The sequence below is a fragment of the Dolichospermum heterosporum TAC447 genome, from assembly GCF_024584745.1.
In the GTDB taxonomy this organism is placed as follows: domain Bacteria; phylum Cyanobacteriota; class Cyanobacteriia; order Cyanobacteriales; family Nostocaceae; genus Dolichospermum; species Dolichospermum heterosporum.
In genome coordinates this window covers 2,165,001-2,222,671 of sequence record NZ_CP099464.1, presented here as the reverse complement: position 1 = coordinate 2,222,671, position 57,671 = coordinate 2,165,001, and the positions used below count along the sequence as shown (strand labels likewise).

Here is a 57,671-nt window from a genome sequence, read left to right as displayed (position 1 = left end):
GTTAGCCATACTCCTGATTTTAATTATTTCCTGAAGAATCGGGTTTAAGTCTTTCTCTCCAGGAAGGTTGTGATGATGGAGATCCTCCAGGACTGTTGTTTTCTGAAGATGATCTAGACGGTGCTGATTCTTGACTGCGGCTGCGTCGGGAACGAGATGATTGAGAAGAGGAATCGCCATTGGATTCTTCACTGCGTCTGCGGCGGCGACGGGTAGAATAAAATGTATCATTATTCTCTTGACTATAGCGTCGTCTTCGTCTTGGCCGATTTTCTTCTGAATTTGATGAATCGTCTGATTGATTATATGTTCTTCTGCTTCTACGTCTGCGTCTAGTTGAGGAATCAGAATTATCGGTATTGTCCTCATCTGATTTTTGATTATTATCATCAACCGACTTATAGATAAGTTTTCTTGGTTTAAGAGGTTGGGCTTTGATAGTACCTTTACGATTTTCTAAATTAGGTCGTCGGGGAAACTTTTCTACAGGCATTCCCTTGAGAGCTTCTGCCATAAATTCATGCCAAGCATAAGCTGCACTACCACTATTACCATAGGTAGGGGTGTTATCATCATTCCCTAACCACACCCCAGCCACTAACTGAGGAATATAACCAATAAACCATAAATCACGGGATTCATCAGTAGTACCTGTTTTGCCGGCAACTTGTCTATCATCTAATTGAGCCGCAGCACCAGTACCATCGGTGACAACATTTCTTAACATCCAAGTCATGATGGCAGTGCTGTCAGCATCTAGAACTTGTTTGGGTTTATATTTAACTGACCAAATGACATCTCCTTCGCGGTTGAGGATGCGACGAATGCCATGAGATTCTACATAATTGCCTTGATTGGCGAATGTACCATAGGCGTTGGTCAATTCTAATAAGTTGACTTCATTAGAACCAAGCGCCAAGGAATAGTTAGGTTTGAGTTCTGACTTAATTCCCATGTCATGGGCAAGTTTAATGGTGGGTTCAAAACCTGTTTCTATTAAGACTTTTACCGCAATTGTATTGATGGATTTGGTGAGCGCGTCTCTGATGTTTAACCAACCGGAGAACTTATTATGGGAGTTCTTTGGCTCATAACCATCTATTGATAAGGGTTCATCTAAATAACTATCATAGGGACTTTTACCAGTAGCGATCGCTGTAGCATAGACGAAAGCCTTAAAGGTTGATCCTGGTTGTCGTTGGGCTTGGGTTACACGATTAAACTGGTTTTTACCAAAGTCTTTACCGCCGACCATTGCCTGAATTTCGCCACTCCCAGGCTCTATGGCCACCATAGCCGCTTGTTTAAAGTTTTGCCACCGACCTTCATTTTTTAATATCTTGGCTACTGCGGCTTCTGCGGCTTTTTGCGAGGTTGGGTTTAAGGTTGTTTCTACTATTAAACCACCACTAGCCAAAACATCAGCGGCAACGTACTTTGGCAATTCCTTGTGAACGTAGGTTGTAAAGTAGGGAAAATCAACTTGTAACCGTTTGGGTAAATTGCTGTTAACTATTAATGCTTCCTCAGTCGCGGCTTGTTTTTGGGCGGGTGTAATGATGCCATCTTCCAGCATCCGCTGTAACACCAGATTGCGCCGTTCTGTAGCTATTTTAGGATTTTTGTCGGGGGCGTAGACGTTAGGTGCAGGAGCTAAACCCGCCAAGGTAGACATTTCTGATAAAGTCAGTTGATCAACGGATTTACTAAAGTATACCCAAGCGGCATCTCCCACGCCATAAGCCCCAGAACCTAAGTATACGAGATTGAGATAACGTTCCAGAATTTGGTCTTTAGTCAATTCTCGCTCTATTTTTTGGGATAGTCGGACTTCTTTGAGTTTACGCCAGAAGGTTTTTTCTTGTTTGAGAAAGAGAATTCGCGCTACCTGTTGAGTGATGGTACTACCACCTTCTACCACATTTTGCGATCGCAAGTTATTGATAACTGCTCTGGCAATTCCCTGGAGATCAAATCCATTGTGTTGATTAAATCTTCTATCTTCTGAAGCAATAAAAGCTTTCTTTAAAGTATCTGGTATTTGCTCTATTTTCAGTTGCTCTCTTGTAGCTTCTCCCTGCTGTTGTAGCACACTACCATCAGCAGCTTTAATCGTCAGTGTTTGCTCTCGTACCAATGCTCTGAGTGCGGACTGATCTGGTAAATTTTTATCTATTTCTAAGATTGTGTAATGGAAAGCAATGATCCCACTACTAACACCTAATCCTGCCCAAAACCAAAAACGACGATAAAAAGGTTTATCGCTGCTGGCTATTCTGGTCAAGATTCCAGATGATACCGTTGTCACCTGAGTTATTAACTGCTTTGCATTCACCTGCATTTTCGGTAGTAATTTTTTTGTGGACTTGTGATTTTGTTGATGATTACTCAATGGCAATAGCAGTTTCTCCTGTTTGGTTTGAGTGCAATATATTGGTGTTAATATAATATCCCATATAATGCCCCATAAAATATTAACTTAATTCAGTGTGAATATATGTTTTCTGCAAAGCCATATTATTGGTATTCATATTATTAATGACAATTAATTCATGCAATTATCGCATGAGAAAAGTCTGATAAGTGGTAAAAAATTTCTCTCAGTATATGCTGTAAACAAACTTTGCAGATACTCTCTGAATGGAAAATGTTAAGTAGGTTGGTGTTGAAAATTGTCGTTATGGCAAGGCAAGAGGCACTCATGCAAGAGGCACTCATGCAAGAGGCAAGAGTGAAGAGGGTTTGGGCGATTTGACATTTCTTTACACAGGTTGGTTTTATTATGTTCACCTACTTAGGCTCTTACGTACTTATTATCCTAAGTTACCAGTCGGTAATAGGGAACTCCTAACGGGGAACTCTTAACAGGGCAAAGAGCCAAAATTTTGCCATAATATTCAAAAATATCGCTAATGAGATTTCTTTGTTCAGATTTTGCATATTATGTACTCAAGAGCCAAATGTTACAAATCCCTGTAACATTAATGCGAACTGCCTACTAATATAGAAATTAAGAAAGTAGTTGGAGCCGCCCTTAACTGTCAGTAACCCAGCCCTAAAGGGACTAGGCTTGCAAGAGTAATCAAGCAATCAAACAACAATTAGGAAGAAAGCCCAGTGGCTAAACATCAGTCTAAACAGCACTCACAACCACAGGTCTCTAGCACAGAGACAAAAGTTGCGGAAAACTCCTTCCAGAAGCAACTGCAAGAATTGCTGAACCAAAAAAAATATCGGCAAGCATTAGAAGAAATCAAGAAAAATCAGCGATTACACCCTAATATTGAATTTACACCCCCAGAATCAGAAATTTGGTTGCTACGGGGTCAGCAAGAATTTCAGAAACAAGATTTTAAACAGGCAGAAAAATCCTTTGCTCGCGCTCTAGAATTTGGTTTGGTGGGAGAAGTTCATTACTGGCAAGCTAAATGTTTATTGGAATTGAAGCAATTAGATGCGGCATTAAAATTACTTAGAAATGCTTTTGAGGCAGGTACTCTACCGAAAGACTACAGCATCTCTTACCTAAAACTCTTGTTCCTCAAAGGAGATACCGCTACAGTTGAGCAATTAATTCAGGAACAATCTAAACGCTTTAGTGCTAATCAACTCCACTGGGTACGAGGTGTTCTGGCACTCAAAAATGGTCAACCAGAAACAGCTTTAACATCTTTTCAGAAAATTAAGCGAGCCGTCACCAATGGAGATTTGCCCATAGCTTGGATTGTTTATACTCAACAAGTCAGTGGTAATTGGGATGCTGCGGCCAGTCTTTTGGGGCTGAAATCACTTTCATATGGTCAACCAAAGTATTTGGAGCATCCAATTTTAGAGCGATTGGCGATTTTTCAACATGGAAGAACAGAACAAAAACCCTTCCAATTTATAAATTCACGAACAACAGTAGATAAAAACAGCCAACAGGCATTAGCGATATTGCGAATGTTGCAACTGATTGACCAAGGTAATCACCATGATGCCGCCCATCTGCTATTGAAGATGGAGCGACGTTCCCCACGCTTTCCAGAACTAGAAAGTCTCCGTCCACTGCTACTTACCCTAGCCGGACAACAAGCACTGAATCAAGAAGAACCAAGTTGTGCTGAACTATTCTGGCAGCCTTTGTTGACAGAGCAACCCTTTAACCCCCAATTGGCAATCAATCTCTTAGAAGTTTTCGATGCTAATGATCATGATCAAGAACGTTCACGCCTGTTGACACGGTTTTTGAAGTGGTTAGAACAGGAAGCAAAACGAAACCCTCAAGAATGGCCTGCACAAAGATTGAAACTGACCCAAGCACATCTCCACTGCTGGATGGCAGATGCTTACATAGCAATAGATCGTGATCGGGCTGCTTTGGGATCTGTGCAACAAGCAGAACGAATCTGTCCCACATCACCAGAAGTGCTGGGACGTAAGGGATTAATTGAAGCAGGAGACGAAAATTATGATGAAGCGATCGCACTCTTGACCCAAGCATTAGAAAATGGATGTCGGTATGAAGAAGTTTATATAATGTTGCTGCACTGTTGGAAGATACTAGATAACAAACAAGCATTCAATGAAGCTCGACGCAAATTTGGTAAGCATTTTGGCGACTTGAATCTTGAACTTGAAGTAGAAACATTGCCTTGGGTAGATGCGCTCTCTACGTTAAGTTATCCCTTATTTAGCCGTTTTGTGAAGACAGAAGATCCCACAAATCCGCCTATCCGTGCCTGTCAAATATTCGTGAATGCAGTCCAAAGTCCGCCCAATTCCGGTGGTCGGGTTTCATTAGACCAAAAAGCCGCAGTCGAAGCATGGGACAATCTCCTCCAAAGATTAGCAGGTGAAGAACAAATTTCCGTATTGCAAGCGATCGCCCTTTCGATTCAACTCTTTGCCAAACGGGAAAAAGGCATCGCTGCTTTACTAAGTCAGTATCAGCAAAAGTTAATCAACCTATCCATAGAATACCCAGAAGCTAGAGTTGCCAATTTAGTTATCTTAGCCGTTAAAGAAAATAGTCCCAAAAAACTAGAACTTCCCGTGCGTTTCTATCTCGACACCATGCCCCAGCCAGGTAGCGCTCTGGCAAATATTCAACTTCAAGCCCGCCGTTTTGGCGAAATTACAACCCTTGTACCGTTCCTAGATGAAGCACTCCGTCGAGAACCACAAAACCCTTTATTGCTATTAGCTAGAGCCACTACCTACCACGTTGATCACCCAAACTATGAACAATTAAAACAACAGGGATTTGAATTAGCCCGTCGCCTACAAGATGCCAAAGCCTTACAAGCATTTCGAGAAGAACAGGCATTTGTTAATGATAGAGAAACTCAGAGTGCTATGCCAGATACAGATGAATTTGACAATCTCGATATGTCAGATATGAATGACTTATTAGAAGGGATGATTAAAAAATTATTTGGCAATAAAATGTCTCCAGCGGAGTTTGAACGGGTGCTTCCAGAACTCAAAAAAATGATGTTAAACAATATGCCTGATTTCTCAGGTGATGAAGATGATGAAGATGATGAAGACGAAGAAGATGGAATAGATTTAGACTTTATCTTTAGAAATTCATCTCCATCTAAAAAACGCAAGGGTAGAAAAAAAGCGGGTTTTCAGGAATTGTTGTAAAAGTAAAATATCAAGAGTAATTGAACGCAGATAAACGCAGATAAACGCAGATGAAGACTGATAGTTTAATTGATGTCATCTTAATGGGAAATTATTTATGGCTGACTACTACGAACGTTTAGGAATTTCACCAGGAGCAACCAGCGCCCAAATTAAAGCGGCTTATCATGCCAAATTACGTGAATTCCCCGCGCATACTTATCCAGAAGAGTTTAAAGCAATTCGAGGAGCTTACGAGGCACTTCGCAAAGGAGAGACAAGTCAATCGGAGGAGTTCTTGAAATTGCGTCCCCTAGAAGCAGAATTGAATCCAGAGATATTAAAACAGTTGCGAGAAAAATCCCTGGCGCAACTAGAAGTTAGCTTAGATGATCTAATTCGTGCCACATTTTAAATAATTCATATAACAGGGAACAGGGAACAGGGAACAGGGAACAGGGAACAGGGAACAGGGAACAGGGAACAGGGAACAGGGAACAGGGAACAGGGAACAGGGAACAGGGAACAGGGAACAGGGAACAGGGAACAGATTTTTACCAATTACCAATTACCAATTACCAATTACCAATTACCAATTACCAATTACCAATCACCAATGACAACTGACAAAGAAGCTTTATTTGCCAATTTTCTAGATTATTTACAATCAGAACAACTACCCCCTGAATATTTAGGTGAACCACCATCATCTGCTCATGCCTTTGATCCTTATCAAATGGTGTCCGAGTGGACTGCTCTCCGTCATGAAGTTAAGCAACAGGGTAAATTATTGCATTCTACCCAAGATGCTCTGGTACAAGCATTGGCGGTAATTCGGACAGAGCAAGAACAGATACCAATACGTTTGGAAGAAATTCAAAAACAGGCATCGGGAAAATTTGAACAGCAGCAGGAGAAACTCCTCAAAGATTTGCTAGGTATTGTGGATGCTTTAGATCAGGCTTGTACTTACTGGCAAGAAGAACTAGAAGCATTATCTACTACCTCAAACTCAAAACCACTAATAAAAAAAGGCTTCTGGGAAAAGTTATTGGATTGGATTAATGGTAATTATACTGAATTCAGTGAGCCAGAAAAGTTACCAATGTCAGAATCATTAACGGAAATTTTCACCAGCAATCAACAGGGAGTGGAGTTAATTAGGCGATCGCTTTTAGAAATACTCAAACAACGCCGTATTGTTCCTATTGTCGCCCAGGGTAAACCTTTTGACTCCCAGACAATGTATGCTGTAGGACGTAAATCAAGGGCAGATGTCGCAGAAAATACGGTGATTCAGGAAGTAATCCGGGGTTATTTATGGGGCGATAGAGTCTTAAGAGAAGCACAGGTGATTGTATCAACACAAAAATAGAGGAGTACCCGGTTAAGCGATCGCCTTTAGAGGACAGACTGTTGATGCGATCGCCTAACTCCTCTGCCCCGGTGCCTCTTTTCTCCCCCTGCTTGCCTTCACCCGTCATTTTCGGATTGACAGACTACTAGTACAAAACGGCGTAAATAAACCAACCATTCTAAATCCTCCAAAAGCCTATGCTGTCTTCATTTTGACTTTTGACTTTTGACTTTTGACTTCCGCCTTGCGGTACTAGATTCCTGCACCATCAAAGAATTCTTGAATTTGTTTATCTCTGATATTACAAAAATTGTGTTCTTTTGGTAATTCATCTTCTGGAAGGAATTTACCAACTAAAACCGGAGTTTTTGCGGGAGTTTGCAAAGCTTGAATTTGTTCTTCTAACGCTTCAATGCGGTCAACTAAAGTGCGAATTACTTGGGCTTCTGAATCTGGCAAATTGCTGTGTTCTAATGGTGCAACCCGGACTCCAGAACGATAAATAATCCGTCCAGGGACACCGACAACGGTACAACTAGATGGTACGTCTCTCAATACCACCGAACCGGCACCAATGCGGACATTATCACCAATTTCAATATTTCCTAAAACCTTTGCACCTGCACCAACCACGACATTTTCCCCTAATGTGGGGTGACGTTTACCGCTTTCTTTACCTGTTCCCCCCAAGGTAACACCTTGATAAATCAGCGCGTAGTTGCCGATAATTGCTGTTTCCCCAATTACTACTCCCATTCCGTGATCAATAAATACGCCTTTACCAATTGTAGCCCCTGGATGAATTTCTACACCTGTTAAAAACCGGGCAATGTGAGAAATCAAGCGGGGGAAAAAGGGAAGACCAAGACGACGCAACCAGTGTGCAAAGCGGTGAAACACTAGGGCTTGCAAACCTGGATAACAAAACAAAACCTCCAACCAATTCCGGGCTGCGGGGTCACGTTCAAAGATAATGCGAAAATCGGCACGGAGTCTAGAGAACATTGAGATAGTACCCTTGATAGCACAACAAGCTACTCTCCCATATTATCGTGACTTGGTAATTAAGTAGGTTGGCGTTGAAAATTTTCGTTATGGCAAGGCACTCATGCAAGAGGCAAGAGTGAAGAGGGTTTGGGCGATTTTACGTTTCTTTACACAGTTTGGTTTTATTGTGTTCACCTACTTAGGGTTTGCTGAATAAGTTTTCTATTAGACTTCCCCGGTAAAGATTGTAGAGACGTTCCATGGAACGTCTCTACAAGGGTTTCAAACGACGCACATTTAATTTTCGGAGATGTCTATTGAAGGGAGGCGACAGCAGATCCCCCTAAATCCCCCTTGGAAAGGGGGACTTTGAGGAATTTAGCCCCCTTTTGTAAGGGGGGTTGGGGGGATCTCGATTAACTCTGATACTTTTCAAACATCCTCTCAAAAACCTTGCACCTATTTTGAGACACCATTAGCCAAAACCTGGCACTTTTTTGTGGTAAAAATCCGCGAAACCCTTTGTTATTAGATGGTTTTAGGTTTATATGGCTAACGCCACGCTATCAGCAAGCCCTAATTAGGGCTTGCTGATTGGTCATAAAATCCTTATTTTTATAAGAATTACGCAAAATATCGCTCAACCCAACCTATGTTTTCTTAACTGAACTGTATTGCTATTCATCCTGTCTATCCTTTAATCGGTGGATATCCTGATTCTGACATTTAATGCAGTTGCCAGAATACTCCGCCTTTAATTGTTCCTGGTTCGCTGCTATAACTGCTAACTGTCAGGGATTTTAAATTATCAAAAAGTGGCTTACCTAACACTTCTACAAGTTTAAGCAAAGGTAGTTGACGTTTGAGAATATCTTGACTATTTTCCCAGTCTAAATAAATATACCCTTGATTGGGTTGGGGAATTGTCGCAATACTGTTTTGAAATTGAGGATTTTCTAGGAGAGATTTTTGCTTTTGACTCAAAACAGTTTTCAGGGTTTTTAAGTCGGAACTGAAAATTTCATAGTTATCTAAGGTTGTATGCACTCCTTTAACTTTTGTGTCAACATCAATAGATGTGTTATTTTTACTTGTGGCTGTAATTTTTGTCCAAGCTGATATTTTTTGTTGATCTAAAGTTAGGGAACTAACATTAAAGCCACTTCTACTGGCAATATTATTTAAATGTGTGATTCCTGCTGCTAATTCTGGGGTTTTTTCGCTGACAAATAACCAATTAGGGGTTGTATTTTCCGCATTGGGTAATAAAGCTAAAGCGTATTCTCCCGTTACCCAATTGAAAATATCTGCGCTAAAGTTTAAATTCCAATGGTCTTGGATTGTTGCTAGGGGCTGTAGTAATCGAGCCGTACCATCTTGACTAGAACCGTAAATGCTTGCTGTTACTTGCTTCCACAGTTTTGCTACATCGCTATTATCTAATTTACTCAAATTTGTGCCGGCGATCGCTAAAGCTGTTGATTTTGGAATATACTGTAATGCTCCCACAGGTTGAGATAGTGGTAAATATGAAGGTAAAATCTGGGAATTTGTGAAAAATGTACTTTCTGTGAGCAACCCTTGGGAGTTGAAAACGAAAGAGAGAATTTGGCTATTATAAATTGATTCTGCTAATTCTAACCCTTGCCATTTACCAACTTCCGGTAAATTTAAGAAAGTTATAGCTACAGCATTTTTAGAGATTTGTTGAGTAGCTTTTTGATATTCTAGAGAACTAATTAAGTTTAAATCTGGAGCTTGTAAATTATTAATTGCTTCCTTGATCACTTGAGGATGATTAGCCAGCAAAACAAAATTATTAACAACCGCACCAGCTAAATCATTTTGGATTTTGGATTTTGGATTTTGGATATTTACCCCTGATGAATATTCAGTATTATCATAAATAACCTTGACACCTTTGTAACGTTCAATTCCTAAATTAGTCCCACTAAAAGCCCGTTGAGAAAATAACAACTCCAAAAACTCACGGCTTTTCTCTGGTTTTGCAGTGGCAAGTGCCATTAAATACCCAGTCTGTAGTCCGTTCTCTGGATCACGGTCTATATCTATAGTAGTTACAGCTAGGGTAATTTCATCACCCAACCAGGGTTTAATATCATCTTGATAATCTATATTACTTTTTGCCAGTAGACGATTTTTGAGTTGAGAAAATTCTCCTTTTGGTGCTATTTTCTGTAACCCGTCGGGATTGATCAATAATGAAACCATTGCTGGTGAGGACTTGGAGACAAATATAGCCGCAGCGGGTTGAGAGTTGTGAACTACAAGACTAACTGGACTTTTTTCCGCAAACCAGGAGAATTTAGCTAAACAAACTAGTACAAGCGTAATTATGCCAGCTATAAGGAAACCAAGTTTAATATTTTTTGTTAAGTGTTGACTGTTCACATTCTTTATATTTTCTAGCTTTTCTGCAAACATGAATAGTATAGGATTTTTTAGAAAAACTGCATGACAAATACATCATTTGATCAACCCTTTTCCGAAATTACTGTTGAGGAACTAGCCAAACGGCTTGAAAATAATGAAGAACCCCTTCAGTTAATAGATGTACGTGAACCCCAGGAAATTGCCATATCACGGCTAGATGGTTTTGTCAATCTTCCTTTAAGTGAATATGAGCAATGGAATCAACAAGTCCCTGTTCGCTTTGATGTCCATGCAGAAACTCTGGTTCTCTGTCATCATGGTATCCGTTCCGCTCAGATGTGCCAGTGGTTAGTTACTCAAGGATTTACAAATGTTAAAAATATTACGGGTGGCATTTCCGCTTATTCGATTTTAGTTGATCCTTCCGTGCCGCAATATTAGGGAACAGTAGGGGCGCAGGGTCTGCGCCCAAAATTCAGAAGGAATCAACAAAAAATTTCATCATCGTATCCCTTCCGCGTAGGGGCGCAGGGTCTGCGCCCAGAATTCAGAAGGAATCAACAAGATATTTCCACCCCTACCCTCTACTGGCGCGGTCAAAATTTTGATCAATAGAAAATAATATTTTGTGACTAAAACCACAACTTAGGTTGATAGACTATGAGATAATACTGAAACAGAGAGAAATTCATCTTCTTTTTGGATTTCAGCTATGTAGTAATAACAAATGCAGCAAATAAATGCTGAAAGTAAATTTTGTGTTCAATTAATACAATATAAGTATATAATCTGCTATCTTACTTTAATTAATAATTAATTCTTTTTTCCGTTTTTGCGGTGAAAACCGCATTTTTTTCCAATTTTGATTAAGATTTGCCTTCAGTAGAAAAATCACTTATGCAAGTTCATCTGACTAATCGGCAACAGAATATACTTTATGCAACTGTACGTCACTATATTACCACAGCAGAACCTGTTGGCTCTAAAGCTCTAATTGAAGGATTCGATCTGGGTGTTAGCTCGGCTACGATTCGCAGTGTGATGGGTGTTTTGGAAAAATCAGGGTTACTTTATCAACCACATACCTCTGCGGGTAGAATTCCTTCTGATTCTGGTTATCGTATTTACGTTGATCAATTAATTAAACCATCAGAAACTTTAGCAAAAGAGGTAGAAACCGTATTACAAAAACATCTGCATTGGGAAGATTGTAGTTTGGAGGCCTTATTACAAGGCGCTGCCCAAATTTTAGCAACATTAAGCGGCTGTATTACTTTAATTACTATGCCGCAACCCACAACCGCAAAGTTACGACATTTGCAACTGGTGCAAATTGAATCAGAGCGAATTATGTTAATTGTGGTGACAGATAGTTATGAAACCCATTCTAAGGTGATGGATTTATTTTTACATAATCCAGAAAGTAAACCAGAAGCGGAGGTAATTGATCATCAATTGCAGATTGTTTCTAACTTTTTGAATACTCATTTAAGAGGACAGAGTTTATTAGAAATAGGCTATCTTGATTGGAGTAAATTGGATCAGGAGTTTAGAGTTTATGGTGAATTATTAAAAAGTTCTTTGGTAGAATTGACTCATCGCGCTCTAGCACCAACAACTACACAAATTATGGTGCGCGGGATTGGAGAGGTTTTACGACAACCTGAGTTTTCTCAGGTACAGCAGGTACAGACAATTATGCAATTATTGGAAGAGGAACAAGACCAACTTTGGCATTTAATTTGTGAAGAAGCAGAAATGCACGATATGAATAAGTCTAAGGTAACAGTGCGAATTGGCACAGAAAATCCTCTTGAACCTATTCGGACTTGTACTTTGATTTCTGCTATTTATCGGCGGGGTTCTGTGCCAGTAGGAAGTGTGGGAGTTTTGGGTCCAACTAGGTTAGACTATGAGAGTGCGATCGCTGTAGTTGCAGCAGCAGCAGATTATCTCTCGGAAGCTTTTAGTTAATTTCCATAAATTCATGTTGAGAAAAATCACTTTTGGTCTATTATGGCTAGGATTTGTTTCCTATGCCTTTTTCTTTGCTCCTCCCGAACAACCTGATACTTTTGAGTTAATCAAAAATCTCTCCACAGGCAATTGGCAAGGCATTAATCCTCTGATTATATCTTTATTTAATATCATGGGGATTTGGCCTTTTATATATAGTGCAGTCGTCTTTTTTGATGGTAGAGGTCAAAAAATCCCAGCTTGGCCTTTCGCTAGTGGTGCTTTTGCATTAGGTGCTTTTGCACTTTTACCCTATTTGGCTTTAAGACAACCCAATCAAAAGTTTATTGGTGAAAAAAATTTATTTCTGAAAATCCTAGATTCTCGCATTTTAGGAATTTTATTAACTATAGGAACGGCGGTTTTATTCGCATCTGGTTTACAAGGCGATTGGGGTAATTTTGTCCAACAGTGGCAAAGTAGCCGATTTATTCATGTGATGAGTTTAGATTTTGTGATGTTGAGTCTATTGTTTCCCACATTACTAGGAGATGATATGGCGCGACGAGGTTGGAAAGATAATCAATTATTTTGGTTATTTGTAATGCCTTTATTTGGAGCTTTGATTTATTTGTGTGTCCGTCCACCTGTAGAGATAGAAAATAAAATAGGAGTTGAGAAGCCTATAATCATCTAACTCCTAAACAATAAAATCAAAAAGGTGAGTATCCAGTTGTGAACATTTTATAACCCGATGTAATACAAATTAAGGAGAGAAAAAATTGCCATAAACTGGTAGGACTAAGAATTGCACGACTACTAATAAATACCGCCATAATACCCACAGAAATAGCAACCCATCCCAGATTTTTCATACTTTCTGAGAAAAAAACTAGCATCAATACACCTAATGTTAGTGCTAACACTGAAATATCAGCGGCAATTCCTCGCCACCAGTAAGGATAGACATTGGTTGTAAAAAATATATTTTTCCCAACTAAGTAAATACCTAAAATCAGCAAACCAAAGCCGGCAATTCTCATTAAAAAGCGCATAATTACCCTGATTACACTCAAAACAGTTAGGACATAGACTTTTATAAAATCACGAAAACCCTAGATTTGTAGGGGTAAAGCAAGAGCTTCATTGGTGTCAACTTAAGCTACAGGTGGCTTATTTGTTGGCTTCCACACTCACCCTGAAATGATAGCATAGCGTGGCGTTAGCCATATTTCAGGGCTAATACTGCTCGGTCAAGCCTGAAAATTCATTATATGGTAGGTTGAGTTGTTCGCGTCAGCGTTGCGGAGCAATGGAACGAAACCCAACATTATCAAGGATTTTGTTCGGTTTCGCTATCACTCAACCCAACCTACATTTCCTTAACCGACAAGTATTGATTTCAGGGCTAATAACCAAAGTAAACTAAAGTTTACTCAAAAACTTCTGGGTTATTTAGTCATCAAAAGACAACTTCTGCTATGAGACTGGGAATATGGCTTCCACACTCACCCTACGCTATCATTCCCAGTTGGGTTATGGGTTTTACGTTAAGTTGACACCATTAAGCTCTTGCTTTACCCCTACCCAGAGAATCAAATAATTAAGCCGTGTTGCGTATAACTATTGATAATCGAGAACACCGCACTGAGTTTGACAAGGCTGGGGCATCATTAGCGATCGCCTCCCAAAAAATTGAGGAACAACATTTACGAGCTTCTGCTGATATTCTCGCCAAAGTTTCTGATGATTTAACCTCTTTACATTCATCAATAATTACGTAAGATAATGGAATTTTATCTTTAATTTTACCTTGCAATTCATGTGAATCTAATAATTGTTTTAACAGTGTTTCTGCGGCGATAGCTGCGCTCGCCGAAGGCATCGCGCTCAACCCAGGAACTTTACCAAGTGCTGACAAATCAAATCTAACGACGGGTAATTTTAAATTAGGTTGTGGTTTATTAAATATCCCATATTCAAACATTGCTGCTAATTTTAAAGCTAATTTAGAAGATTCTCTACATCCATTCTCTATTCTTGCTGTAATCTCATTTTGTAAGTCTTGAAAAGTTGGTGGTTTATTAGTCCAGGTGCTTACACTTTCCTGAGTAATACCCTTTTGTTTATAGCACTGACTTAATATTTCTATAATTAATCCCTCTTGATTTGCTCCCATTGTCAAAGCTTTACGCAATATTGCCGCAACTGCTATTCCTTGCAGTGCTGGTCCACCACCCTTAGAGGATGTTTGAAAAGTTTTAAATGTATAAATTGACCCCTCTGGTAAACCTCTCCAGTATTAAATGTTATTCCTTTTCCCTCTCCTTTTAGGAGAGGGTTAGGGAGAGGTGCGGGGAGAGGCTTTAAAAACCCCATTCCAACTAACAAAAGTTTTTCCGCTTCCCTCCCCTACAAGGGGCTACGGTGTACACACATCCTTCCTTACACTAGGTTTTCAGCCATAACAAAGGATGTATTCTCAATCCAGTCCCCCTCCTCGCTTGCGGGGAGGGGCTAGGGGTGGGGTTTTATGGCAACCAACAAACAATTTCTTACTTGTGTGTACACCGTAGCCTACAAGGGGAGGGTCAGGGAGGGGTAGGGAAGGGGGGTAGGGGGGTTAGGTTTTTGGAGATTATGGGTTTTATCTGATACTTTTCAAACAACCTCTTAGTATCTAAATCAATTGTTAAAGGGTTAATGCCAAAAGGAGATTCCATATCTAAGGGATAACAAACTTCATTCGGTAACTGTTAGTCCCCATGATAATCAATAATAATATTCTTTATAGTGGGAAATAATTTAGGTAATTCATAGGCGATCGCTTTCAATGTTTGAGTTTTACCACTTCCCGACGTTCCAATAATGGCGACATGACCATTTGGTAAACTAGCAGGATTCCAATAACATTTATCCCCTAAGAATATGCCAGAGTGCGATTTTTCTTTCTCAATTGGCTTACCTTGTGGTAATGGCTTCATGTTAATTGGTTTTAAAGCTTGTGTGTTTAGATTTAAAAGTTTTAGTGGTATAGAAACTTTATATTACATCTATCCTATAGCTTTTTTGACGTTAAACCTCCATTTACCGACTTTTCTACTTCGGAAAATGTACGGATTGAATTAAAACAAGACTAGATAGGGTATAGTTAGCAAACTACAGTTGTACGGGCAAATTTGTGATTTTCAGGTTTAGGTTTAACTGTAATTTCTACATCACTACCTAATTTGTTAAGATAAGCCATCAATCTATCGGTTGAAAAGCCACTTAGTCTACCTCTAATTAGCAGAGAAACCTTTGGTTGATCTATTCCTAAAATTTCAGCAGCTTGAACTTGTGTTAATTTTTGACTATTGATAATTTCACTGATTTTACGTGCTAGTTCAGCTTTCAATAATCTTTCTTCAGAATTAGCTAAACCCAAATCAGCAAATACATTTCCACTGCTAACAGTAATTCTATTTTCACTATCCATTTTTTACTCCATTTTTTTGAGCAGTTTCTTGTAAGTAATCTAATTCAGCAGTTTTCAGTCTTTTTCTTACCAAATCTATATCTTGTTGTGGTGTAGCAATACCATGTTTTGACTTCTTCTGAAAAGAATGTAACAAGTAAATAACACCTTTAAATTTAACGGTGTAAATTGCTCTATATGTATCCCCATCAAAATCATCTACAATTTCCACAACACCCGATTCTGGAAAACCCTTTAAAGGTTTCGCGTCAGGGTGTTTTTGACCGTGTTGCGCTAAGTCAAGAGCGTAACCCATTACGTCTTGTACATCTTCAGGAAACTCCTTTAAATCGTCAAGTGCGCTTGCAACCCATTTGAGAGGTTTTTCATTTATGTCATGTAATGTCTAATATGCTAAATCTAGCCTATTATGTCAATAGGTAATTATATTGTATTAATTTATCATGGCTTGATAAAAACCTATTCACACAAAAAAGTAATAGCGTTTTTCAAACTTAATACATAGATTTAATTACAATGCAATCAATTTAAAGTTTTACTAACCAACCACCCCATCTGATTACCCAGCTTACCCGCTTTGGTGAAGGTAAAGCTACCCCATACAAAGGTCATTTCATCCTTACCTACCCTTGGGGTAATACCAATCAATTCTTTTACCTTAGCTGTACTCAGTATCCACTGATGAGTAACAGCTTTTTCTAATTCCTCATATTCCACCAGGGGCGATGCAATTAGTGTAAAAGGCGTGTTTCATTTTGCTTGTAAAAATCATTCACGAATACTTGGTAAAAATATTTATACCAAGAAACTCAGTGGTGCGGATTTTTATTATTAATACTGTTTAATTCATTCAACAATTCTTCATTCTCTAACATATATTTGTCTAATTCTTTCATATTGATTCGATCCCAATAAACTCTCATCTCCCAAATTTTAATTTCCGAAAAGTCAGCTTTACTTAAATTGGATTTTGTAAATATAGTTCCACCTAAATGGCAGTATCGGAAACTAGCATTGATTAAAATTGCTTCACTGAAATTTGTTCCCAGCATTGACGTATCTTCAAATTTGCAATTTTCAATATTAGCATTTATAAAACTAGCTTTATTTAATTCACTTTTATCAAATGAAGCATTAATTAGAATAGAATTATCCAATGTTGCTAAATTTAAATTGACATTATTCCAAGTAGAACATGAAAAATTTGCACCGTTTAAGTTTGCACCTTCTAAATTCACATTATTAAGATAAATATGGTGAAGATTAATGCCCTCAAAATTAGCATTTTTAAGATTGATATCAAAAAATCTTCTTTGTCCTTCAGCGTATTTTTGTAAAAACTCTTCAGAATTCATAGTATTGCTGTTTCGTAAGAGTCAGATGAATTACTAACCGCTGATTAAGAGCATGAGCGATTTTTTGCAGCATGGAAAGAGAATGTCCTTCATAGTCAGCATCTTCTAGCCGTGCAATTACTGGTTGTTTTGTGCCAATCAGTTCCGCCAACTGTTTCTGCGTTAACCCAGCTTTGGTTCTGGCTTCATATATTAACTGTGCCACTTCTGCATTAATGGTAGATACCGCTACCATTGCCTCAAGTTGAGGATCAGTACGAGTCATCTTGTAGATAATTTTAATCGCATCCTTAGTCTTGTCCATCATCATCACCATCATCCTCCTCGTGGTAAGTGTGCGCTTCTGGGCTTTCCTCAAATAAACGCACTTTGCTATCAGGACTGACGATAACTTGGGCTTTCCTCAAATAAACGCACTTTGCTATCAGGACTGAGGATAACTCGGATTCTCAAGTTTTGCCCAGCTTTATTACTAGAAACAAAGGGTTTGCCAATTTCGGGAATACCACTACTATCAATGTATTTTCTGGGCTTGTTGAAATCTTTTATTATACTTATCGGTAGTTTCAAATTCGTCTTTTTGAACCTTCATAAGAATAGGTAAAGTTTCTAAAAACGAATTAAAAATATATTTATGATTACTTACAGAGTATTTTTGTGTTTGAACTAATTTATTATTCAATTGAACTTCGATAGCATTTTGGGCTTGCGATACTCCCTTACTGAAAAAAAACTGTAATGCTACTAGCACAATCCCACTGGCTACGCTAATTATATTTAGATTTTTAAGCATGGTTGACTATATTTAAATGATGTAATAATTATTACAGTATAAAGGCAAGGTATTATGATTCTCGATAGGATACAATGTAACTGAGTGCGAGTAAAAACTAATCTTAAAGATTTTATTCTGATATCAGTATATTACAAAAGCGTCAGGTAAAATTCTTATAAGAAGAAAGATTAGTTGACGCGATTGTGTGACGCAGTAAGAAAAATTGCTATAACAGAAATAGCTGAAATTCTTATCCCATAAGGGATATAGGCTATTTAATTATTTTTTCCCAAAATAGGGACTGTCTCTGGAGTAACCCCGCCCCTTCCTTAGACCCCCCGCCATTGCCTCGACTCCTCCCTAAGCTAAGGGTTAAGCTAAGGAATTAAAATCCTGAATTCCGGCAATAATCCACGAAATACAGGTTAGAATAACCACCCACCGTTTTTGTAAACCTGCGGTGGCATGGCTAAAATTTGCACCTTTCAGGTAGGCATTGGTGAAATTTGCACCCCTGATATCAGCATGGCTAAAGTTTGCACCTTCAAGATTTTGACCTTTGAAACCCACATTCCGCAGGTGTTTTTTGAATTTTCGGAATTATCCATAGCCCAATGATAACAAGGCTTTCAGACAATGACACGCAATTCTATATTAGAGCCATCGCCGATATATTTAAAGCTCGAATCAAGTTTATTGAGAATAATGTCAATAAATTAGTTGGTTTGAGATTAAATTCATTGAATACCGACCTAGATAGCAAAAAGCATGAACTGGTTATTATGATTGGGTTTTAGCTGTTTTATGAAATTCTTTTTTTGACAAAATAACCTGCTGGGAAAAATATTTTGAGTATATTTACTCATGCTGAATGTGGGTTGGAGTGTCTTTGTATTCATAACCAGACCCCCTGAAAAATCAATGTTGTTTTGTCTGGTATTACCTACTTTGACTCATAAGTTGGTATTTGAGTTCCGATTGCATTAATTAGTAACTATGTACTAAAATATGTCTGCTTGTAGCCTTCTTAATGTTTGGAAAAAACGAGAGATACTCAAAACCTGAAAGCTATATATGATAAGCTTTTTCAGCTTCTATTTCCGTTTGAGCAAGGATCTCGGCTCAATGCCTTTTTACTTTGATATTTCTATTATCCTGGAAGAGGTAACAAAAGCGCGCAGTTTATTTCTTAACTTACTGCTTGCGATCACCGCACTGCCGTAGCGATCGCTTCCTTACTGACATCGCTCTTGTCCTCCTCCTTATTTATTAAGGGTTTTACGTTAAGTTGACACCAATGCTCAAATCCGTACTTTTTAGCGTTGCTCCTATGAAATTAGCATCAGTGAGATTAGCGTTGCGAAAGTTTGTACCACCAATAGCTGCAAAGACTATAGCTATGTTCCGAATCAAAGAGTATTTTTCATCTCCTTTCATCGCTCGCCAAGCAATGTAGCCACTGAATAAAACTACGGCTACGGCTACGGCTACGGCTACGGCTCCGGCTACGGCTCCGGCTACGGCTACGGCTACGGCTCCGGCTCCGGCTCCGGCTACGGCTCCGGCTCCGGCTCCGGCTACGGCTCCGGCTACGGCTCCGGCTACGGCTACGGCTACGGCTACGGCTACGGCTACGGCTACGGCTACGGCTACGGCTACGGCTACGGCTGCGGCTACGGCTAAGACTAAGCCTGGGGCCACCAAGCCTGCGGCGAAGCATGTGGCGAAGACTCCGGCGAAGGTTACGGCTACGGCTACGGCTACGGCTACGGCGGAGGCTGTATTTAATCCTTGACGAATTATAACGATGCCCAAAATAATTATTACTATTAAGGCAGTCCAGCCTAATAACGGATTCTGAACTATTATACGTACAAAAAATCCAATAAAAGCTGAGAAAAGTCCTGAAATTCCGGCAATGATCCACGAAATACAGGTTAGAATAACCACCCACCGTTTTTGCAAACCTGCGGTGGCATGGCTAAAATTTGCACCTTTCAGGTAGGCATTGGTAAAATCTGCACCTCTGATATCAGCATGGCTAAAGTTTGCACCTTCAAGATTTTGACCTTTGAAAGAACGTCCTCTGAGATTTTGATGAGAAAAATCCTGGGGTATCATTTGTTTTGTGGCTTACTCTTATTGACTACTGACAATTGACCGGACTTGCAAACTACCACTGGCGAATTCATCCCCCAAGGATTTCATCACAACTTTTAGTGGTGCAGCCTCTAACTTAATATTACTAGGTGATGCGTCTATAAACTTAAATTGGTAAGGGTCACGGGGTAAAATTGAGGTGTCAAAATCCTCAACTGACAAATCACCACTAATGAATACATTTGTATTAGTACGGTTAAATTTACTTATCGCCTCCCCAATAACCTGATCTTCCACAAATACCGATTCAATAGTAGTAATAGCAGGTGTAGAAACATCTGCTGTAATTTGTTCAATCACAATCTGACTATCAGGATCAGTTGCCGCTTTATATAATTTATTTGTCTTAGGTTCAAGAACTATAAATCCAGTCCCGTTAGGTTGAATAATCTGAAATTGTCCATCAACTTTTGACCGATCGCCCGCCCTGACTCCCTTAATATTGGCAACAATTTTATGGGTACTTCCCGAACTATTGTACACACCCTGTACCCCTGATGTAGAAGCAATCAGGCGATTAAATTGAGTTAAAATTCCTCCCTTACTATTGATGCTAAAAGCTGATAATGCGATAGCGAAGCGCTCCGTAGGAATCGCCACCAATATACAAAGTACAAAATATTCAGCATTACTCCCAGTCTTTAACCTGAGATTCCGATTACCAGGACAAACACAACGTACAGATGAAGGCCAGAACATTTCTACCCCGCCTCTAGTGAAACAATCAGCAAACCAGCCGAAAGTATAACCAATCGTTAAAGCTGATGCTATGGGAATAAATTGGGGAATAAATATTGATAGTCCATAGGAGGCGATCGCCACAACAGCCGATGCAATTATGGAATGAGTCATACTTCTATGGGGCATTGTTTCCTGAAAATATCCAGAAATCCAAGGAAAAACCTTACCTGCTGGAGAAGTGGAAACATCAACATCTGGGAGTAGACCAGCGATCGCACCAACAGCAATCAAAACCGGGTCCGCAGTTTGCAGTAATAAACTGGATGCAGTCCCACTAATTAACAGGTGAGATATTCCCAACATTACCTAATTCTCCTTTCCTCTTGAGGCAAACTGTACAGCAATCGGGAAAGTCCCAAGAATATAGCCGCAGCAATACCACCAAATATATATAGTGCTTGGTCATTAGTACCAAGTCCGATAAAGCGCATAATCACGAAGATTACACCCACTACTAAAATTAATGGGGTGATGTCAAAATATCTTCTGTGATCCGCGCCCTCGATGTCTAACCCTAGATATTCCTCCTCGATGGCACGAATAGCTAACATGGGATTTCCCCCAGCGCGTTCCTGAAGTTTAGATAAATCGGCAGACGTTAGGGCGATCGCTCTTTCCTGCGCTGCGCTTTTCATAATTTGTCTGATTGCCTTCTCTGGCAAAGGTTTCAGTTCGATTCTCGGAATGTTTATGAAAATATCAGAACGGGGTGGGTCTGTAGCAAGTACAAGCATCGGTACACCCTTACGGCGTAACTGTTTCAGCCAAATCCTAAATTTCATATCACAGTTTTGAGCGTCATCGAGAACAATAAATGCTGTGTTCTCTGAAAGGAATTGGGCGATAGCGAAGCGCTGCTGCAAGCAGATCGCTCTTTTAAGCTTATCCATAGTCAGATTTTTCCCCTCGATGTCTTCTGTGGGAAGTTCAAACTGCTGGGCAATTTCTAACAGCATTTGCTTAGGTGTTGTCGGTTCAACAAAAGCCACTAAAAACCCATCGTCAGTTAATCTCTCAACAACGGCATTACCCAGTACAGACTTACCACTCCCTCTTCCCCGACAATTAAAATTGCCCCATTAGCGAGTAATGATGCTGTAGTGCGGTTTAATTCCGCTTGTCTATAAATTTGAAATTCCTCAACCTCAAAACATCCCTCCCCAACTCCCCCAACTCCCCCCACTCCCCCAACTCCCCCCACTCCCCCCACTCCCCCACTCCCCCCACTCCCCCTACTCCCTCATCAGGGGATGACTTAGGAAACACAGAAGTTACAGCCAAGATAATTGACAGGGGATTGAATGAACTGACGGCCAGCAAAAAACCACTCAGAGCTAACGTTAACCAATTAGTTCTAGTCCGTCTTCTCTTTGGGATTGTTTGATTTTCTCCATCGCTAAATTGATCAGGTTCTGAGGATTGTACGCAGCTTTGTTCGTGTTGCTGCGCGATTGCGTAAAATTTCCTCTCGCACCCTCCAATTGCGCTCTTAAATCAGCCGGTAATTCATCAGGGTTTTGGTAAAAATGACTGGCGATCGCCTCTTGAGCAATTAACGTTCCTGCGGCTTTTTCTGCTCCAGCCCGAACCATACTATTGATATCACTATCAGGAATAAAAGCAGGATTTACTGATGTGGCGGTTAATTCTTCCGTTGTGTCGGTAATTACGGATTCTTGAGTCAATACAAGATGAGATTCTGTACCTGATTCTGTACCTGATTCTGTACCTTCATCCTCTATTTCTGTACCATTTAGACTATTAAACTGTACAGATTTGAGTTCTTTCCATTCACGTATCAAAGGACAGATTGTACTAAAACTACCACCGCCTAGCTGTTCTCGTACAATATTTCTATTTATTTTTTCATTTTTTATATATAAGTTTTCGCAAATTTCAAAAACTCTTATTTTCAAATCTTCATGTTCTTGAGGTACAGTCATAAATTTTTCAAAAAAAGTTTGTACCATTGTACAACAATGTATTAATTTATGTATCAGTATTTGTACAAGAATACTTGATAAAAAAAGCAACTTTGTACAGCGCGGCTATTAATTGTACCGGAAATTTTTATACATCAATTAGAATCAATGAAAAACCCGACCAGCAATTCTCATTTTGAAAAAAATAAAGTATTAGCCCCGATTTTGGAATTCAAAATATAGTACAAAGTAACTATTTATTAGCCATTGCCTCTGGCTAAAAAAAACAGTCGGGTTGAAAAATAAGTATGAATACTCAATGAACTAGAGAGATTGCTTGACAACGAATGGGGAAAATCCAGTTCATCGTTCGGGTTTTAGAATAGGGAATTCAAGGGAAATAAAAATTTATAATTGTTGTCAGATGATGTAAACTCGGCGAGTTAAAAATCTGACAGTGCATCAAATTACTCAAACATGACTCCAAAGACAGCGACACTAGAAATTCCTGAATTAATGCAATTTTTACAAAAAAAGGGAATAGGGAACTCTTAACTGGGAACAGACATCTGTCACAAGTTAAGAAGAAGAGTCAATTGTCAAGGGGGTATGTCAAAAAAAGGGAAAATAGGCTGTAAGGTTTATCCTGAGAGCATTTGCGACATCCTTGAAGCCTATAATGAGTAGCACTTTTAGTATCAATCAAGACTACATAAACAAGAAGAATCGCCCCCAACTAGAATGTCTGAATCAGGATGTACAGGATTTGAGGATGTACAGGATGGTTATTTATCAATTCTTTGTTAGATGGAAATATTTTTTTGTCTGAATCAGGATGTCCAGGATTTGAGGATGTACAGGATGGTTATTTATCAATTCTTTGTTAGATGGAAATATTTTTTTGTCTGTTTGAGGATTACAGGATGGTTATTTATCAATTCTTTGTTAGATGGAAATATTTTTTTGTCTGAATCAGGATGTCCAGGATTTGAGGATGTACAGGATGGTTATTTATCAATTCTTTGTTAGATGGAAATATTTTTTGTCTGAATCAGGATGTCCAGGATTTGAGGATGTACAGGATGGTTATTTATCAATTCTTTGTTAGATGGAAATATTTTTTTGTCTGAATCAGGATGTCCGGATTTGAGGATGTACAGGATGGTTATTTATCAATTCTTTGTTAGATGGAAATATTTTTTTGTCTGAATCAGGATGTCCAGGATTTGAGGATGTACAGGATGGTTATTTATCAATTCTTTGTTAGATGGAAATATTTTTTTGTCTGAATCAGGATGTCCAGGATTTGAGGATGTACAGGATGGTTATTTATCAATTCTTTGTTAGATGGAAATATTTTTTTGTCTGAATCAGGATGTCCAGGATTTGAGGATGTACAGGATGGTTATTTATCAATTCTTTGTTAGATGGAAATATTTTTTTGTCTGAATCAGGATGTCCAGGATTTGAGGATGTACAGGATGGTTATTTATCAATTCTTTGTTAGATGGAAATATTTTTTGTCTGAATCAGGATGTCCGGATTTGAGGATGTACAGGATGGTTATTTATCAATTCTTTGTTAGATGGAAATATTTTTTTGTCTGAATCAGGATGTCCGGGATTTGAGGATGTACAGGATGGTTATTTATCAATTCTTTGTTAGATGGAAATATTTTTTTGTCTGAATCAGGATGTCCAGGATTTGAGGATGTACAGGATGGTTATTTATCAATTCTTTGTTAGATGGAAATATTTTTTTGTCTGAATCAGGATGTCCAGGATTTGAGGATGTACAGGATGGTTATTTATCAATTCTTTGTTAGATGGAAATATTTTTTTGTCTGAATCAGGATGTCCAGGATTTAAGGATGTACAGGATGGTTATTTATCAATTCTTTGTTAGATGGAAATATTTTTTGGTCTGAATCAGGATGTCCGGGAATCAATTCTTTGTTAGATGGAAATATTTTTTGGTCTGAATCAGGATGTCCGGGATTTGAGGATGTACAGGATGGTTATTTATCAATTGTCTGTTAGATGGAAATATTTTTGGTCTGAATCAGGATGTCCGGGATTTGAGGATGTACAGGATGGTTATTTATCAATTCTTTGTTAGATGGAAATATTTTTTTGTCTGAATCAGGATGTCCAGGATTTGAGGATGTACAGGATGGTTATTTATCAATTCTTTGTTAGATGGAAATATTTTTTTGTCTGAATCAGGATGTCCGGGATTTGAGGATGTACAGGATGGTTATTTATCAATTCTTTGTTAGATGGAAATATTTTTTTGTCTGAATCAGGATGTCCAGGATTTGAGGATGTACAGGATGGTTATTTATCAATTCTTTGTTAGATGGAAATATTTTTTGGTCTGAATCAGGATGTCCAGGATTTGAGGATGTACAGGATGGTTATTTATCAATTGTCTGTTAGATGGAAATATTTTTTGGTCTGAATCAGGATGTCCAGGATTTGAGGATGTACAGGATGGTTATTTATCAATTCTTTGTTAGATGGAAATATTTTTTGGTCTGAATCAGGATGTCCAGGATTTGAGGATGTACAGGATGGTTATTTATCAATTGTCTGTTAGATGGAAATATTTTTTGGTCTGAATCAGGATGTCCAGGATTTGAGGATGTACAGGATGGTTATTTATCAATTCTTTGTTAGATGGAAATATTTTTTGGTCTGAATCAGGATGTCCGGGATTTGAGGATGTACAGGATGGTTATTTATCAATTCTTTGTTAGATGGAAATATTTTTTGGTCTGAATCAGGATGTCCGGGATTTGAGGATGTACAGGATGGTTATTTATCAATTCTTTGTTAGATGGAAATATTTTTTGGTCTGAATCAGGATGTCCAGGATTTGAGGATGTACAGGATGGTTATTTATCAATTCTTTGTTAGATGGAAATATTTTTTGGTCTGAATCAGGATGTCCAGGATTTGAGGATGTACAGGATGGTTATTTATCAATTCTTTGTTAGATGGAAATATTTTTTGGTCTGAATCAGGATGTCCGGGATTTGAGGATGTACAGGATGGTTATTTATCAATTCTTTGTTAGATGGAAATATTTTTTGGTCTGAATCAGGATGTCCGGGATTTGAGGATGTACAGGATGGTTATTTATCAATTGTCTGTTAGATGGAAATATTTTTGGTCTGAATCAGGATGTCCGGGATTTGAGGATGTACAGGATGGTTATTTATCAATTGTCTGTTAGATGGAAATATTTTTGGTCTGAATCAGGATGTCCGGGATTTGAGGATGTACAGGATGGTTATTTATCAATTCTTTGTTAGATGGAAATATTTTTTGGTCTGAATCAGGATGTCCAGGATTTGAGGATGTACAGGATGGTTATTTATCAATTCTTTGTTAGATGGAAATATTTTTTTGTCTGAATCAGGATGTCCGGGATTTGAGGATGTACAGGATGGTTATTTATCAATTCTTTGTTAGATGGAAATATTTTTTTGTCTGAATCAGGATGTCCAGGATTTGAGGATGTACAGGATGGTTATTTATCAATTCTTTGTTAGATGGAAATATTTTTTGGTCTGAATCAGGATGTCCAGGATTTGAGGATGTACAGGATGGTTATTTATCAATTGTTTGTTAGATGGAAATATTTTTTGGTCATCCCTAGTTTTAGAACCTAATTGGGTCGCTACTGCTCGGTTAAGCCTGAAAAGTCATTATATGGTAGGTTGGGTTGTGGAACGTAAACGTATTCCTGCGGGACACTGTGTGAACGCGGAGCAATGGAACAAAACCCAAGATTATCAAGGATTTTGTTGGGTTTTGCGATTCCTACGGAGCGCTTCGCTATCGCTCAAACCAGCCTACATTTCCTTAACCGACAAGTATTGGATTGGGTCGCAGTAGATAAGCTGTTGTGCATTTAGTTTGTATAATTCTAGCGGGCAAGATGCCCGCACTACAAAGTTCAAGTAAATTATGGTTATCAAATTTAGCTGCGTAACAGCTTATTCAAGATACTTTAAAAAAAGCTCATGATAATTACTGGGTTTAATAAATACAGATTTTTACTTTGTACTGAATTTTCTATGAATCCATCTATGATAAAATTATTTAATAATTGACAACTAACAACTGATAATTAATCAAATGAATGATTTTTGGAATACGATTTTAGACTTTGCGGAAACTACTACTACTAGAGTAGGAAAACAATTAATGCAGGATTTTGGCAAAGTTCAAGCTTCACAAAAATCTGATGGTAGCTTAGTCACAAAATCTGATAAATGGGCAGATCAAGAAATTCGAGATGCAATTGTTTCTACCTTTTCTGGTTACGGCATTTTGAGCGAAGAAAGTGATAGTGAAGATATGCTGCAAGCAGGTCAAACTTTTCCGAATACAGAATGGTGTTGGGTTATTGATCCTTTGGATGGGACAACAAATTTTACCAGAGGAATTCCGATTTGGTCTATTTCCTTGGGCTTACTTTATCGTGGAACTCCCATTTTTGGTTATGTTTACGTACCACCATTAAATCAAGTCTTTCATGGATTTTGGGCGGGTTCATCGGGCTTAACAACGCCAACGGGAGCATTTTTAAATAATCATCCCATTCATACCAGTAAAGATGCTCCCAGCAAAAACCACTTTTTTAACCTTTGTTCTCGCAGTACCGACATTATTCAACCAGGTTTTCCCTGTAAAATTCGGATGTTAGGAGTTGCTAGTTATAATTTTCTTTCAGTCGCCACTGGTGCGGTTTTGGGAGGAATTGAAGCCACACCAAAGGTATGGGATATTGCAGGTGCTTGGGTAATTGTGCAAGCTGCGGGTGGGACGTGGGTACCGCTCAATTCTGAGTCTTTTCCATTATCGCCGGGAGTAGATTATAGCGATCGCTCTTTTCCTACGATGGTTGTGAGTAATTCCGATATAGTTCCGATATTTACACCATTTCTAGAAAATGTAAAATTTTAATAACTAATAATTAAAACCGAATAATTATACTCCGCAAGGGAATAAATTGAGCTTTTGCGTAAAGGGGATATATGGATGTAAAAACGCAAGTTATTACCTTCTCAAGTATAACAACTGACAACTGACAAAATTATGAAAGGACTTTGGTTAGAAAATAATCAACTAGAATTACGCACCAATATTCCTATCCCTGAACCACCACCAGGAGAGGCTTTGGTGCGGGTTTTGCGAGCAGGAATTTGTAATACTGACCTAGAATTAATTAAAGGTTATTACCCCTATACTGGCATTATCGGTCATGAATTTGTTGGTATTGTCGAACAAGGTCCTAAACAGTTAATTAATCAAAGAGTCGTTGGTGAAATTAACGCCGCTTGTGGTAATTGTCGTTTTTGTCGTTGCGGACAACCAACACATTGCGAAAATCGCACGGTTTTAGGAATTGTTAACCGTAATGGTGCATTTGCAGAATATCTATCTCTACCTATTGAGAATTTGCATCTTGTCCCCGAAAATGTATCTACAGCAGCAGCAACTTTTACTGAACCCATAGCCGCAGCATTGGAAATTCAACAACAAATACAAATATCTAAGGATGACCGAGTATTAGTGGTTGGAGATGGTAAGCTAGGACAACTAATAGCCCAAACTTTAGCCTTAACTGGTTGTGAATTATTGGTAGTCGGAAGACACGAAGACAAATTAATAAATTTAGCAGGAAAAGGAATTAAAACAGGTTTAGCTGATAGTGTCACCAATAGATATTTTGATATCTCTGTTGATTGTACCGGAAATCCTGAAGGCTTTAATATTGCTCGTCGGGCTTTACGTCCTCGTGGGACATTAATCTTAAAAAGCACTTATGCGGGAAATCTTAGTTTAGATGCTTCCTCGTTAGTAGTAGATGAAATTACCCTGATTGGTTCTCGTTGTGGTCCTTTTGTTCCGGCGTTAGAATTGTTGGCGACGGGAAAGGTAGATGTCCAATATTTAATTGATAGTTCTTACCCTCTTTCTCAAGGTTTAGAAGCTTTTGAAAAAGCTAAAACTAAGGGGGTTTTAAAAGTGTTATTGGAAATGAGTTCGTAATCAGGATTAATAGAATTACAGCAAATTGTCATCAAACCCGGAACAAGAACCCCACCCCCAACCCCCTCCCCGCAAGCGATGAGGGGGCTAAGAGGGTGTTTGAGAAGTCATGATTGCTGTATCAAATTTTTTACCCCTCCCTAACTCTCCGCTTTATACTCCGGTGTACACACAAGTTAAATTACCCCCCCTTAATCGGGAGGTGGGGGAGGTGGGGGAGGTGGGGGAGGTGGGGGAGGTGGGGGGAGTAGGGGAGGTGGGGGAGGTAGGGGGGAGTAGGGGAGGTAGGGGGGAGTGGGGGAGTGAAGAGTAAAAGAGTAAAACGTTTAGGAATATGAATTAAATAAAGTGCAAAAGTAGGGTGTGTTAGCGACAGCGTAACGCACCATTTCAGGTTAAGTCAGAATTGCAGGTTATTAAATTTGCGTTCCTTGGTGACTATGATCAATAACCCATCACGCTAGTTAATGAATCATAAAAACCATAAATATTAATCTTCCCCCACCTCCCCACCTCCCCCACCTCCCCCACATCCCCCACATCCCCACATCCCCCACCTCCCCCACCTCCCCCAACATCCCCACATCCCCCAGGCTAACGCCACGCTACGCTATCAGCAAGCCCTAAATATACATTTTTGCAGTTTTTGATCCTTTTTTTATTTCTTTGTTAGAAATCCGGGTTAACCCCGTAATATTTTTTAATTTTTAATTTCCTGGAGATAAATATCGTGTGTTCAGTTACAGTTATTTTGCCATAAATTAAGCAACAATGAGGATTATTGAATTCAATTCTGAGTCGGTGATGCTTTTCTTGATAACTGATATGTAGCCCTTTATATAAATTTTATGTTGCGGTTTTATGAAACCTCGAATTATTGTTTGTGGCTTAGGACGTACCGGATATAAAATCTTTCGCTTACTCAGACAACAGGGGGCTTTGGTAGTAGGTATTCATCGCAAACCTGTTTCTGGTGAACCTGCTGCTAATATAATTGTTGGTGAGTTACACGCAGCTTCTACTTTACAAGCGGCAGGAATTACAGAAGCACATACTTTGGTAATTGCAACTTCTGATGATGCTTTGAATTTATCAATTATGATGCAAGCACGGGTTCTTAATCCCCAAATTCGGATTATTAATCGGTTTTATAATACGAATTTAGGTGAACGTCTTGATCAAACTCTGTCGAATCATTTAAGTATGAGTGTTGTGGGTTTGGCAGCACCTGTATTTACCTTTGCGGCTTTGGGGAATAAGGCTATTGGTCAAATTAAGTTACTTGAGCAAATTTGGCCAATTCAAGAGGAATATATCCACGAAAATCATCCCTGGAAAGGCAGAAAAATTAGTGATTTATGGGAAGATCCCACAAGGATGCTGATTTATTATGTGGCTGTGGAAGGAAAGCTAAATTTAGTATCTGCGGTGCTGTTGGAACAACAATTAAGAGTAGGCGATCGCTTAATTATTGGTACTCAACCTCGCATTCGTCCCCAACGTAAGTCATTAGTCAGAAAATTAGTTAAAGTTTTTGCCAATATTCGGGAGTTTCAGAAACACGCCCAATCAGTTGTGGGTATGGCAATTGCTTTATTCGTAATTATTTTAATATCCACTTTTACCTATTTTGCTAGTAAACATAGTATCTCTTTTATTGATGCTTTATATTTTGCTGTTGGCATGATTACGGGGGCTGGTGGTAATGATAAGGTTGTCGAAAATGCACCAGACAGCATTAAGTTATTTACTATTGTGATTATGCTAATTGGGGCTGCGGTAATTGGGATTTGGTACGCGATGCTGACGGATTTTATCCTGGGTAGTCGCTTAAAACAATTTTTGGATGCGGCAAGAATTCCTCAACATCATCATTATATTGTTTGTGGTTTAAGTGGTATTGGCATTAGAATTGTTCAACAATTGCACCTGAGTGGACATGAGGTAGTAGTTATTGAAACGGATGCTAATAATAGATATGTGACTACTGCTAGAGGAATGAGTATTCCGGTTATTCTTGCTGATGCGAGTTTTCGGGCTACTTTACAAGCAAGTAATATTAACACTGCTACCGCAGTTTTAGCTGTTACTAATAATGATGCGACTAATTTGGAAATTGCCCTCAAGGCTAAGTCTTTAGCGCCAAAGATTCCTGTAATTGTCAACTATGCTGATCCTGATTTTGCTGGTATAGCACAACAGGTATTTGATTTTGAGGCTGTATTTAGTCCTGCTGAACTCGCTGCTCCTGCTTTTGCTGCGGCTGCTCTCGGTGGTAGGATTATTGGTAATGGGATTATTGCTGATAATTTATGGGTAGCTTTTGCAACTACTATTACACCAATACACCCTTTTTGTGATGAGTGGGTGAAGGATGTGGCTAAGTTTGCGGATTTTGTGCCTTTGTATGTGGAAATCAACCATGAAACTGTACAAGGCTGGGATTTGCTGGAAACAATTCTCGCTCCTGGAGATGTGCTGTATTTAACTATGCCCGCTAATAGGTTAAATCAGTTATGGCGAGAAGAAGGAAAGGGGATCGGGGTTTAGTTGATTTTTACTTTATGATAGTTCTTCCTTATCAAGGATAAGGATATCAAATTCTCAGCAGAAAGTCAACACTTGATTGAGAGATTTTGGGCAACGTGAAAAAATTAGGCAGTTAGGACATCAATTAAGGGTTCTTTTTAGGAACTACGGTCAGAAACGGTAAGTTCTACCGAGATTGTCTGTCGAGTGGAAAAACCTCTTAGAAGTCATTCTAAGACCACGATGAAGCAGGAAATAAACACTAAGATTATCGCTGTCCAGATGTGTCTAGACTTTGGTAATTTTGGGTAAGTTTTATAGAACGGTGATTATTAGCGATTAGTACAACTGACTACTGACAACTAACTGAAAATGATGGTAAAGAAGGTAGAGGACGATATTTCATGGCTAGGCTAGTAGTTGGTCAAATTTATTTTGACGGGTAATGATCGGAAAAAACTTCTGTTCTTCCCTCCCCTCCTCTACCTCCCCTGCCTCTCTTCTCCCCCTGCTTGCCTTCACTCGTCATTTTCGGGTTGACAGACTACTAGGCATTAGCTTGGGCTTAACCTGATGATATTAAAAGTTTCTAGGGTTAAACCGGAAAATTGTCAGATGTTCGCTATGGTATTGCCAAGAAACAAGCTATGTAATGATAATGCCATGAACAAAACTGTTGAAGTCCATTCCAGTGTATCGGCACTCGTTCAACGGGCGCTAGAATTGATACTGTCGAAAGCGGAAACTGCTATTGGCGAACGGGGGCAATTTACAATTGCTTTGTCAGGGGGTAGTACACCAAAACCTTTGTATGAGGCGATAGCTAATCAAAAGTTGCCCTGGGATAAAATTCATGTATTCTGGGGAGATGAGCGTTATGTACCAGCAGATCATCCTGATAGTAATGAACTGATGGCGAGACGTGCATGGTTAGATCAGGTGGCACTTCCCCAGGCGAATATTCATGCTATCCCTACTTTATCTGCTAACCCAGAGGTAGATGCAGCTAAGTATAACCAGCATCTGCAAACATTTTTTAATTCGGCATCGGGAGAGTTCCCAGCATTGGATGTAGTTTTACTGGGAATGGGTGATGATGCCCATACTGCATCTTTGTTTCCCTACACGGAGGCTCTCAAGGTGAGCGATCGCCTAATTACTGTTGGTAATAAAGATGATAATCTCCGCATCACTTTTACTTACCCATTTATTAACGCGGCTCGCAGTGTGATTTTTATGGCTGCTGGTGCTAATAAAAGACCGGCTTTAGCCCAAGTTTTTGCACCGGTAGCGGATGATTTCGCCTATCCATCACGGTTAATTCGTCCCCAAGGAGAACTCTATTGGTTGCTAGACGCAGCGGCTGGTTTGGAACTCTAACGTTGACTATGATTTTTGAGATTTGGTTGATTGAGATGATGAAGAATCATCACCAATGATCAACTTGTCCTCACTGTAAGTAATTTTTAGCATCACTAGCTAAAGTTACTTATGTGCTTGTCAGTAATATTTTTACAACGACCTTCACTAAGGCTTAAATCCATGATCGTCTGCCCTAATTGCAATCATCCTAACCCAGACGGCGCTGTTCAATGTGAAGCTTGCTATACGCCGTTACCAGCTACAGCTAGTTGTCCTAATTGTGGAGCAACTGTACAGTCAGATGCTGCTTTCTGTGGTCAGTGCGGTTACAATCTCCATTTTGGTGCTACTCTTGCAGTCGCCTCAACTGGTGCTGTTAATCCTGTGCCAGCACCAGTGGTCGCTCCTGACTTAATGATGCAACTGCTACAGCCTGATGTGTTGGAAGTTGCGCCCCGATCTAATCCGACCGTATCTGCACCTGTAGCACCTGAACCAGAAGTTTATATTCCGCCTGTACTGACTCCTGCACCTGCACCTATGGCTGTAGTTCAGGAACAAGCTGTTTATGTTCCTTCTGTACCTGCACCTGTAGCACCTGAACCAGAAGTTTATATTCCGCCTGTATTGACTCCTCCACCTGCACCTGTAGCACCTGAACCGGAAGTTTATATTCCGCCTGTATTGACTCCTGAACCTGTGGCTATGGATACAGTACCAGGATCTGAGCCTTATATTCCACCTGCTTATGTACCCCAGATAGATCCTATATCTATTCCTGAAGTTGCTCCAGTCGCACCATCAGGAAAGGTGGCAAATACTCAATTACAACAGATCGTAGCGCGATTATTCCATGTTCAAGCTAATCAGGAAATAGAATTACCACAAAATCTCTCGGTTGTGCATATTGGTAAGCCTAATGATCGTGTTCCTCCAGATATAGATGTTTCGGGATTCCCAAATTCGGAGATTGTTTCGCGGATTCATGCGGATATTCGGATTGAGGGAGATGCTTGTTATATAGAGGATGCAAGTAGTTCTAATGGTACTTACATTAATAACTTACCTCTGTTACCTGGTAACAGACATCGCCTCCGTCCAGGCGATCGCATTAGCTTGGGTAAGGGAGATTTAGTTACTTTCTTGTTTCAACTTTCTTAGGAACAGGTAATGGGTAATAGGTAATGGGTAATAGGTAATAGGTAATAGGTAATAGGTAATAGGTAATGGGTAATAAGTAATGGGTAATGGGTAATGGGTAATAAATATTTCCCCCTGCCCCCTGCCCCCCTGCCCCCTGCCCCCTGCCCCCTGCCCCCCTGCCCCCTGCCCCCTGCCCCTGCCCCCTGCCCCCCTGCCCCCTGCCCCCCTGCCCCCTGCCCCCCTGCCCCCTGCCCCCTGCCCCCTGCTATGATCACAACAGGTTATTAACTCTTGTTGCTAGTTATCCAATAAACTATATAACTAGCAACTTGGGTAATAACATGATTAATGATACTGAATATATCAGGCAAGCTGAAGCTAATCGCGTAGAAATTCTCAGCGAAGCACTACCTTACATTCAACAATTTGCCGGTCGTACCGTTGTGGTTAAATACGGTGGCGCAGCGATGAAGGATAGCTCTCTTAAGGATAAAGTTATTCGTGATGTGGTGTTTTTATCTTGCGTCGGCTTGCGACCTATTTTAGTGCATGGTGGTGGACCAGAAATTAATAGTTGGTTAGGTAAATTAGGAATTGAAGCACAGTTTAAAAATGGTTTGCGCGTAACTGATGCACCAACGATGGATGTGGTAGAAATGGTGTTGGTTGGGCGGGTGAATAAGGAAATTGTGGCTTTGATTAACCAAGCTGGGGGAATGGCTGTAGGACTTTGCGGTAAGGATGGTAACTTAATTACGGCTCGTCCTCAAGGTGATGAGGGGATTGGCTTTGTGGGGGAAGTGAGTAATGTCAATATCAAAATTTTAGAAACACTTGCGAGTAATGGCTATATTCCGGTGGTTTCCAGCGTGGCGGCGGATGAAACTGGACAGGCTTATAATATTAATGCGGATACGGTAGCGGGGGAAATAGCCGCTGCTTTGGGGGCGGAAAAGCTAATTTTGCTGACTGATACGAGAGGAATTTTAAGAGATTATAAAGACCCTTCTACCTTAATTCCCAAGGTGGATATTCGGGAGGCGCGACAATTAATTGCTGATGGTGTAGTCAGTGGGGGGATGATTCCGAAAGTGAATTGTTGTGTGCGATCGCTTGCCCAAGGAGTCAAAGCTTCACATATAATTGATGGACGCATTCCTCATGCCTTATTGTTAGAAGTATTTACAGATGTGGGGATTGGAACAATGATTCTGGGTTCTCATCAGTCGAGACAATAATCGGAATGGGGGACAAGTAAAAGCCATAGCCCGCCAGCCAGGGAATCAATTCCCTGTCTAATAGCTTAAGTCATCTGAAGATGACTAAATTTAGCTCAAAAATTTTAAAATTGTTTAGTAAACTTTCGTTTACTTTGGCTATTAGCCCGGAACTTAAGTAAAACCCATAGCCCGGCAGCCAGGGAATCAATTCCCTGTCTAATAGCTTAAGTCATCTAAAGATGACTAAATTTAGCTCAAAAATTTTAAAATCGTTTAGTAAACTTTCGTTTACTTTGGCTATTAGCCCGGAACTTAAGTAAAACCCATAGCCCGGCAGCCAGGGAATCAATTCCCTGTCTAATAGCTTAAGTCATCTGAAGATGACTAAATTTAGCTCAAAAATTTTAAAATCGTTTAGTAAACTTTAGTTTACTTTGGCTATTAGCCCGGAACTTAAGTAAAACCCATAGCCCGGCAGCCAGGGAATCAATTCCCTGTCTAATAGCTTAAGTCATCTAAAGATGACTAAATTTAGCTCAAAAATTTTAAAATTGTTTAGTAAACTTTCGTTTACTTTGGCTATTAGCCCGGAACTTAAGTAAAACCCATAGCCCGCCAGGGAATCAATTCCCTGTCTAATAGCTTAAGTCATCTGAAGATGACTAAATTTAGCCCCAAAATTTTAAAATCGTTTAGTAAACTTTAGTTTACTTTGGCTATTAGCCCGGAAATTCATTTCCGGGCGGGTGTGGAAGCCAAAAAATAAGCCATTTCTAGCTTAATTTGAGAACAATTAACCACTGACTAATGATCAATGACTACAGAAAATTTAGAACTCGCTAAATCGTGTTTCCACATTGGGACAACTGCTTTTGAAAATGGTCAATATCGAGAATCTGTGGAAAGTTTAGAAAAAGCCAGCACTCTATTAGGAAAAAATACCCGGTTTGCTGGTGAAGTAGAAATTTGGTTGGTGAATGCGTATGAAGCTGCGGGACGTTCCGAAGAAGCGATCGCTCTTTGTCAACAACTCAGCCGTCATCCCTATTATGAAATTCGTCAGCAAGCAAAACGGCTAGTTTATATTTTAAAAGCACCCAAACTGAACAGACCAAAAGAGTGGATGACAGAAATTCCCGATTTTGGTATAGTTTCTGATAACAAATCCAAAATAATTGTCACTTCCCAACCGCAAAAATCTACATCTAAACCAAAACCTGTAGAACAAGAATACATTGATTTGAGTACGGTCAATACTAAAGACAATAATTTCGTTTGGGTAGGTTTAATTTCTGTTGGTTTGATAATTTTCTATTTAGTTTGGTTAAGTTTTTAGTAAATCAGGAGAAATTTACTCATGAATGTATTCACTTCCATTAAGATTATATCACATTTAATAAAATCTGTGTTTTCTTTAATTAGCAAAATTGGAAAATTTACCAAAATAAAACCTATTGTATTTATGGTAATATTTTCTTCATTACTATTATCTGGTTGTGTTAAGTATGATTTAGGGGTGAACTTTAACAGCACAAATAATGGTGAATTAATACAGCATATTCAGTTATCAGAAAAAATTACTATTTTTAGTGGTGATTATCTCTCTGAATGGTTAAAAACTTTAGAAAATCGAGCGCGAACATTAGCTGGTTCGATAGAGAGAGTTTCAGCATCAGAAATTATTGTTAAAATTCCCTTTACCAGTGCGAAGGAATTACAAGAAAAATTTACTGGCTTTTTCAATACTCGCACCTCTGAGGATAGTGATGGTTCGGAACTGGCAAATATTACCTCTACTTTAGTTGCAGAAGATAGGAATTTTTTCCTATTCTCCAGAAATCATTTAGTTTATGATTTAGATTTACGTTCTTTGGCTATGCTGACGACTGAAGGTGGTAGTTCTCTTATCAATCTGGACTTTAGCTTACGGACACCTTGGGGAATGAAGAATATTCAAAATGATGAAAATGCTATCAAACCAGAAAAGCATGGTAATCAACTAATATGGAAGCTTAAAGCAGGGGATATAAATCATGTGGAAGTAGTGTTTTGGTTGCCGAATTTTCTGGGAATTGGGACTTTGTTAATTATTGGTTTTGTGTGGTTGGGATTATATCTGAGATATACGTTATTACCAAGTCCGAGTATTCAGTTAACGGTGAAGGAATTGTAAGATACTCAGAATATTTCCTGAAAAAGTTGGGTTTTCTCAACCCAACTTTGTATATTCAACTTTCCACATTGTTATTTTTAAGTAATTCTAAATATTTTAAAGCTTTATTTTTAGATAAAATTTTATCAGTTTCTACTTCTTCCATTAGTTTTGCTAATCCATAATTTTCTAATACTTCTTCTATTTGTTCAAATTCGGTAATAGAAATTTGTACAGGAATTGGTTTTTGATTTTGATCTAAAACACAATTATTATTGATTTGTAGTATTAATTTAATTCCTAAATCATTAGGTAGATTATAGCATATTGTCTGAATCAGGATATCCAGGATTTTAGGATTTTCAGGATTGAGTTATTTTTGGATAATGGAATTGTCTGAATCAGGATGTCCGGGATTTAAAGATTTTCAGGATTGAGTTATTTTTGGATAATGGAATTGTCTGAATCAGGATGTCCGGGATTTAAAGATTTTCAGGATTGAGTTATTTTTGGATAATGGAATTGTCTGAATCAGGATGTCCGGGATTTAAAGATTTTCAGGATTGAGTTATTTTTGGATAATGGAATTGTCTGAATCAGGATGTCCGGGATTTAAAGATTTTCAGGATTGAGTTATTTTTGAATAATGGAATTGTCTGAATCAGGATGTCCGGGATTTAAAGATTTTCAGGATTGAGTTATTTTTGGATAATGGAATTGTCTGAATCAGGATGTCCGGGATTTAAAGATTTTCAGGATTGAGTTACTTTTGAATAATGGAATTGTCTGAATCAGGATGTCCGGGATTTAAAGATTTTCAGGATTGAGTTATTTTTGGATAATGGAATTGTCTGAATCAGGATGTCCGGGATTTAAAGATTTTCAGGATTGAGTTATTTTTGAATAATGGAATTGTCTGAATCAGGATGTCCGGGATTTAAAGATTTTCAGGATTGAGTTATTTTTGAATAATGGAATTGTCTGAATCAGGATGTCCGGGATTTAAAGATTTTCAGGATTGAGTTATTTTTGAATAATGGAATTGTCTGAATCAGGATGTCCGGGATTTAAAGATTTTCAGGATTGAGTTATTTTTGAATAATGGAATTGTCTGAATCAGGATGTCCGGGATTTAAAGATTTTCAGGATTGAGTTATTTTTGGATAATGGAATTGTCTGAATCAGGATGTCCGGGATTTAAAGATTTTCAGGATTGAGTTATTTTTGAATAATGGAATTGTCTGAATCAGGATGTCCGGGATTTAAAGATTTTCAGGATTGAGTTATTTTTGAATAATGGAATTGTCTGAATCAGGATGTCCGGGATTTAAAGATTTTCAGGATTGAGTTATTTTTGGATAATGGAATGTTGAACAATCACTTCAATTTTAATTATTGTCATTAAGGATATTTTTAATTTGTTCTATAGTATATGGCGGCTTTTTTCTATGTAGCATTCCATGACAATTAGGACATACTGGACGTAAATCTTGAATTGGATCAACTTCGTATTCTTGATTAATTTCCGATAAAGGAATTAAATGATGAACATGAATAAAATCTTTACCTATTTCTCCAAAAACTTTCTCAATGACAAATTTGTTTACTAGTAACTCTTGTAACAATTCCTTTACAACTAAACGCTAAAACTTGCTCAAAGCTCCAAAATTCAACTTATATTTCACCTATACAAAGCCAGAATACCAGTATTTTGATCTTCTGCAAAAGATAAAATAATTTCGTGGTTATTTCTCAGCATTAATTCTATGGTTTTAGTTGAACAATTTCCTGAGCGAATCCAAATTACTTTAGGTGGAAAACCTCTCAAAATTGATAATTCATTAAAATCCGCATCTTTAGTCACAATAATATAGTCTTGGTTTTTGGCAATCTCCCACACTGTATAATCTGATTCTTGATCTAATTGCATTAAATAAAGATGATTAGAATTAGGATAAATATCAGCCAAAGAATTAATTAAATTTGGTGATAAATTATGATCAAAAAGTAGTTTCATGAATTAACTAACATGGTTTGACGTTCACGATCTGCTGCATAACTTAAACAGGCTAAAATATCTTCTTTGGTTAAATAAGGAAAATCGGCTAATATTTCTTCAAAAGTCATTCCTGATGCTAAATAGGAAAGAACATCATAAACAGTAATTCTCATACCTCTAATACAAGGTTTTCCGCTTCTCTTTCCAGGTTCTATGGTAATAATATTTTGGTATGACATCATGAACTCCTTATCAACATTATTACTTACTTAATGTAAACTTTACTTCTTAAATTATAAACCATAAACTGTCTATTTCTGACAAATTCGTTTACCAGTAACTCTTGTAACAATTCCCGTACAATAAAATAAAGAAATCAACACATTACAGGAGAAAAGCTAAATCATGTTAGCAGAATATCAACAACACACCCAAGAACGCGCTCAACTGGGTATTCCTCCCTTACCGTTAGATGCAGTACAAACATCAGCATTGTGTGAATTACTAAAAAATCCCCCGACAGGCGAAGAAGAGTTATTGTTAAATTTATTACGCGATCGCATTCCCCCCGGAGTAGATCAAGCTGCTTATGTAAAAGCTGGATTTCTTACCGCTATTGCGAAAGAAGAAATTACCAGTCCTTTGGTTTCACCAGTTGACGCAGTAGAATTACTGGGAACAATGATTGGTGGTTACAATGTTCAATCTTTAATTGATTTACTCCAAGTTTCCAGTACCTCTGTATCAACAGCTTCAGAAACACCCTTGGTAATGGGAGGAGAAGGAAGAGAACAAATTGCCGCTTATGCAGCTAACGCTCTCAGTAAAATTATGTTGGTGTATGATGCTTTCCATGATGTTTTGGAATTGTCAAAAACTAACCCCTACGCCAAACAGGTGGTAAACTCTTGGGCAGAAGCAGAATGGTTTACTTCCCGTCCGACATTACCAGAATTTATCACCGTTACGGTTTTTAAAGTTCCCGGAGAAACTAACACTGACGACTTATCACCGGCAACTCACGCTACAACCAGACCAGATATTCCATTACACGCATTGGCGATGTTGGAAACTCGTCAACCGGGAAGTTTAGAAACCATTGCAGAGTTAAAGAAAAAAGGACATCCTGTAGCTTACGTTGGTGATGTCGTGGGTACAGGTTCTTCTCGCAAGTCTGCAATCAATTCTGTATTATGGCATTTGGGTAATGATATTCCCTTTGTACCAAACAAACGGGCGGGGGGTTATATTTTAGGAAGTGCGATCGCACCTATCTTTTTTAACACAGCCGAAGATGCCGGTGCATTACCCATCCAATGCGATGTCAGCAAAATGGAAACCGGTGACGTAATTACCATTTATCCCTACAAAGGAACTGTTCTCAATGCCGCAGGAGAAGTAATTTCCACCTTCAGCCTCAAACCTGACACCATTCTAGACGAAGTTCGCGCCGGTGGACGCATTCCCCTACTAATTGGACGGACTCTCACCGACAAAACCCGTCAAGCATTAGGTTTAAAACCCAGCGATTTATTTATCCGCCCCCAATCCCCCACCGACACCGGCAAAGGCTTCACATTGGCGCAGAAAATGGTCGGTAAAGCCGCTGGTTTGCCAGGAGTACGTTCGGGGACATCTTGCGAACCAATCATGACTACAGTGGGTTCTCAGGACACTACAGGACCAATGACCAGAGATGAATTGAAAGAACTGGCTTGTTTAGGCTTCAGTGCAGACTTGGTAATGCAGAGTTTCTGTCACACAGCCGCCTATCCCAAACCTGTGGATATTAAAACCCATCAGGAATTACCAGACTTCATTTCCTCCCGTGGTGGTGTAGCTTTGCGTCCTGGGGATGGGATCATTCACTCCTGGTTAAACCGGATGTTGTTACCCGACACAGTGGGAACAGGTGGAGACTCCCATACTCGCTTCCCCTTGGGTATATCTTTCCCTGCTGGTTCTGGGTTAGTTGCGTTTGCTGGTGCATTAGGTGTAATGCCTTTAGATATGCCAGAATCAGTATTAGTCAGATTTACAGGAGAATTGCAACCAGGAATAACGCTGAGGGATGTTGTGAATGCAATTCCTTATGTGGCTATGCAAAAAGGTTTGTTAACTGTCGAGAAGCAGAACAAGAAAAATGTTTTCTCTGGCAAGATTTTGGAAATTGAAGGGTTACCAAATTTGAAAGTTGAACAAGCTTTTGAATTAACCGATGCTTCCGCAGAACGTTCTTGTGCAGGTTGTACAATTAAGTTAAGTGAAGAGACAATTGCGGAATATTTGCGTTCCAATATTGCTCTGTTAAAAAACATGGTAGCACGGGGTTATAGTGATGGCAGAACTATCATGCGTCGTGTGGCTAAAATGGAGGAATGGTTAGCCAATCCGGTGTTATTATCTGCTGACGCTGATGCCGAATATGCAGAAGTAATTGAGATTGATTTAAGCCAAATCACAGAACCAATTGTAGCTGCACCAAATGACCCTGATAATGTTAAGTTATTATCGGCAGTTGCCAATGATCCTGTACAAGAAGTTTTTGTGGGTTCTTGTATGACAAATATCGGACATTATCGAGCAACTGCGAAGGTGTTAGAAGGTGCTGGTGAGGTGAAAGCGCGGTTATGGATTGCACCGCCTACAAGAATGGATGAACATCAATTAAAAGTAGAAGGTGTGTATGATGTTTTTGTAGGTGCAAATGCGAGAACTGAGATTCCCGGATGCAGTTTATGTATGGGAAATCAGGCGCGAGTTGATGATAATACAACTGTGTTTTCTACTTCGACTCGTAATTTCAATAATCGCATGGGTAAAGGCGCTCAAGTGTATTTAGGTTCGGCGGAATTAGCAGCGGTTTGTGCGTTGTTGGGAAGGCTTCCTAATGTGCAGGAATATTTGGAGATTGTGGCGGAGAGAATTCATCCTTTTGCTGATGATTTGTATCGCTATTTGAACTTTGATCAAATTGCTGGTTTTCAAGATGAGGGTAGGGTGATTAGTCAGGAGGAACAGGCGGCTTTGGTATAATTTAGGTGAGGGTGAGTCTTGATGGCTCACCTTGATTTTAAGAAGTTTATATTTAAAATAATTGTTAAGATTTTTTTACTCTATCTAAATTAAGATATTTCAGTGGTAGAATACAATTATACTAACTCATTTAAGCAAAAAAACTCTAATTTTTAAACATTAACGAAAATAGATTGTCAACTATGGTAAATCAATTAGAAATTACAGATCAACGCAAAGAAAATGCTGAAGCGGAAATTCGTGACAAAACAAAGCGTGTTGACTACAACACCTTAGAATATCCTATCGAAGTAATTGTGCAAAAATATTTAGATGGGGAGAAGGAAGATGAAAATGAATTGTTTATTCCAGATTATCAACGAGAAATAGCTTGGGATGAAGATAGACAATCAAAATTCATTGAATCTGTGATGTTAGGTTTACCAATCCCTTATATTTTTGTTGCGGATATATCAAGTACAGAAGATTTAGCACGATTAGAAATTATAGATGGTACACAACGTATTCGGACTTTAGCTAAGTTCATTAACAATGAGCTTAGATTACAAAATCTAAATAAATTAGAAAGCCTCAATGGGTTTACTTTTCAAGATTTACCGCTACCACGTCAAAGACGTTTTAACAGAACTACCATGAGAATGATTCAATTAACCGAACATTCAGGTGAAGAAATTAGAAGGGATATTTTTGAGAGACTTAATACTGGTAGTGTTCAATTGAATGAAATGGAGAAACGCAGAGGATCTCAACCAGGAAAGTTTTTGGATATAATCGAAGAGTTATCAAAATATCAACAATTTCGAGATTTATGTTCTTTTACTCCAACTCAGATAAATAAGAGAGATCCCCAAGAATTTGTTCTCCGGTTTTTTGCATTTCTGAATAATTATGAAAATTATCCTGGGAAAAGTGATATTCATAAATTTTTGGATGATTATTTAGAGCAAGAGAATAAATCTGAAACATTAGATATTAATGCAGTTAAAAATGAATTTTATTTAATGTTAAATTTTGTTCAAAAGTATTTTTCTGATGCTTTACATACCTATATCAAAATAAAAAAATCCTATGAACCTACAACTAGAATTAAGTTTGAATCAATTACTGTAGGTATTGCTTTAGCGTTAAGAATAAATCCAGATATAGTTCCCAATTCAATTGAGTTTTTAAACTCTAAAGAATTTAAAGATTATACCAATTCTAATGCGAGTAGTTCTAAAAACAAAGTAATTAATCGTATTTATTATGTTCGTGATCAGCTTTTAGGTAATTCATGAGAAGTACATTATTTGAAGATTTTGATAAACGCGCTCAAGAAGTAAGACGATATTTTATATTCTTGAAAAATTTAGAGCAAGGTTCAATTCAATTAAGTATGGGTAATACAAACAATACAAAAATCAAACCGATAAACAATGATTTAGAAAAAACTCTTAAAGCAACAGGATTTTTGTTACTATATAATCTAGTTGAATCTACAATGCGTAATGCAATTGAAACTATTTTTGATGAATTAAAAACTAAAAATATTTCTTTCGATGATGTAAGAGACGAAATTAAAAAGATTGTTATTGATAATCTAAAAGATAAAGATAATAAATCTACTAAAGATATTTTAGTTACAGTTCAAAATATTTCGGTTGATATCATATCAGCTACTTTTAATAGAGATAGATTATTTTCAGGAAATATTGATGGACAAAGAATCAAAGATATAGCCGAAATGTATGGATTTTCATATAAGACTAATGCTAGAAAAACTGGAAATGGTAAGGATTTACAACGAATTAAAGATCATAGAAAAGACTTAACACATGGTTTTAAGTCTTTTGAGAAAGTTGGTAGAGATGCTACTTCTGATGAGCTATTGGAAATTCAAAAAAGAGTTATTTGTTATTTAAGGGGAATATTAGAAAATATAGAGAGTTATCTATCTAATGAAAAATATTTAAAAGTTAATGTGGAAAATAGTGAAAATAGTTAGTATATATAGGAATAATATTTGAGTCCTGAAATTATTTGCGTAGGTAGGTAAGATGCAAAAGGCATGAGGTAAAAGGATTCTAGGCGATTCAGGTGTACCGAGTGTTTTTCAAAAATCAAATATGAGTCCTATAGAATCAAATTTTTTTGAATAAGTTGCAATTGAATTAATTTTACAAAAATATTAAGTTTAACTGTTGGTTGTTGATATTAATAAAGAGGAGATTATCAAATGGACAAGCTAACTTATTATCAAAATATAATTAAACAAATCCTCACTGAATATGAAAGAATCTCAGCACAAGTACCTGATCCTGATATAGATGAGGTTTTAATGTTTGATGATCAAAGAAGTCAATATCTTTGGTTTAATATTGGTTGGAAAAATAATAAACGAGTTAAAGCAATTTCCGTTTATGTTCGCATTAAAAATGAGAAAATTTACATTGAGGAAGATTGGACTGAGGAAGGAATTGCAACTGAGTTATTAAGGGAAGGTGTACCTAAAGAAGATATTGTTTTGGCTTTTCATGATCCAGAAACTCGTAAGTTGACGGAGTTTGCTGTGGCTTGATTAATTTATAAACAGAATAAAATTAATCCTGTTGCTGATGATTTGTATCGTTATTTGAACTTTGATAAAATTGCTGGTTTTGAGAATAAAGGGAGGGTGATTTCTCAAGAGGAACAGGCTTTGTTGGTATAATGTAAGGTAGGGTGAGTCTTGATGGCTCACCTGAATGTCAATTATTAATAGGTGAACAAAATCATGTTAAAAACATTTAACGCTATTTTGAAAAACAATTCTATTGAATGGATTGATAAAACTCCCGAAATGAACTTAGATGGTTCATTTCAAGTGCAGGTTACTTTTTTAGAACAAACGTCAACCACCGCAACTAAATCTAATGGACAAAAAATGGCGGAAGCATTAAGAAAAATCTCAAAAAAGAATATTTTTGCGGAAATTGATCCACAAAAATGGCAACAAGAAATTCGTCAAGATCGCTCTCTTCCAAATCGTGATTAAATGATGTTACTTGATAGCAATATTATTATCTATGCAGCACAAGTAGAAAATGAGTTTTTAAGGGAGTTTATCGCTGAAAATTCTCCTTTTGTATCTGCTCTTTCTTATCTTGAAGTGTTGGGTTATCATCAGCTAAATGATGAAGATAAAGTCTATTTTGAGGAGTTTTTTAATGCTTCTCAAATCTTACCAGTTTCTCAAGTGGTAATTGAGCAAGGAGTAAGACTAAAACAAATTAAAAAAATGTCTTTAGGAGATGCTATCATTGCCGGGACAGCATTAGTTTATGATTTAACTGTTGTCACTAGAAATATTGATGATTTTCGTTGGATTAGTGATTTAAAATTACTTAATCCTTTTGATAGTTTGGAAAAAGAATAATTTCAAATCTATATCTAATGTAAAAGAATTTATTTAGCAATTGGTGAAAAAATTTATGAGAAGTTTTTTGAACAAGTCGCAATTGAATTAATTTTACAAAAATATCAATTTCACTGTTGGTTGTTGATATTAATAAAGAGGAGATTATCAAATGGACAAGCTAACTCATTATCAAAATATAATCAAACAAATCCTCACTGAATATGAAAGAATTTCAGCACAAGTACCTGATCCTGATATAGATCAGGTTTTAATGTTTGATGATCAAAGAAGTCAATATCTTTGGTTTAATATTGGTTGGAAAAATAATAAACGAGTGAAATCAATTTCTGTTTATGTTCGCATTAAAAATGAGAAGATTTACATTGAGGAAGATTGGACTGAGGAAGGAATAGCAACTTGGATAGTGATCTTTGTGAAAAATATCACTTCCAATTCTATCAATTAATTTTTGATCAAAATACTTAACTTTATCAGGTTCATCTAAAAACATTGCGGTGAAACTTTTGATCTGAGGTTGAATCTTAATAATCCTCGTTTTAATAACATTTTGATTAAAGAACTGTCCAGGTCTTCTTTCATAATAAAGATGTTTACTATGTCTTGATTGCTGACTTTCATAACATTCTTCCAATTTTTTATTAAAATCAGATAAAGCAGCAAGTAATTCTTTTTTGACTTCTGTTTGAGAATTTGTTGCTTTTATGATTTTATTTCTAATATTATCATCATCTGTTTCAATTATTCTAAGAGGTATAATGATATTATCTATGTTAGGAAAGTCTTTACATATATCTAAAACATGACTAGTTTGACAACCATTAACAAGCTGATAATCAATTAATTGGTATTTATCATCATCTATGAGGTTTAAGTCTTGCGTAATAATTGTTATGCCATTATTGAGGAGGGGAAAAAGAGACATTTCTTGTTCTGATTTTAAAGTTTCTTTTATAGATTCATTGATTGAATTATATTCTCCTTGATCGCTCTTTGGTTATGCTTTGGAAGTGCGATCGCATTCCTCCAGTATCCCAAACCGACCTAACCCCCCATCCCCCTCTCCTACAAGGAGAGGGGTTGGGGGAGAGGTCAATATCGCCTTACCATTTGATATAATTATAAAAATAGACTTAATCCATTAAACAGTATCAAATAAATGAATCACCAAACTAGCTTTCAAGAAATCGCATCTCAAGTACAATTATTCCAGAGTATAGAAAAAAAAGAAACATTTATATTTGTACTCGGTGCTTTAACATCCAGGTTAATTAGTTTACATAAAGCAGCCGAAATCATGGAAATGGATACAGAAATATTTTTGAAAGTTTTAGAATTAATGGGAATATATTTTTCATATCTTACCGTTGAAGATATCGCTATAGAAAAAAATTGGTAAGCATGATGAAAATAGTATTTAACTCTTCCCCTTTAATTTTCCTATCTCGGTTAAATTTCCTAGATTTATTCCTGACAAACGAAGCTCAATTTTTATTACCAGAAAGTGTTAAAGAAGAAATCACTGCTAAACAGGATCAATCATCTGGACATATTAATACACTAATCGCTGAGAATAAATTATTAGTCCAAAAAGTACAATTAGTTTCTTTAGCTAATAGCTGGGAGATACTCAATAAGATGCAGTTAATAAATTAAAGGAAGCAATAGAATCTTTTGAAGATGTTTATAAATCAGAAGATAATATTTATAAATTTCCTATTTCTATAGATGAATTACATGAATTTTTGTTAGTTGAAGAAAAAGAAAAACAATCAGAAATCTATGAATTGAGGAAGGTTTATGCCTAAAAATATAGTTACAAGAATTAAAATTAATCACTTTACAGGTTTGATTTTCACACTTTCACAGGTCTGATTTTCACACTTTCACAGGTCTGATTTTTACACTTTCACAGGTCTGATTTTCACACTTTCACAGGTCTGATTTTCACACTTTCACAGGCTGGAAGCCTGTGCCACTTAATTAGATATAATTTTATGAATTTTGATATACTCTAAATATCAATCATTAACAACATCATATTAAAACTATGGAAATAGAACAATCTAAACTTTTACCAGTAGAAAACAACCCAGAATTAGACATCAAAAAGAGATGTTTACCTCATTGGGAATTAGTGGGATCTGTTTATTTTGTCACTTTTAAAACTTGGGATAAGTTGGAATTAACGAATGAAGCAAGGCAAACAGTTTTAAACTGTTGTTTGTTTTTTGATGCTAGTCAAAATCAAATTAGATATCGTACTTTTGCTTTAGTAATTATGCCAGATCATGTTCATTGGTTAATGCAGCCTTTACCTAAATCAGAAAATGAATATTGGTCTTTAAGCAGTATTGTACATAGCATTAAAAGTTATAGTTCTAAGCAAATTCCCAAAGTTATGAAGCATATTGGCATTGTGTGGCAAGATGAAAGATATGATCGGATCATGAGAAATCATCAAGAGTTTGTGAATACTTGGAATTATATTAGGGAAAATCCTGTTAAAGCTAATTTAGTGGAAAATCCTGAAGATTATCCTTTTTTATGGGAAGAATCTTAGTTAAAATAATTTAACTCTGAATTGTGGAACAGGCATCCTGCCTGTTATCTTCTGAAAGTAATTAATAGTTATCTCCTGAAAGTAATTCACACTAATCATTTGATAGGGTTAATTTTTCAAACTTTCACAGGTTGATTTTAGCAGGTTCACAGGCTAGAAGCCTGTGCCACTTAAACTTAAACTTGCTATGCAAGAAGAGGGGGGTAGAGTTATTATTACTTATATATCATAACTTTGAAGATATTTTAGGGAACAATTAAAATATAACTTTTACTAGCTTTGGATGTTATTTTTTGTGTGCTTAACGCGCGATCGCTCTTTGATTATAGACATTATTTAGAAATCTAATAAATAAGATACGTTCAATGAACTAAGAAGACAACTTGAAGTTGATTATCATCATATTCCCCCCTCATGCTACTGAAGAACTGTACCTTTATGACCCCAATGGGTTTATGATTAAAATTCGTTGTAATCCTAATTAACTCCAAAAATGGAAAAAGTTTTAAAAGTCATTGCAGACGTAATTACTAACCCCCCAATTCCCCATGAACCCCATAAACAATCCTTAAAAAATTGGGCGATGTATTGCTTACGGGATAGAGGTTTTATAGTTGTTTTTGCCCAAAATGCTGACTTTGCAGTGCAGTTTAAAAACGGTGACAAATTCTATTTTAAAGTTACCAATCAAGCTGATGATTTAGCTAATGATATCAACTGGATAGTTTGGGATGGTGTGAATAAAACCACCAGTTTGATTCCTCAATTATCCGGTTATCATCAATAACCGTAGGGTGGGCAATTTTGCCCAACCCATACAGATTTTACACAGTTACTTAATTTTCTTCCCGTAACTTATCCAAAACACCGCGATCCTCCAAAGTCGAAGTATCGCCCGACACCTCCTGACCCGCTACCAGATTCCGCAACAACCGCCGCATAATCTTCCCAGAACGGGTTTTCGGCAAAGCATCAGTAAACCTGATTTCACCAGGACGAGCGATCGCCCCAATCTCATTAACAACGTGCTTCTTCAGTTCCTTACTCAACTCCTCACTGGCTTGGTAAGTCCCCTCTAAGGTCACAAAAGCTATAACTTCCTCACCTTTCAGTTCATCCGGTTTACCCACCACAGCAGCCTCAGCTACCGCCGGATGAGACACCAGCGCAGATTCTACTTCCATCGTTCCTAAGCGGTGTCCAGAGACATTCAGGACATCATCCACGCGCCCCATTACCCAGAAATAGCCGTCCTCATCCTTTCTGGCACCATCGCCGGCAAAATACGTATAATTACCATCTTGGGGCGGAATATGTTCCCAGTAAGTCCGGCGGAAGCGATCAGGATCACCGTACACAGTCCGCATCATTCCCGGCCAAGGATGACGAATGGCTAAATAACCACCTTCGTTATCAGGGACAGTATTTCCTTCTAAATCTACCACATCCGCAATAATACCGGGGAATGGGAGAGTAGCTGAACCTGGTTTAGTGGCAATTGCCCCAGGTAGAGGTGTAATCATAATCCCACCTGTCTCCGTTTGCCACCAAGTATCCACAATGGGACAGCGTTCACCACCAATGATTTTGTGATACCACATCCAAGCTTCGGGGTTAATGGGTTCACCCACACTTCCCAGTAATCGTAGGGAAGAAAGATTTCGTTTGTTAGGATGGTGTTCACCCATTTTGATAAAGGCGCGAATTGCCGTTGGTGCGGTATAAAAAATATTAACGCCGTATTTCTCAATTACATCCCAGAAACATCCAGGATTAGAAGCACGGGGCGCACCTTCATACATGAGAGTAGTTGCACCGTTGGAAAGAGGTCCATAAACAATATAGCTGTGTCCAGTAATCCAACCGACATCGGCAGTACACCAATATACATCTGTATCTTGGAGATCAAAAATCCATTTCGTGGTGATATGGCTGTATAAGTTATAACCACCTGTGGTATGAACTACCCCCTTCGGTTTGCCCGTACTACCGGAAGTGTAGAGAACAAACAGCATATCTTCACTGTCCATTGGTTCTGCGGGACAATCAGCGGAAACGCCTTTTTGTAAATCGTGCCACCAATGGTCACGCCCTGCTGCCATGTGAGTTGTTTGATTTGTGCGCTTGACAACTAGCACATCTGTAATGCTGGGAACTGCATTATTTTCTAAAGCTTTATCTACCTGTTCTTTGAGGGGGACAATCGCATCCTTGCGCCAACCACCATCGGCTGTGATCACTAACTTAGCTTCGGCATCATTTAAGCGATCGCGCAAAGCTTCAGCACTAAAACCACCAAAAATAACGCTATGGGGTGCGCCAATTCTCGCACAGGCTAACATGGCAATGGCAGCTTCGGGAATCATCGGCATATAAATACCAATGCGATCGCCTTTCTTTGCCCCCAACTGCTTCAACACATTCGCAAACTGGCATACTTCTCGATGCAATTGAGCATAAGTCAGCGTCCGTGAATCTCCCGGTTCGCCTTCCCAAATCAACGCCGCCTTATTTTTCCGCCAAGTAGTGAGATGTCTGTCAAGACAGTTGTAAGAAATATTAATCTTACCGTTGACAAACCACTTAGCAAAAGGTGGTTGCCAATCTAGGACAGTATCCCATTTTTGAAACCAATCTAACTCAGTTTCTGCTAATTCTGCCCAAAATTGCTGAGGATCAGCCTTAGCTTGATCATAAAGACGCTGATAGTCTGCTAAACTTTTGATTTGGGCGTTTTCTGAAAAATCACTGGTAGGCGGAAATAGCCGCTTTTCCTGTAAAATGGATTCTATAGTTGGTTGAGACATAGTGATGGATGTAAACGATATTGTCACTGAAAACTATTTTTAACGAAGTTGTGCCAAAAAACTTGAGATTTTCATAAACTTGCCTCAATTGTAAAGATTATTTACTGATATGCTAATCTAATCCCACTCCAATACGACAATTAACCAACGCTGAATTGTTCAGTCCGCCGTAAGATAAAATAATCATAATGTTTTTAACAACCTTATTTACCGATTTAGTAGGATATAAATCCTTAGATGTCATGTTAGTATTTTACAACAGGGTATAGTTTGGAAGCCAAGGAAATTAAAGATAGACTCAATTTATTAATCGAGCAAGCCGCTGAAATAGATCCGAATCTCACGGCAAAGCTAAGAGATATCAACCGTTGGATTAAACATATCAAGCTTGGTTCGCTGATATCCAAACCCATCGTTGTCGCTTTTTTATTAGAAGTAATTACGGACTCTAGGGTTTGGTTAGCAATTAAATCTTTACCTTCGGAGGAAGACAAAAGATTACAGTTTGAGCAAATGACCGCCAATGAAAGGTATTGGTATGGTTATCTGTTCCCTAAATGGATAAATGCCACAGACACCAAATTTTATATTTGGAAGAAAAAAATGATGGCGGGGGAGTTTAATCAGGCTGATAGTGATATCATTAAATATATAGCTCAGGATGTTGTTCACCGGGAGGGTGACTTTTGGCGGCGTTATATAGCTGACCTTTCCATGGCGACAGACCTGATTGTTAGCAATCATCAAAATAAACCACTCTGTATTCAAGTTACCAGTGTCAGTGAAGAATTTCATAACACAAAGTATCAAAAGTGGCAAAATTCACTGCAATTGTGGGAAATAGAAAGAGGATTATTCTTGAGTTACAATCCCCAAGATAATGATTTTATCCATCAGTTAGTCAATGTTGCACTGTATAACAGTGATCATCTTGCGGAAGGGAAGTATGTGAATTTTTCCTGATTCCCGAATATTGAAATCGAAATCTGTGTCCTAGCTAACATCATTAATCCGCTGAAAACACCATTTATGGTTAACCAACAACAGACTAATAATAGCGCTCAACTCGAAAACCTGACGGAAGCGTTAGCAGCAGCCCGGAGTATGCAGCAAGATTGGTTAAATTATGGACTAAATTTTGTTCATATTTATGTAGAAGATGTGGAAGGTGATTGGCTAGAAACTTGGGATGATGATGAAATATCTAATCCTTTATTTGATGGGATTAAAGACTTTTTAGTTAGTGATGATGATGTCGCCATCAAAATTAGAAAGTATGTAGGAGACGCATCCTTGTTTGATTTAGCAGTAGATTTAGAAGAATGTTTGAGAATTTCTCGAGATAATGACAAAACATCGGCTGTAAAAGATATATTAGTAAGTAATATTGATTTAAATATTGATGATCTGGAATTATTGGATTTAGCGAATGATTTTGTAGATAAGTGTTGTTGTCGCTTCCCAGATTAAATGGCAGGGCTATTTCGTTCTAAACATAGTCCGCCCTGAACTGAAGTTCAATGCTAATAAATTAAGTCCGTTTTAACGGACTATGAACTTTTCTTTAGTCGTCTTGAGACGACTTTTGCTATTAGACATGGCTTCGCCACGCAAGCTATCAGAATTCATTCTGAGGCGGGCTAGAGAAGAATGAAATAGCCCTGGATTAAATGGCCACTTGACAAATTAATGTCCACAAATCAACGTAACTGTTCTATCTTGACTAATTAATTTAGAAAATTTAGGATATACTATTTTTTCAAGCATAATGCAGTCAGTTAAGATGCATATTTTTGTGACTTCTAATTGAGTTTTCACTCCTTTTTACCCATGACAATTAAACTCACTATTCCTGGAATGGCTTGTTCTACTTGTGCTAGTAATATAACCAAGGCAGTTATAGCCATTGACGCTAATGCTATTGTGGAAGCTGATACTAAAACCAAGTTTGTCAATGTAGAAACTCAAGCTTCGGAATCTGTTATTAGAGAAGCTTTAATTGCTGCTGGTTATCCACCTTCTTAAGAAGATATTCTCAAATTAATAAACATTTCCTAACCACCGTTTAGAGAATGTTTTAAAAGTGGTATCCCGTAATTTCCATCACATTTTTACCCCCCCCTTGCAAAGAGGGGAAACAATAAAAATCCCTAACCTTCCCCTTATAAAGGGGAGGGTTAGGGAGGGGTAAAATATTTGATACAGCAATCATGACTTTTCAAACACCCTCTCAGATGATTTTGTACATTAACACATCACTCCTGCTATCATAAGGCACAGTTTTTATCTTTAAATCTGTATGCATTGAAAAATCCACTAAGTAGGTGAACACAATAAAACTAAAGTGTGTAAAGAAAAGTAAAATCGCCCAAACCCTCTTCACTCTTGCCTCTTGCCTTGCTATAACGACAATTTTCAACGCTAACCTACTTATTGATTGTCTTTTATCTCCCCAGCTTATTCACAAAGTTGGGGATTTTTGTATTTACAGCACTTCCTGATGTTATCAAGTCCAGTTTTTTATCGCCAAACAAGTAGGGGCGCAGGGTTTGCGCCCTCTATTGTATTTCATGGGATCGGGAATTGTTGTATAACCGATCAGTAGGTGAACACAATAAAACCAAACTGTGTAAAGAAAAGTAAAATCGCCCAAACCCTCTTGCCTCTTGCCTTGCTATAACGACAATTTTCAACGCCAACCTACTTAATAAATCATTATTTTTCAGAGGGAACAGGGAACGGGCAACAGGGAACAGGAAAAACTCATGTTTAAAAACATGAGATTGAAATAATGACACTGTTTTTTTCGTGCTACGCATCTTTTAAAAACATCGTTTTTTTGACTGAAGCTCTAAACTGGTGCAAATGAGTGTTTCTTATTTGCTCCCAGTTAAGAGTTCCCTGTTCCCTTCTTTTGTAATATCAAAGAATCATGATTTTGTCATGAAATTATATTTTTGCTATGTACAATTAATCGTTATGTCATCAAATATTAATTTATTTTTCCTGGAATCATTTATTAAAAATTAGTTTATTCGTGATTAAAATATCTTTTTGTATTACCGATTAATAGTAATAATTAAAAAGAAGAAATAACCAACAATTTCAAATTATTGTATTTACAGATTTTGACAAAATCACCTTGTCAAAAAAATATTGCTATTCTTGAGGCTTAAATACTTATGTCATTTGTTGATATTTATCAAAACATCCCCTCTCAAAAAGAAATCAATTACACTGCTATTTCCCAAACAAATCCCCTTCAAAATCCCACCGACAATAGTATAAGTTGGGGTAATCATAGTAATTCTTCTCAACATAATCTAGAAACAAACTCCCCTATAGCTAGTAATAGCAGCTATAACTCTAACAATGGCTATGGACTAGTTAACGCCGGATTAGCAGTCAGTAAAGCCGCAGGCGTTAGTCCCTATACAGATGCTCCCAACTTGGGTGGCAATAATTGGGGAGCGGATCTGATCAAAGCTCCCACAGCCTGGAATAATGGATATACAGGACAAGGAACTATTGTTGCCGTACTAGATACAGGCGTAGACTACAACCATCAAGACTTAAAAAATAATATTTGGGGTAACGCCAAAGAAATAACTGGTAATGGAATAGACGATGATGGTAACGGCTATGTTGACGATGTTCAAGGTTGGAACTTTATAGATAACAACAATAATATTTTAGACAATAATGATCATGGCACTCATGTTGCTGGAACCATAGCCGCAGAAAATAACGGCATTGGTGTTACTGGCATTGCCTATAACTCCAAAATTATGCCAGTCAAAGTCCTAGATGCCAATGGCTCAGGTTCTTACTCGAATATCGCTAAGGGTATTTATTACGCAGTTGATAATAGCGCAAATGTAATTAACCTTAGTCTAGGAGGTAATTCCTCTAGCGATACGCTCAAGTCGGCCATTGAATATGCCAGTAGCAAAGGCGTAATAGTCGTCATGGCAGCAGGTAATAATAGTGGCTCACTTCCATCCTATCCCGCCCGCTACGCCTATAATTCAGGAATTGCCGTAGGTGCAGTAGATGAAAATAATAATCTTGCAGATTTTTCCAACCGGTCTGGTCCTGAAGAAATCACCTATGTCACCGCCCCCGGAGTTAATGTTTACTCCACAATACCTAATAATCAATATGCCAGTTACAATGGCACTTCTATGGCAGCCCCTCACATTGCTGGGGTCGTCGCTCTTATGCTTAGTGCTAACCATAACCTAACCGAAAGCCAAGTCCTCCAAATTATTAGAAGCACATCTGCGAATAGCACTAATCCTCCAGAGCCGACAACACCTTCACAGCCAGGACCGAAAATGCCATCTCTTTTCCCCCCTCTAGACTCTTTTTTCCCTCTGCAACTAATTAATATAATTTCACAATTGCCTTTTAAGCTGCAATCTCCAACACCAACCTCTACTCCCTTTCCTCCTATAGTTGTCTCCAAGAGCGAAAATCAGTTGGAGTTGCATTTCGGCAATATAGCAACAGTGACAGTACAGCAGTTTAACTACTACGGTCAAAGTCTGGCACAATCCGTTACCCAATTCAAACTAAATTTCTACGACAACACCCCAGCAAACAGCAACAGTGAAGATAGTTTTGATAAACAGTATTATAAAAACAGCTATTGGCATTGATCTAAGGGAACACCAAAAAATAAATTACCCAATTTTGTGGGATGGGCATCCTGCCCGTCCTTGATGATTAGCAGGCAATTCGTCCCGCACCACGAGAAATTTTTGGGTATTTTTTTAATTGGAAGTCCCTAATCCACTACCAAAAAAAACAATCTGAACCAGTGAAAACAAACGCCACTAGGGAAAAATCCTCTCCCCTCAACGTTTCCAGCTTTTCAGTCCCTGAAATCACCCACCCCCTAAAAAAATATTTCTCAACCCCCTTGACAGAAAAAGGAAGGATTGCTATATTAAATAAGTGCCGAGAGAAAGAAACAACTCCCGGACAACTGAACCGAGAAAAAATAATACTTTGAAAGAATAGATTAAACCAATCCTCGTCGTAAAGATAATTGAAAGAGGATTCGAGATTTTAACTAATTTCGGAGCCAACAAACTCGAAAACACAAAATGGAGAGTTTGATCCTGGCTCAGGATGAACGCTGGCGGTATGCTTAACACATGCAAGTCGAACGGTCTTTTCGGAGATAGTGGCGGACGGGTGAGTAACGCGTAAGAATCTACCTTCAGGTTGGGGACAACCACTGGAAACGGTGGCTAATACCCAATGTGCCGAGAGGTGAAAGGCTTGCTGCCTGAAGAAGAGCTTGCGTCTGATTAGCTAGTTGGTGGGGTAAGAGCCTACCAAGGCGACGATCAGTAGCTGGTCTGAGAGGATGATCAGCCACACTGGGACTGAGACACGGCCCAGACTCCTACGGGAGGCAGCAGTGGGGAATTTTCCGCAATGGGCGAAAGCCTGACGGAGCAATACCGCGTGAGGGAGGAAGGCTCTTGGGTTGTAAACCTCTTTTCTCAGGGAAGAACAAAATGACGGTACCTGAGGAATAAGCATCGGCTAACTCCGTGCCAGCAGCCGCGGTAATACGGAGGATGCAAGCGTTATCCGGAATGATTGGGCGTAAAGGGTCCGCAGGTGGCATTGTAAGTCTGCTGTTAAAGAGTTTGGCTCAACCAAATAAAAGCAGTGGAAACTACAAAGCTAGAGTGTGGTCGGGGCAGAGGGAATTCCTGGTGTAGCGGTGAAATGCGTAGATATCAGGAAGAACACCGGTGGCGAAGGCGCTCTGCTAGGCCAAGACTGACACTGAGGGACGAAAGCTAGGGGAGCGAATGGGATTAGATACCCCAGTAGTCCTAGCCGTAAACGATGGATACTAGGCGTAGCTCGTATCGACCCGAGCTGTGCCGTAGCTAACGCGTTAAGTATCCCGCCTGGGGAGTACGCAGGCAACTGTGAAACTCAAAGGAATTGACGGGGGCCCGCACAAGCGGTGGAGTATGTGGTTTAATTCGATGCAACGCGAAGAACCTTACCAAGGCTTGACATGTCACGAATTCCGTTGAAAGATGGAAGTGCCTTCGGGAGCGTGAACACAGGTGGTGCATGGCTGTCGTCAGCTCGTGTCGTGAGATGTTGGGTTAAGTCCCGCAACGAGCGCAACCCTCGTTTTTAGTTGCCAGCATTAAGTTGGGCACTCTAGAGAGACTGCCGGTGACAAACCGGAGGAAGGTGGGGATGACGTCAAGTCAGCATGCCCCTTACGTCTTGGGCTACACACGTACTACAATGCTACGGACAAAGGGCAGCTACACAGCGATGTGATGCGAATCTCATAAACCGTAGCTCAGTTCAGATCGAAGGCTGCAACTCGCCTTCGTGAAGGAGGAATCGCTAGTAATTGCAGGTCAGCATACTGCAGTGAATTCGTTCCCGGGCCTTGTACACACCGCCCGTCACACCATGGAAGTTGGTCACGCCCGAAGTCGTTACCCCAACCTTTTGGAGGGGGATGCCTAAGGTAGGACTGATGACTGGGGTGAAGTCGTAACAAGGTAGCCGTACCGGAAGGTGTGGCTGGATCACCTCCTTTTAGGGAGACCTAATCCATTTAGAACTCGAAAGCAATGCAAATTGTGAATAGAAACTAAATTGGTCTAACCT

52 protein-coding genes, 1 rRNA gene and 1 pseudogene are annotated in these 57,671 nt (G+C 38.4%); 30 read left to right on the top strand and 24 right to left on the bottom strand.

Annotation, left to right across the window (positions count from 1 at the left end; translation table 11 throughout):
• Positions 1-19 precede the first annotated feature (19 nt).
• The gene (locus tag NG743_RS09885) at positions 20-2,398 is read right to left on the bottom strand and encodes a transglycosylase domain-containing protein (protein WP_371316512.1); all 2,379 of its coding nucleotides are present in this window, start codon (positions 2,396-2,398) and stop codon (positions 20-22) included.
• A 719-nt stretch (positions 2,399-3,117) separates the two neighbouring features.
• On the opposite strand from NG743_RS09885, the gene NG743_RS09880 reads away from it, so the two are divergent.
• The 3 genes from NG743_RS09880 (at position 3,118) to NG743_RS09870 (ending at position 6,985) form a co-directional block, all read left to right on the top strand.
• Entirely contained in the window at positions 3,118-5,631 is a 2,514-nt protein-coding gene (locus NG743_RS09880; RefSeq protein ID WP_257121925.1) for a tetratricopeptide repeat protein, read from the top strand.
• 97 nt (positions 5,632-5,728) lie between these two features.
• Positions 5,729-6,025, top strand: coding sequence for a J domain-containing protein (locus NG743_RS09875; RefSeq protein ID WP_027402647.1), 297 nt, complete (start codon positions 5,729-5,731; stop codon positions 6,023-6,025).
• A gap of 201 nt (positions 6,026-6,226) precedes the next feature.
• Positions 6,227-6,985 (top strand): nucleotide exchange factor GrpE, encoded by a 759-nt coding sequence (locus tag NG743_RS09870; protein ID WP_257121924.1) that lies wholly within the window; start codon positions 6,227-6,229, stop codon positions 6,983-6,985.
• Between the two features lie 234 nt (positions 6,986-7,219).
• Here the strand turns inward: NG743_RS09870 and cysE are convergent, their stop codons facing one another.
• Positions 7,220-7,972 carry a serine O-acetyltransferase gene (gene cysE, locus NG743_RS09865; protein WP_027402645.1) on the bottom strand — a complete coding sequence of 251 codons (753 nt, stop codon included), beginning with the start codon at positions 7,970-7,972 and terminating at the stop codon, positions 7,220-7,222.
• A 708-nt stretch (positions 7,973-8,680) separates the two neighbouring features.
• A complete protein-coding gene (locus NG743_RS09860) occupies positions 8,681-10,399 on the bottom strand; it encodes a DUF3352 domain-containing protein (RefSeq protein WP_257121923.1) in 1,719 nt (572 codons plus the stop codon).
• Between the two features lie 30 nt (positions 10,400-10,429).
• On the opposite strand from NG743_RS09860, the gene NG743_RS09855 reads away from it, so the two are divergent.
• From NG743_RS09855 to NG743_RS09845, 3 genes are all read left to right on the top strand, one after another.
• Positions 10,430-10,789, top strand: coding sequence for a rhodanese-like domain-containing protein (locus tag NG743_RS09855; protein ID WP_027402643.1), 360 nt, complete (start codon positions 10,430-10,432; stop codon positions 10,787-10,789).
• Positions 10,790-11,245: 456 nt separating this feature from the next.
• A complete protein-coding gene (hrcA, locus tag NG743_RS09850; protein WP_027402642.1) occupies positions 11,246-12,322 on the top strand; it encodes a heat-inducible transcriptional repressor HrcA in 1,077 nt (358 codons plus the stop codon).
• Between the two features lie 13 nt (positions 12,323-12,335).
• The gene (locus tag NG743_RS09845; RefSeq protein WP_257121922.1) at positions 12,336-13,001 is read left to right on the top strand and encodes a DUF2834 domain-containing protein; all 666 of its coding nucleotides are present in this window, start codon (positions 12,336-12,338) and stop codon (positions 12,999-13,001) included.
• 16 nt (positions 13,002-13,017) lie between these two features.
• Here NG743_RS09845 and NG743_RS09840 read toward each other — a convergent pair whose 3' ends face one another.
• The 15 genes from NG743_RS09840 to NG743_RS09770 all read right to left on the bottom strand — a co-directional run bounded on the left by NG743_RS09840 (position 13,018) and on the right by NG743_RS09770 (position 22,756).
• A complete protein-coding gene (locus NG743_RS09840; protein WP_027402640.1) occupies positions 13,018-13,359 on the bottom strand; it encodes a hypothetical protein in 342 nt (113 codons plus the stop codon).
• Between the two features lie 548 nt (positions 13,360-13,907).
• The gene (locus tag NG743_RS09835) at positions 13,908-14,501 is read right to left on the bottom strand and encodes a hypothetical protein (protein WP_257121921.1); all 594 of its coding nucleotides are present in this window, start codon (positions 14,499-14,501) and stop codon (positions 13,908-13,910) included.
• A gap of 559 nt (positions 14,502-15,060) precedes the next feature.
• Positions 15,061-15,288 carry a helicase HerA domain-containing protein gene (locus NG743_RS09830; protein WP_027402639.1) on the bottom strand — a complete coding sequence of 76 codons (228 nt, stop codon included), beginning with the start codon at positions 15,286-15,288 and terminating at the stop codon, positions 15,061-15,063.
• A 167-nt stretch (positions 15,289-15,455) separates the two neighbouring features.
• Entirely contained in the window at positions 15,456-15,782 is a 327-nt protein-coding gene (locus NG743_RS09825; protein WP_027402638.1) for a helix-turn-helix domain-containing protein, read from the bottom strand.
• Complete coding sequence (locus tag NG743_RS09820; protein WP_306459837.1) at positions 15,775-16,077, bottom strand: type II toxin-antitoxin system RelE/ParE family toxin; 303 nt, start codon at positions 16,075-16,077, stop codon at positions 15,775-15,777. The genes NG743_RS09825 and NG743_RS09820 overlap by 8 nt, the downstream gene beginning before the upstream one ends.
• Before the next feature lie 227 nt (positions 16,078-16,304).
• Positions 16,305-16,499: a hypothetical protein gene (locus NG743_RS09815; RefSeq protein WP_236630580.1), complete on the bottom strand. Its 195-nt coding sequence runs from the start codon at positions 16,497-16,499 to the stop codon at positions 16,305-16,307.
• A gap of 92 nt (positions 16,500-16,591) precedes the next feature.
• Positions 16,592-17,137 (bottom strand): pentapeptide repeat-containing protein, encoded by a 546-nt coding sequence (locus NG743_RS09810; RefSeq protein ID WP_027402635.1) that lies wholly within the window; start codon positions 17,135-17,137, stop codon positions 16,592-16,594.
• Positions 17,127-17,441 (bottom strand): helix-turn-helix domain-containing protein, encoded by a 315-nt coding sequence (locus NG743_RS09805; RefSeq protein ID WP_027402634.1) that lies wholly within the window; start codon positions 17,439-17,441, stop codon positions 17,127-17,129. Before NG743_RS09805 ends, NG743_RS09810 begins: the two co-directional genes overlap by 11 nt.
• Positions 17,442-17,651: 210 nt before the next feature.
• Complete coding sequence (locus tag NG743_RS09800; protein WP_027402633.1) at positions 17,652-17,930, bottom strand: hypothetical protein; 279 nt, start codon at positions 17,928-17,930, stop codon at positions 17,652-17,654.
• A gap of 354 nt (positions 17,931-18,284) precedes the next feature.
• The gene (locus tag NG743_RS09795) at positions 18,285-18,482 is read right to left on the bottom strand and encodes a pentapeptide repeat-containing protein (protein WP_027402632.1); all 198 of its coding nucleotides are present in this window, start codon (positions 18,480-18,482) and stop codon (positions 18,285-18,287) included.
• 708 nt (positions 18,483-19,190) lie between these two features.
• The gene (locus NG743_RS09790) at positions 19,191-20,033 is read right to left on the bottom strand and encodes a pentapeptide repeat-containing protein (protein WP_257121920.1); all 843 of its coding nucleotides are present in this window, start codon (positions 20,031-20,033) and stop codon (positions 19,191-19,193) included.
• An 18-nt stretch (positions 20,034-20,051) separates the two neighbouring features.
• Complete coding sequence (locus NG743_RS09785; RefSeq protein WP_193963740.1) at positions 20,052-21,116, bottom strand: metal-dependent hydrolase; 1,065 nt, start codon at positions 21,114-21,116, stop codon at positions 20,052-20,054.
• Positions 21,116-21,847, bottom strand: coding sequence for an ATP-binding protein (locus NG743_RS09780; RefSeq protein WP_370566905.1), 732 nt, complete (start codon positions 21,845-21,847; stop codon positions 21,116-21,118). The genes NG743_RS09785 and NG743_RS09780 overlap by 1 nt, the downstream gene beginning before the upstream one ends.
• Positions 21,820-21,996, bottom strand: a complete 177-nt coding sequence (locus NG743_RS09775; RefSeq protein ID WP_257121918.1) for a hypothetical protein — start codon at positions 21,994-21,996, stop codon at positions 21,820-21,822. Before NG743_RS09775 ends, NG743_RS09780 begins: the two co-directional genes overlap by 28 nt.
• A 157-nt stretch (positions 21,997-22,153) precedes the next feature.
• Positions 22,154-22,756 (bottom strand): DNA-binding protein, encoded by a 603-nt coding sequence (locus NG743_RS09770; RefSeq protein ID WP_257121917.1) that lies wholly within the window; start codon positions 22,754-22,756, stop codon positions 22,154-22,156.
• 4,124 nt (positions 22,757-26,880) lie between these two features.
• On the opposite strand from NG743_RS09770, the gene NG743_RS09765 reads away from it, so the two are divergent.
• From NG743_RS09765 to NG743_RS09730, 8 genes are all read left to right on the top strand, one after another.
• Positions 26,881-27,711 carry an inositol monophosphatase family protein gene (locus NG743_RS09765; protein ID WP_027402627.1) on the top strand — a complete coding sequence of 277 codons (831 nt, stop codon included), beginning with the start codon at positions 26,881-26,883 and terminating at the stop codon, positions 27,709-27,711.
• Between the two features lie 132 nt (positions 27,712-27,843).
• Positions 27,844-28,800: an MDR/zinc-dependent alcohol dehydrogenase-like family protein gene (locus NG743_RS09760; RefSeq protein WP_257121916.1), complete on the top strand. Its 957-nt coding sequence runs from the start codon at positions 27,844-27,846 to the stop codon at positions 28,798-28,800.
• Positions 28,801-29,661: 861 nt separating this feature from the next.
• Entirely contained in the window at positions 29,662-31,350 is a 1,689-nt protein-coding gene (locus tag NG743_RS09755) for a potassium channel family protein (protein WP_027404849.1), read from the top strand.
• A 642-nt stretch (positions 31,351-31,992) separates the two neighbouring features.
• The gene (gene pgl, locus NG743_RS09750; RefSeq protein WP_027402625.1) at positions 31,993-32,709 is read left to right on the top strand and encodes a 6-phosphogluconolactonase; all 717 of its coding nucleotides are present in this window, start codon (positions 31,993-31,995) and stop codon (positions 32,707-32,709) included.
• Positions 32,710-32,871: 162 nt separating this feature from the next.
• On the top strand, positions 32,872-33,852 hold the full coding sequence (locus NG743_RS09745; protein WP_193964854.1) for a double zinc ribbon and FHA domain-containing protein: 981 nt from the start codon (positions 32,872-32,874) through the stop codon (positions 33,850-33,852).
• Positions 33,853-34,175: 323 nt separating this feature from the next.
• Positions 34,176-35,072, top strand: a complete 897-nt coding sequence (argB, locus tag NG743_RS09740; protein WP_027400611.1) for an acetylglutamate kinase — start codon at positions 34,176-34,178, stop codon at positions 35,070-35,072.
• Positions 35,073-35,868: 796 nt separating this feature from the next.
• Complete coding sequence (locus tag NG743_RS09735; protein WP_027400608.1) at positions 35,869-36,390, top strand: tetratricopeptide repeat protein; 522 nt, start codon at positions 35,869-35,871, stop codon at positions 36,388-36,390.
• A 21-nt stretch (positions 36,391-36,411) separates the two neighbouring features.
• Positions 36,412-37,227: a DUF3153 domain-containing protein gene (locus NG743_RS09730; protein ID WP_371316511.1), complete on the top strand. Its 816-nt coding sequence runs from the start codon at positions 36,412-36,414 to the stop codon at positions 37,225-37,227.
• Between the two features lie 55 nt (positions 37,228-37,282).
• Here NG743_RS09730 and NG743_RS09725 read toward each other — a convergent pair whose 3' ends face one another.
• The 4 genes from NG743_RS09725 to NG743_RS09710 form a co-directional block, all read right to left on the bottom strand.
• Entirely contained in the window at positions 37,283-37,429 is a 147-nt protein-coding gene (locus tag NG743_RS09725) for a RelB antitoxin-like protein (protein WP_284081680.1), read from the bottom strand.
• Between the two features lie 1,165 nt (positions 37,430-38,594).
• Positions 38,595-38,831: an HNH endonuclease gene (locus NG743_RS09720; protein WP_051424340.1), complete on the bottom strand. Its 237-nt coding sequence runs from the start codon at positions 38,829-38,831 to the stop codon at positions 38,595-38,597.
• Positions 38,832-38,887: 56 nt separating this feature from the next.
• Entirely contained in the window at positions 38,888-39,223 is a 336-nt protein-coding gene (locus tag NG743_RS09715) for a DUF5615 family PIN-like protein (protein ID WP_027402623.1), read from the bottom strand.
• Complete coding sequence (locus NG743_RS09710; RefSeq protein WP_193964556.1) at positions 39,220-39,444, bottom strand: DUF433 domain-containing protein; 225 nt, start codon at positions 39,442-39,444, stop codon at positions 39,220-39,222. The genes NG743_RS09715 and NG743_RS09710 overlap by 4 nt, the downstream gene beginning before the upstream one ends.
• Before the next feature lie 166 nt (positions 39,445-39,610).
• Here NG743_RS09710 and acnB point away from each other — a divergent pair, with 166 nt between their 5' ends.
• The 7 genes from acnB to NG743_RS09675 all read left to right on the top strand — a co-directional run bounded on the left by acnB (position 39,611) and on the right by NG743_RS09675 (position 46,083).
• Entirely contained in the window at positions 39,611-42,241 is a 2,631-nt protein-coding gene (acnB, locus tag NG743_RS09705; RefSeq protein ID WP_257121914.1) for a bifunctional aconitate hydratase 2/2-methylisocitrate dehydratase, read from the top strand.
• A gap of 182 nt (positions 42,242-42,423) precedes the next feature.
• Entirely contained in the window at positions 42,424-43,518 is a 1,095-nt protein-coding gene (locus NG743_RS09700) for a DUF262 domain-containing protein (RefSeq protein ID WP_257121913.1), read from the top strand.
• The gene (locus NG743_RS09695; RefSeq protein ID WP_257121912.1) at positions 43,515-44,225 is read left to right on the top strand and encodes an MAE_28990/MAE_18760 family HEPN-like nuclease; all 711 of its coding nucleotides are present in this window, start codon (positions 43,515-43,517) and stop codon (positions 44,223-44,225) included. Before NG743_RS09700 ends, NG743_RS09695 begins: the two co-directional genes overlap by 4 nt.
• A 231-nt stretch (positions 44,226-44,456) precedes the next feature.
• Positions 44,457-44,798 carry a XisI protein gene (locus tag NG743_RS09690; RefSeq protein ID WP_257121911.1) on the top strand — a complete coding sequence of 114 codons (342 nt, stop codon included), beginning with the start codon at positions 44,457-44,459 and terminating at the stop codon, positions 44,796-44,798.
• Positions 44,799-44,993: 195 nt separating this feature from the next.
• Entirely contained in the window at positions 44,994-45,254 is a 261-nt protein-coding gene (locus NG743_RS09685) for a hypothetical protein (RefSeq protein ID WP_257121910.1), read from the top strand.
• Entirely contained in the window at positions 45,255-45,635 is a 381-nt protein-coding gene (locus tag NG743_RS09680; RefSeq protein WP_257121909.1) for a type II toxin-antitoxin system VapC family toxin, read from the top strand.
• A gap of 151 nt (positions 45,636-45,786) precedes the next feature.
• A complete protein-coding gene (locus tag NG743_RS09675) occupies positions 45,787-46,083 on the top strand; it encodes an element excision factor XisI family protein (protein WP_257121908.1) in 297 nt (98 codons plus the stop codon).
• A 24-nt stretch (positions 46,084-46,107) separates the two neighbouring features.
• Here NG743_RS09675 and NG743_RS26870 read toward each other — a convergent pair.
• Positions 46,108-46,560 (bottom strand): annotated as a pseudogene (locus NG743_RS26870) (AIPR family protein); the annotation flags it as partial.
• A gap of 234 nt (positions 46,561-46,794) precedes the next feature.
• On the opposite strand from NG743_RS26870, the gene NG743_RS09670 reads away from it, so the two are divergent.
• The 4 genes from NG743_RS09670 to NG743_RS09655 all read left to right on the top strand — a co-directional run bounded on the left by NG743_RS09670 (position 46,795) and on the right by NG743_RS09655 (position 48,985).
• Positions 46,795-47,034: a hypothetical protein gene (locus NG743_RS09670; protein ID WP_257121907.1), complete on the top strand. Its 240-nt coding sequence runs from the start codon at positions 46,795-46,797 to the stop codon at positions 47,032-47,034.
• Between the two features lie 2 nt (positions 47,035-47,036).
• A complete protein-coding gene (locus NG743_RS09665; protein ID WP_257121906.1) occupies positions 47,037-47,291 on the top strand; it encodes a PIN domain-containing protein in 255 nt (84 codons plus the stop codon).
• Between the two features lie 394 nt (positions 47,292-47,685).
• Positions 47,686-48,198 (top strand): REP-associated tyrosine transposase, encoded by a 513-nt coding sequence (locus NG743_RS09660; RefSeq protein WP_051424339.1) that lies wholly within the window; start codon positions 47,686-47,688, stop codon positions 48,196-48,198.
• Positions 48,199-48,691: 493 nt separating this feature from the next.
• Positions 48,692-48,985: a hypothetical protein gene (locus NG743_RS09655; protein ID WP_027402617.1), complete on the top strand. Its 294-nt coding sequence runs from the start codon at positions 48,692-48,694 to the stop codon at positions 48,983-48,985.
• A gap of 49 nt (positions 48,986-49,034) precedes the next feature.
• On the opposite strand, the gene acs is transcribed toward NG743_RS09655, so the two are convergent.
• Positions 49,035-51,005 (bottom strand): acetate--CoA ligase, encoded by a 1,971-nt coding sequence (gene acs, locus NG743_RS09650; protein WP_193962195.1) that lies wholly within the window; start codon positions 51,003-51,005, stop codon positions 49,035-49,037.
• Positions 51,006-51,275: 270 nt separating this feature from the next.
• On the opposite strand from acs, the gene NG743_RS09645 reads away from it, so the two are divergent.
• The 5 genes from NG743_RS09645 (at position 51,276) to NG743_RS09625 (ending at position 57,600) form a co-directional block, all read left to right on the top strand.
• Positions 51,276-51,968, top strand: coding sequence for a hypothetical protein (locus NG743_RS09645; protein ID WP_027402615.1), 693 nt, complete (start codon positions 51,276-51,278; stop codon positions 51,966-51,968).
• 66 nt (positions 51,969-52,034) lie between these two features.
• A complete protein-coding gene (locus tag NG743_RS09640; protein ID WP_027402614.1) occupies positions 52,035-52,475 on the top strand; it encodes a hypothetical protein in 441 nt (146 codons plus the stop codon).
• Between the two features lie 360 nt (positions 52,476-52,835).
• Complete coding sequence (locus NG743_RS09635) at positions 52,836-53,030, top strand: heavy-metal-associated domain-containing protein (RefSeq protein ID WP_027402613.1); 195 nt, start codon at positions 52,836-52,838, stop codon at positions 53,028-53,030.
• 1,157 nt (positions 53,031-54,187) lie between these two features.
• Entirely contained in the window at positions 54,188-55,666 is a 1,479-nt protein-coding gene (locus NG743_RS09630; protein WP_257121905.1) for a S8 family peptidase, read from the top strand.
• Between the two features lie 447 nt (positions 55,667-56,113).
• Positions 56,114-57,600, top strand: a 16S ribosomal RNA gene (locus NG743_RS09625).
• Positions 57,601-57,671: the final 71 nt, after the last annotated feature.

Coding starts and splice junctions, on each gene's coding strand:
- NG743_RS09875 (WP_027402647.1), top strand. CDS start 5,729: ATGGCTGACTACTACGAACGTTTAGGAATTTCACCAGGAGCAACCAGC.
- NG743_RS09870 (WP_257121924.1), top strand. CDS start 6,227: ATGACAACTGACAAAGAAGCTTTATTTGCCAATTTTCTAGATTATTTA.
- cysE (WP_027402645.1), bottom strand. CDS start 7,972: ATGTTCTCTAGACTCCGTGCCGATTTTCGCATTATCTTTGAACGTGAC.
- NG743_RS09860 (WP_257121923.1), bottom strand. CDS start 10,399: ATGTTTGCAGAAAAGCTAGAAAATATAAAGAATGTGAACAGTCAACAC.
- NG743_RS09855 (WP_027402643.1), top strand. CDS start 10,430: ATGACAAATACATCATTTGATCAACCCTTTTCCGAAATTACTGTTGAG.
- hrcA (WP_027402642.1), top strand. CDS start 11,246: ATGCAAGTTCATCTGACTAATCGGCAACAGAATATACTTTATGCAACT.
- NG743_RS09845 (WP_257121922.1), top strand. CDS start 12,336: ATGTTGAGAAAAATCACTTTTGGTCTATTATGGCTAGGATTTGTTTCC.
- NG743_RS09840 (WP_027402640.1), bottom strand. CDS start 13,359: ATGCGCTTTTTAATGAGAATTGCCGGCTTTGGTTTGCTGATTTTAGGT.
- NG743_RS09830 (WP_027402639.1), bottom strand. CDS start 15,288: ATGAAGCCATTACCACAAGGTAAGCCAATTGAGAAAGAAAAATCGCAC.
- NG743_RS09825 (WP_027402638.1), bottom strand. CDS start 15,782: ATGGATAGTGAAAATAGAATTACTGTTAGCAGTGGAAATGTATTTGCT.
- NG743_RS09820 (WP_306459837.1), bottom strand. CDS start 16,077: ATGGGTTACGCTCTTGACTTAGCGCAACACGGTCAAAAACACCCTGAC.
- NG743_RS09810 (WP_027402635.1), bottom strand. CDS start 17,137: ATGAATTCTGAAGAGTTTTTACAAAAATACGCTGAAGGACAAAGAAGA.
- NG743_RS09805 (WP_027402634.1), bottom strand. CDS start 17,441: ATGGACAAGACTAAGGATGCGATTAAAATTATCTACAAGATGACTCGT.
- NG743_RS09800 (WP_027402633.1), bottom strand. CDS start 17,930: ATGCTTAAAAATCTAAATATAATTAGCGTAGCCAGTGGGATTGTGCTA.
- NG743_RS09790 (WP_257121920.1), bottom strand. CDS start 20,033: ATGATACCCCAGGATTTTTCTCATCAAAATCTCAGAGGACGTTCTTTC.
- NG743_RS09785 (WP_193963740.1), bottom strand. CDS start 21,116: ATGTTGGGAATATCTCACCTGTTAATTAGTGGGACTGCATCCAGTTTA.
- NG743_RS09770 (WP_257121917.1), bottom strand. CDS start 22,756: ATGACTGTACCTCAAGAACATGAAGATTTGAAAATAAGAGTTTTTGAA.
- NG743_RS09765 (WP_027402627.1), top strand. CDS start 26,881: ATGAATGATTTTTGGAATACGATTTTAGACTTTGCGGAAACTACTACT.
- NG743_RS09760 (WP_257121916.1), top strand. CDS start 27,844: ATGAAAGGACTTTGGTTAGAAAATAATCAACTAGAATTACGCACCAAT.
- NG743_RS09755 (WP_027404849.1), top strand. CDS start 29,662: ATGAAACCTCGAATTATTGTTTGTGGCTTAGGACGTACCGGATATAAA.
- pgl (WP_027402625.1), top strand. CDS start 31,993: ATGAACAAAACTGTTGAAGTCCATTCCAGTGTATCGGCACTCGTTCAA.
- NG743_RS09745 (WP_193964854.1), top strand. CDS start 32,872: ATGATCGTCTGCCCTAATTGCAATCATCCTAACCCAGACGGCGCTGTT.
- argB (WP_027400611.1), top strand. CDS start 34,176: ATGATTAATGATACTGAATATATCAGGCAAGCTGAAGCTAATCGCGTA.
- NG743_RS09735 (WP_027400608.1), top strand. CDS start 35,869: ATGACTACAGAAAATTTAGAACTCGCTAAATCGTGTTTCCACATTGGG.
- NG743_RS09730 (WP_371316511.1), top strand. CDS start 36,412: ATGAATGTATTCACTTCCATTAAGATTATATCACATTTAATAAAATCT.
- NG743_RS09715 (WP_027402623.1), bottom strand. CDS start 39,223: ATGAAACTACTTTTTGATCATAATTTATCACCAAATTTAATTAATTCT.
- NG743_RS09710 (WP_193964556.1), bottom strand. CDS start 39,444: ATGTCATACCAAAATATTATTACCATAGAACCTGGAAAGAGAAGCGGA.
- acnB (WP_257121914.1), top strand. CDS start 39,611: ATGTTAGCAGAATATCAACAACACACCCAAGAACGCGCTCAACTGGGT.
- NG743_RS09700 (WP_257121913.1), top strand. CDS start 42,424: ATGGTAAATCAATTAGAAATTACAGATCAACGCAAAGAAAATGCTGAA.
- NG743_RS09695 (WP_257121912.1), top strand. CDS start 43,515: ATGAGAAGTACATTATTTGAAGATTTTGATAAACGCGCTCAAGAAGTA.
- NG743_RS09690 (WP_257121911.1), top strand. CDS start 44,457: ATGGACAAGCTAACTTATTATCAAAATATAATTAAACAAATCCTCACT.
- NG743_RS09685 (WP_257121910.1), top strand. CDS start 44,994: ATGTTAAAAACATTTAACGCTATTTTGAAAAACAATTCTATTGAATGG.
- NG743_RS09680 (WP_257121909.1), top strand. CDS start 45,255: ATGATGTTACTTGATAGCAATATTATTATCTATGCAGCACAAGTAGAA.
- NG743_RS09675 (WP_257121908.1), top strand. CDS start 45,787: ATGGACAAGCTAACTCATTATCAAAATATAATCAAACAAATCCTCACT.
- NG743_RS09670 (WP_257121907.1), top strand. CDS start 46,795: ATGAATCACCAAACTAGCTTTCAAGAAATCGCATCTCAAGTACAATTA.
- NG743_RS09665 (WP_257121906.1), top strand. CDS start 47,037: ATGATGAAAATAGTATTTAACTCTTCCCCTTTAATTTTCCTATCTCGG.
- NG743_RS09660 (WP_051424339.1), top strand. CDS start 47,686: ATGGAAATAGAACAATCTAAACTTTTACCAGTAGAAAACAACCCAGAA.
- NG743_RS09655 (WP_027402617.1), top strand. CDS start 48,692: ATGGAAAAAGTTTTAAAAGTCATTGCAGACGTAATTACTAACCCCCCA.
- acs (WP_193962195.1), bottom strand. CDS start 51,005: ATGTCTCAACCAACTATAGAATCCATTTTACAGGAAAAGCGGCTATTT.
- NG743_RS09640 (WP_027402614.1), top strand. CDS start 52,035: ATGGTTAACCAACAACAGACTAATAATAGCGCTCAACTCGAAAACCTG.
- NG743_RS09635 (WP_027402613.1), top strand. CDS start 52,836: ATGACAATTAAACTCACTATTCCTGGAATGGCTTGTTCTACTTGTGCT.
- NG743_RS09630 (WP_257121905.1), top strand. CDS start 54,188: ATGTCATTTGTTGATATTTATCAAAACATCCCCTCTCAAAAAGAAATC.